The organism is Cupriavidus sp. GW822-FHT02D05, from assembly GCF_058802485.1.
Window position 1 is genome coordinate 57672 of the sequence record NZ_JBXAOE010000031.1, and the last position, 55196, is coordinate 112867.

43 protein-coding genes and 1 pseudogene are annotated in these 55196 nt (G+C 66.1%); 11 read left to right on the forward strand and 33 right to left on the reverse strand.

Translation table 11 applies throughout. The annotated features are described in order from the left end of the window. Positions 1-29: 29 nt before the first annotated feature. A complete protein-coding gene (locus AC1RQK_RS31870; RefSeq protein ID WP_253928788.1) occupies positions 30-959 on the reverse strand; it encodes a LysR family transcriptional regulator in 930 nt (309 codons plus the stop codon). Positions 960-1099: 140 nt separating this feature from the next. Here AC1RQK_RS31870 and AC1RQK_RS31875 point away from each other — a divergent pair, with 140 nt between their 5' ends. The 3 genes and pseudogenes from AC1RQK_RS31875 to AC1RQK_RS31885 all read left to right on the forward strand — a co-directional run bounded on the left by AC1RQK_RS31875 (position 1100) and on the right by AC1RQK_RS31885 (position 3370). Further along, complete coding sequence (locus AC1RQK_RS31875; protein WP_492375924.1) at positions 1100-1801, forward strand: HAD family hydrolase; 702 nt, start codon at positions 1100-1102, stop codon at positions 1799-1801. Between the two features lie 21 nt (positions 1802-1822). Then, positions 1823-2968: a DSD1 family PLP-dependent enzyme gene (locus AC1RQK_RS31880; protein ID WP_492375923.1), complete on the forward strand. Its 1146-nt coding sequence runs from the start codon at positions 1823-1825 to the stop codon at positions 2966-2968. Continuing rightward, positions 2958-3370: pseudogene (locus AC1RQK_RS31885) on the forward strand (RidA family protein). The gene AC1RQK_RS31880 and the pseudogene AC1RQK_RS31885 overlap by 11 nt, the downstream one beginning before the upstream one ends. Positions 3371-3402: 32 nt before the next feature. On the opposite strand, the gene AC1RQK_RS31890 reads toward AC1RQK_RS31885, so the two are convergent. From AC1RQK_RS31890 to AC1RQK_RS31905, 4 genes are all read right to left on the reverse strand, one after another. Then, positions 3403-4488 (reverse strand): SRPBCC domain-containing protein, encoded by a 1086-nt coding sequence (locus AC1RQK_RS31890; protein WP_492813379.1) that lies wholly within the window; start codon positions 4486-4488, stop codon positions 3403-3405. Further along, positions 4485-4868: an ArsR/SmtB family transcription factor gene (locus AC1RQK_RS31895; protein ID WP_492375920.1), complete on the reverse strand. Its 384-nt coding sequence runs from the start codon at positions 4866-4868 to the stop codon at positions 4485-4487. Before AC1RQK_RS31895 ends, AC1RQK_RS31890 begins: the two co-directional genes overlap by 4 nt. 75 nt (positions 4869-4943) lie before the next feature. After that, positions 4944-5273 (reverse strand): hypothetical protein, encoded by a 330-nt coding sequence (locus AC1RQK_RS31900; protein WP_492375919.1) that lies wholly within the window; start codon positions 5271-5273, stop codon positions 4944-4946. 78 nt (positions 5274-5351) lie between these two features. Next, positions 5352-5555 carry a CopG family transcriptional regulator gene (locus AC1RQK_RS31905; RefSeq protein ID WP_492375918.1) on the reverse strand — a complete coding sequence of 68 codons (204 nt, stop codon included), beginning with the start codon at positions 5553-5555 and terminating at the stop codon, positions 5352-5354. Between the two features lie 327 nt (positions 5556-5882). On the opposite strand from AC1RQK_RS31905, the gene AC1RQK_RS31910 reads away from it, so the two are divergent. Further along, positions 5883-6698, forward strand: coding sequence for a fused MFS/spermidine synthase (locus AC1RQK_RS31910; RefSeq protein WP_492375917.1), 816 nt, complete (start codon positions 5883-5885; stop codon positions 6696-6698). 124 nt (positions 6699-6822) lie between these two features. Then, positions 6823-7170, forward strand: coding sequence for a YkgJ family cysteine cluster protein (locus AC1RQK_RS31915; protein WP_492375916.1), 348 nt, complete (start codon positions 6823-6825; stop codon positions 7168-7170). Between the two features lie 83 nt (positions 7171-7253). On the opposite strand, the gene AC1RQK_RS31920 is transcribed toward AC1RQK_RS31915, so the two are convergent. The 3 genes from AC1RQK_RS31920 to hppD all read right to left on the reverse strand — a co-directional run bounded on the left by AC1RQK_RS31920 (position 7254) and on the right by hppD (position 11151). Beyond that, complete coding sequence (locus AC1RQK_RS31920) at positions 7254-8456, reverse strand: amino acid aminotransferase (RefSeq protein WP_492375915.1); 1203 nt, start codon at positions 8454-8456, stop codon at positions 7254-7256. A gap of 65 nt (positions 8457-8521) precedes the next feature. Further along, positions 8522-9919: an amino acid permease gene (locus tag AC1RQK_RS31925; protein ID WP_492813383.1), complete on the reverse strand. Its 1398-nt coding sequence runs from the start codon at positions 9917-9919 to the stop codon at positions 8522-8524. Between the two features lie 158 nt (positions 9920-10077). Continuing rightward, a complete protein-coding gene (gene hppD / locus AC1RQK_RS31930; RefSeq protein ID WP_174426710.1) occupies positions 10078-11151 on the reverse strand; it encodes a 4-hydroxyphenylpyruvate dioxygenase in 1074 nt (357 codons plus the stop codon). Positions 11152-11386: 235 nt separating this feature from the next. On the opposite strand from hppD, the gene AC1RQK_RS31935 reads away from it, so the two are divergent. Further along, a complete protein-coding gene (locus AC1RQK_RS31935; protein WP_174426711.1) occupies positions 11387-11860 on the forward strand; it encodes an Lrp/AsnC family transcriptional regulator in 474 nt (157 codons plus the stop codon). Between the two features lie 59 nt (positions 11861-11919). Here the strand turns inward: AC1RQK_RS31935 and AC1RQK_RS31940 are convergent, their stop codons facing one another. After that, positions 11920-13338 (reverse strand): aminotransferase-like domain-containing protein, encoded by a 1419-nt coding sequence (locus tag AC1RQK_RS31940; RefSeq protein WP_492375913.1) that lies wholly within the window; start codon positions 13336-13338, stop codon positions 11920-11922. Positions 13339-13461: 123 nt separating this feature from the next. On the opposite strand from AC1RQK_RS31940, the gene AC1RQK_RS31945 reads away from it, so the two are divergent. Next, entirely contained in the window at positions 13462-14028 is a 567-nt protein-coding gene (locus tag AC1RQK_RS31945; RefSeq protein WP_492375912.1) for a DJ-1/PfpI family protein, read from the forward strand. Positions 14029-14047: 19 nt separating this feature from the next. On the opposite strand, the gene AC1RQK_RS31950 is transcribed toward AC1RQK_RS31945, so the two are convergent. From AC1RQK_RS31950 to AC1RQK_RS31995, 10 genes are all read right to left on the reverse strand, one after another. Continuing rightward, a complete protein-coding gene (locus AC1RQK_RS31950; RefSeq protein WP_492375928.1) occupies positions 14048-15277 on the reverse strand; it encodes an MFS transporter in 1230 nt (409 codons plus the stop codon). A 177-nt stretch (positions 15278-15454) separates the two neighbouring features. Then, positions 15455-15784, reverse strand: coding sequence for a hypothetical protein (locus AC1RQK_RS31955; protein WP_492375911.1), 330 nt, complete (start codon positions 15782-15784; stop codon positions 15455-15457). A gap of 171 nt (positions 15785-15955) precedes the next feature. Then, positions 15956-16201, reverse strand: coding sequence for a hypothetical protein (locus AC1RQK_RS31960; protein ID WP_492375910.1), 246 nt, complete (start codon positions 16199-16201; stop codon positions 15956-15958). A 131-nt stretch (positions 16202-16332) separates the two neighbouring features. Then, the gene (gene kce, locus AC1RQK_RS31965; protein WP_492375909.1) at positions 16333-17256 is read right to left on the reverse strand and encodes a 3,5-dioxohexanoate:acetyl-CoA acetone transferase; all 924 of its coding nucleotides are present in this window, start codon (positions 17254-17256) and stop codon (positions 16333-16335) included. A 57-nt stretch (positions 17257-17313) separates the two neighbouring features. Then, positions 17314-20775, reverse strand: coding sequence for an indolepyruvate ferredoxin oxidoreductase family protein (locus tag AC1RQK_RS31970; RefSeq protein ID WP_492813387.1), 3462 nt, complete (start codon positions 20773-20775; stop codon positions 17314-17316). A 126-nt stretch (positions 20776-20901) separates the two neighbouring features. Then, the gene (locus AC1RQK_RS31975) at positions 20902-22227 is read right to left on the reverse strand and encodes an OmpP1/FadL family transporter (protein ID WP_492375907.1); all 1326 of its coding nucleotides are present in this window, start codon (positions 22225-22227) and stop codon (positions 20902-20904) included. Positions 22228-22301: 74 nt separating this feature from the next. Beyond that, complete coding sequence (locus AC1RQK_RS31980; protein ID WP_492813389.1) at positions 22302-23276, reverse strand: fumarylacetoacetate hydrolase family protein; 975 nt, start codon at positions 23274-23276, stop codon at positions 22302-22304. 13 nt (positions 23277-23289) lie between these two features. Further along, positions 23290-23886: a VOC family protein gene (locus AC1RQK_RS31985; RefSeq protein WP_492813391.1), complete on the reverse strand. Its 597-nt coding sequence runs from the start codon at positions 23884-23886 to the stop codon at positions 23290-23292. Continuing rightward, positions 23883-25838 carry an FAD-dependent monooxygenase gene (locus tag AC1RQK_RS31990; protein ID WP_492813393.1) on the reverse strand — a complete coding sequence of 652 codons (1956 nt, stop codon included), beginning with the start codon at positions 25836-25838 and terminating at the stop codon, positions 23883-23885. Before AC1RQK_RS31990 ends, AC1RQK_RS31985 begins: the two co-directional genes overlap by 4 nt. A gap of 41 nt (positions 25839-25879) precedes the next feature. Further along, positions 25880-27721, reverse strand: coding sequence for an FAD-dependent monooxygenase (locus tag AC1RQK_RS31995; protein WP_492376254.1), 1842 nt, complete (start codon positions 27719-27721; stop codon positions 25880-25882). 237 nt (positions 27722-27958) lie between these two features. Here AC1RQK_RS31995 and AC1RQK_RS32000 point away from each other — a divergent pair, with 237 nt between their 5' ends. Then, on the forward strand, positions 27959-28687 hold the full coding sequence (locus AC1RQK_RS32000; RefSeq protein ID WP_492376253.1) for a TetR/AcrR family transcriptional regulator: 729 nt from the start codon (positions 27959-27961) through the stop codon (positions 28685-28687). Between the two features lie 3 nt (positions 28688-28690). Here AC1RQK_RS32000 and AC1RQK_RS32005 read toward each other — a convergent pair whose 3' ends face one another. The 12 genes from AC1RQK_RS32005 to gdhA all read right to left on the reverse strand — a co-directional run bounded on the left by AC1RQK_RS32005 (position 28691) and on the right by gdhA (position 49987). Then, on the reverse strand, positions 28691-31165 hold the full coding sequence (locus AC1RQK_RS32005; protein ID WP_492813396.1) for an ankyrin repeat domain-containing protein: 2475 nt from the start codon (positions 31163-31165) through the stop codon (positions 28691-28693). A 205-nt stretch (positions 31166-31370) separates the two neighbouring features. Next, positions 31371-31793: a GNAT family N-acetyltransferase gene (locus tag AC1RQK_RS32010; RefSeq protein WP_492813398.1), complete on the reverse strand. Its 423-nt coding sequence runs from the start codon at positions 31791-31793 to the stop codon at positions 31371-31373. Between the two features lie 32 nt (positions 31794-31825). Continuing rightward, positions 31826-32239, reverse strand: coding sequence for a cupin domain-containing protein (locus AC1RQK_RS32015; RefSeq protein ID WP_492376250.1), 414 nt, complete (start codon positions 32237-32239; stop codon positions 31826-31828). 105 nt (positions 32240-32344) lie between these two features. After that, a complete protein-coding gene (locus tag AC1RQK_RS32020; protein ID WP_492813400.1) occupies positions 32345-32767 on the reverse strand; it encodes a hypothetical protein in 423 nt (140 codons plus the stop codon). Between the two features lie 513 nt (positions 32768-33280). Then, the gene (gene cysC, locus AC1RQK_RS32025; RefSeq protein ID WP_492813402.1) at positions 33281-33865 is read right to left on the reverse strand and encodes an adenylyl-sulfate kinase; all 585 of its coding nucleotides are present in this window, start codon (positions 33863-33865) and stop codon (positions 33281-33283) included. 38 nt (positions 33866-33903) lie between these two features. Continuing rightward, a complete protein-coding gene (locus tag AC1RQK_RS32030; RefSeq protein WP_492813404.1) occupies positions 33904-36003 on the reverse strand; it encodes a peptidase M50 in 2100 nt (699 codons plus the stop codon). A gap of 1 nt (position 36004) precedes the next feature. Continuing rightward, entirely contained in the window at positions 36005-37348 is a 1344-nt protein-coding gene (locus tag AC1RQK_RS32035) for an efflux RND transporter periplasmic adaptor subunit (protein ID WP_492813406.1), read from the reverse strand. Further along, a complete protein-coding gene (locus AC1RQK_RS32040; protein WP_492813408.1) occupies positions 37345-38115 on the reverse strand; it encodes an efflux RND transporter periplasmic adaptor subunit in 771 nt (256 codons plus the stop codon). Before AC1RQK_RS32040 ends, AC1RQK_RS32035 begins: the two co-directional genes overlap by 4 nt. A gap of 71 nt (positions 38116-38186) precedes the next feature. Then, positions 38187-39653: a TolC family protein gene (locus tag AC1RQK_RS32045; RefSeq protein ID WP_367651515.1), complete on the reverse strand. Its 1467-nt coding sequence runs from the start codon at positions 39651-39653 to the stop codon at positions 38187-38189. 118 nt (positions 39654-39771) lie between these two features. Beyond that, positions 39772-47253: a DUF4347 domain-containing protein gene (locus AC1RQK_RS32050; protein WP_492813410.1), complete on the reverse strand. Its 7482-nt coding sequence runs from the start codon at positions 47251-47253 to the stop codon at positions 39772-39774. Positions 47254-47394: 141 nt separating this feature from the next. Further along, the gene (locus tag AC1RQK_RS32055) at positions 47395-48234 is read right to left on the reverse strand and encodes a sulfotransferase family protein (RefSeq protein ID WP_492387181.1); all 840 of its coding nucleotides are present in this window, start codon (positions 48232-48234) and stop codon (positions 47395-47397) included. A gap of 409 nt (positions 48235-48643) precedes the next feature. Beyond that, a complete protein-coding gene (gene gdhA, locus AC1RQK_RS32060) occupies positions 48644-49987 on the reverse strand; it encodes an NADP-specific glutamate dehydrogenase (RefSeq protein ID WP_477134947.1) in 1344 nt (447 codons plus the stop codon). 388 nt (positions 49988-50375) lie between these two features. Here gdhA and AC1RQK_RS32065 point away from each other — a divergent pair, with 388 nt between their 5' ends. Beyond that, positions 50376-51026, forward strand: a complete 651-nt coding sequence (locus tag AC1RQK_RS32065; RefSeq protein WP_492813413.1) for a HugZ family pyridoxamine 5'-phosphate oxidase — start codon at positions 50376-50378, stop codon at positions 51024-51026. A 17-nt stretch (positions 51027-51043) separates the two neighbouring features. Here AC1RQK_RS32065 and AC1RQK_RS32070 read toward each other — a convergent pair whose 3' ends face one another. After that, entirely contained in the window at positions 51044-51799 is a 756-nt protein-coding gene (locus AC1RQK_RS32070; protein ID WP_492813415.1) for a DeoR/GlpR family DNA-binding transcription regulator, read from the reverse strand. Between the two features lie 45 nt (positions 51800-51844). Continuing rightward, the gene (locus AC1RQK_RS32075; protein ID WP_492813417.1) at positions 51845-52492 is read right to left on the reverse strand and encodes an IclR family transcriptional regulator; all 648 of its coding nucleotides are present in this window, start codon (positions 52490-52492) and stop codon (positions 51845-51847) included. A 107-nt stretch (positions 52493-52599) separates the two neighbouring features. Between AC1RQK_RS32075 and AC1RQK_RS32080 the strand changes: the two genes are divergently transcribed. Together AC1RQK_RS32080 and AC1RQK_RS32085 are read left to right on the forward strand one after the other, a co-directional pair. Beyond that, positions 52600-53574 (forward strand): Bug family tripartite tricarboxylate transporter substrate binding protein, encoded by a 975-nt coding sequence (locus AC1RQK_RS32080; protein ID WP_492813419.1) that lies wholly within the window; start codon positions 52600-52602, stop codon positions 53572-53574. A gap of 36 nt (positions 53575-53610) precedes the next feature. Then, a complete protein-coding gene (locus AC1RQK_RS32085) occupies positions 53611-54486 on the forward strand; it encodes a TauD/TfdA dioxygenase family protein (RefSeq protein ID WP_416050711.1) in 876 nt (291 codons plus the stop codon). Positions 54487-55196: the final 710 nt, after the last annotated feature.

Below are 55196 nucleotides of genomic sequence, written 5' to 3' on the forward strand. Positions count from 1 at the left end.
GACGGGCAGCACGTCACCGGCGAGGGCTTTTAGCGCGGTGGGGGCGGCCCTGGCTTGCCCAGGGCCGCCTCGAAAAACTGCATCAATGCCTGTACCCGCGCCGTGCGGCCCCGCCGCGTGGGCACCAGCAGGGTCACCGGCGCGCTGTCGAACTCCCAGCCGGCCAACACCCGGACCAGCGTGCCGCGCGCCACCGCATCCGCCGTATCCCACTCTGAGCGCAGCACCAGGCCAAGCCCCTGTTCCGCCCACTGGCGCGCCACGCTGCCATCGTTGGTCGTAAAGGCCGGGACAACGCGCAGCGTTTCGCGGGCCGATGGCCGCCGCGCAGTGCCGGAACCCGCCCGGCGAAAACGCCACAGCGTCACGTCCTCGTCGTTCTCGCGAATGCAGATGCACGCGTGCCCCAGCAAGTCGCGCGGCTCTTGCGGCGTGCCGTGGGCGCGCAGGTAGGCCGGGCTGGCGCACAGCCAGCGTTCATTGGGGGCGAGCGTGCGGGCAATCCAGGATGAGTCCCGCACGGCGCCGATATGCACTACCGCGTCCGAGTCATGCTTGTCCGGCCAGGGCACCTCGCGCAGATCCAGCTGCAGGCGCAAGCCGGGATGGCACTGCGCAAAGCGCGCGAGCACCGGCGCCACATGGTGCCGGCCATAGCCGAAGGGGGCGGCGACGCGCAGCGTGCCCGTCAGGCGGCTGTCCTCCCGGCGGAACGACTCGGGCAGCGCCTCAAGCTGCGCCAGCAGCGCAGCGCCTTCCTGCGCAAAGCGCTCGCCCTCGGGCGTGAGGCTCAGGCGACGGGCGGTGCGGGTGGCGAGCGCCAGGCCCAGCGTGGCCTCCAGCTTGCGCAGGCGCATGGACAGCGCTGGCGGCGTCACATTGAGCGCGCGGGCGGCTGCGCTCAGGGACGGGGCCTGCGCCAGCGCCTCGACCAGCCGCAGGTCTTCGATCTGGATCATTCACTTCAGCTTAACGATTGATGTTCCGGCATTTAACCACGGACCACGTACTCCTTCCTACACTGAGGGCCTGATGTTACGCAGCGCCGCAGCTCGGCTATTGCGCTATTGCGCTATTGCGCCCACACAAAAAGGAACGTATGGAAATCCTCGACCAATCGCCCGCCCCTGCCTGGCCCCGCGCCGTGCTGTTCGACCTGCTCACCGCGCTGCTGGATTCCTGGACCGTATGGAACGCCGCCGCCGGCTCGCAGGCGCAAGGCCGGGCCTGGCGCGCGGAGTACCTGAAGCGCACCTACGGCTGCGGCGCCTACGTTCCCTACGAGCAACTGGTGCGCGAGGCGGCCAGCCACGTGGGCCTGCCCGCCAGCGCGCCGGAGGCGCTCGACGCAGGCTGGGACAAGCTCCCCGCGTGGGACGGTGCCCGCGAACTGTTGCGTGCCCTGCGGCCGCATTGCCGCCTGGCGGTGGTCACGAACTGCTCCGAACGGCTGGGGCGGCGCGCCGCGGACTTGCTGGAGATCGACTGGGATGTCGTGGTCACCTCCGAGCAAGCGGGCTTCTACAAGCCGGATCCGCGCCCCTACCAGCTCGCGCTGAAGCAGCTGGGCGTGCAGGCAACGGATGCCGCCTTTGTCGCGGGCTCGGGCTACGACATGTTCGGCACCTCGGCCGTGGGGCTGCGCACCTACTGGCACAACCGGGTCGGCCTGGCGCTGCCCGCCGGCGCGCCAGTGCCCGATGCGGAGTTCGCCACGCTGGAGCCCGCGCTGCCCTGGTTGCGGTCCTTTCATGCGGCAACCCCAACCCAGCCGCAGGCCAAAGTCCAATTGCTGGACTGACTGATCACTCTCAAGAACGCGATGAACACTGCCACCCACACACTGGCGAGCCTGGAAACACCGGCAGCGGTGATCGACCTCCCCCGCATGCAACACAACATCCAGCGCATGCAGTCGCGCATGGACGCGCTTGGCGTGCGGTTCCGCCCGCATGCCAAGACCAGCAAATGCTCGGCGGTCGTGCAAGCCCAGATCGATGCCGGGGCGCGCGGCATCACCGTTTCCACCCTGAAGGAAGCCGCGCATTTCTTTGCCGATGGCATGACGGACATTCTCTACGGCGTCGGCATGGTCTCGACCAAACTGCCCCAGGCCCTGGCGCTTCGCCGCCGGGGCTGCGACCTGAAGATCGTCACCGATAGCGTGACGTCCGCCGCGGCCATCGTCGCATTCGGTGCCGCGCATGGCGAGTCGTTCGAGGTCTGGATCGAGATCGACACCGATGGCCACCGCTCGGGCATCCGCCCGGACGAAGCCGCGCTGATCGACGTGGCCCGCGTGCTGCATGAAGGCGGGGCCCGCCTGGGCGGCGTGATGACGCACGCCGGCTCCAGCTACGACCTGGATACGCCCGAAGCCCTGGCGGCGATGGCGGAGCAGGAGCGGGCCGGCTGCGTCATGGCGGCCGAACGGCTGCGCGCGGCCGGGCTGCCATGCGCGGTGGTCAGCGTCGGATCGACCCCCACGGCGCTATCCGCAACGAGCCTGGAAGGCGTCACCGAGGTGCGCGCGGGCGTCTACGTGTTCTTCGACCTGGTGATGCGCAACGTCGGCGTATGCGCAACGCAAGACGTGGCGCTGAGCGTGCTGACCACCGTGATCGGGCACCAGGCGGACAAGGGCTGGGCCATCGTCGATGCCGGCTGGATGGCCATGAGCCGCGACCGTGGCACGCAAAAGCAGAAGTGCGATTTCGGCTACGGGCAGGTCTGCGGCATCGACGGTACCGTGCTCCCGGGCTATGTGCTCAGTGGCGCCAATCAGGAACATGGCATCGTGTCGCGGGAAGGCGCGCCCGAGCCGGACATCGCGACGCGCTTGCCCATCGGCACGGTGCTGCGCATCTTGCCCAACCACGCCTGCGCGACTGGCGCGCAGTTCCCCGAATATCACGCGCTTGCGCAAGATGGCACGCTCGCTACCTGGAGCCGGTTCCATGGATGGTGATCAGGCGAGCGCCGCGGTAAAGACGGTCAACCCCGCCGGGCTATCCGCGCCGGGCGGGCACTACAGCCATGCAACCGTGGCCAACGGCTTCGTGTTCGTTCCGGGCAGTTGCCCATCACGCCCGCCGGCGAAAAGCTCGCCGGCGCGCCCTTCGAAGATCAGGCGCGCCAGGTGCTGGCCAATGTGGAAGCGGCGCTGATCGCCTCCGGCAGTGGCATCGGCGGCCTGGCGCAGGTGCGGGTCTATGTGGACGCCATTGAAAACTGGCCGGCATTCAACGCCATCTTTGCGTCGTGGGCAGGCAGCGCGCGCCCGGCACGCGCCGTGGTGCCGACCGGCGCGCTGCACTTTGGCCTGAAAGTGGAGGTGGAAGCGGTGGCGGTGCTCCTGCCCGCTGCGTAGCCGCTAAGCGGCTACGCAGCCAGGCGGTGGCGTCAGCCCATCTGCGGCTGCGTCGCGGCAAAGCTTGGCCGCTCGCGCATCACTGCCTGCGCGCGCCGCACGTTGGGGCACTTCTCCAGCAAGGCGGCGCCCTCGGGAAACATGCCGACGTACGCCAGGATTGGCGCGAGAAACAGGTCCGCCATCGACATCGCCGTACCGACCAGGTAATCGCGATTGCCGTAGGCTTCGTCGAACGCGCCTAGCTGCGTGGCCATCTCCGGCAGCGCGGCTTCGATCACCGCGCGGTCGGGCTGGCCGTTTTCGCCCTTGGGAAAGATGTACTGCAGTACGTAGCGGCGCACCATGGCATCGTAGGCATGGCAATTGATCAGGCTGATCCACTGCTCGCAGCGCGCATGGCCAATGGCGCCAGATTGCCGCGGGAGCAGGCTCGGCCCCTCGAAGGCTTCCTCTATATAGGCCAGGATTGCGCGGGTCTCATAGAAGGAAAGCGGGCCATCGCTCAACACCGGAATGCGGCCGAACGGGCTATGCGCAAGCACCTCCGGCGAGTGCGGCGGCACGGGCTGCAGCTTGTAGGCCACGCCCTTTTCCTCCAGCGCCATGCGCACCGTGCGGCAATAGCTGCTGCGCGGGTCGCCGATCACGGTGATGGAGCCGGCGCTGCCCTCCGGATCCAGGAAATCGCTGAGGCGATTGAACACCGATTGCCAGCCGCCCGTGTGCGAATCGCGCTCGCCCGCCTCGGGAAAGCCGCTGTGGCGCATGTGCAGGTGGGTGCCGCCATCCTTGGCCGTCAGCGTGACCTCGATCAGCGTCTTGATCTCCGGCGGCATCGGGCCGGCTTCCCAGGCCCAGGTATAGGCGAGGAAGTCCGCCCGGTCGATCGCCTGATACTCGCCGCCCACGGTGTACCTGGCACCATCGCGCCCGCCCATCACGATGCGGTACTTGCCGCCGACCCGCGCATCGGCGCTAGCCTCCAGCACGTGCATGCCGCGCGGGCAATGCCACTCGGACAGTGCGGCCTGGCTGGTGAATGCGTCGAACACCTTCTCGCGCGGAGCGCGGATAAAGCGGTCCATTTCCAGATGGAAGGTAGCAGCTTGGGTCATGATCTTTTCCCTCGGGCTTTGCCTGCGTTGCTGGTGCCTTCGGTCGAGCCCGCCGCATGGGTGCGTTCGACGAACTCGACGAGGCGATCGAGATTGCCCTCCCAATGGCGCCGGTAGGTGCTCAGCCAGTCATGCGCGTCGCGCAGCGCATCCGCACGCAGATGGCAGATGCGCCAGCGGGCGCTGACCTCCCGCTCGATCAGCCCGGCGTCCGCCAGCACGCGCAGGTGCTTGGAGATGGCCGGAGCCGACATGTCGAACGGCCGCGCCAACTCGCTCACCGGTGCCTCCCCTTCGGCCAGGCGCGCAAGGATGGCGCGGCGAGTGGGATCAGCCAGTGCGGCAAAGATGGGGGTCAGCGGGTCGGTGGAGGATGGCATGGCTTCATTTAACCAACAGGTTAAATGAAAGTCAAGAAAGTAGATGGCGTGCGGGCGGCGTGTTGCCGCCCCCGGCTAGCTGACGCCAGCACCACGTACGGCAACGGAGCCTGGGGTTGTCCTAAGCCCAACGCGTCGCAATAGCGTCTGAATGGCAGCTGCGGCAACGTCATCCGTTTCGTGCACATCCTTGAGCACCGCCCGAATCCGCAAGGCCAGTGCTTCGGCAAGCCTTGCAGCAGTCACGCGCAGCGGACAAGAGTCGCATCGCGCATAAAGCGCAACATCCCTGACCAGCGTATCGCCTCGATAGATAGCCACCAGGACCTTTGGTTGGTAGCTACCGTCGACGAGCGCCTTTGCGCGCGGCGTGACGCGATAAGTCACCGCCTCAAGCATGGACATCTTCCGATCGCTGCAAGAGCCTGCTCCAGTCTCGTCACTCGATGACAGCAGTATTGAAATCCGCGATGCGGACATCGGTCACTCGCCGTCCTTCTTGGCCAGAACCGTGGCGCCAACCTGGGGGCGGGTTGCATAGGCCACCCCATGCTGCTCCAGATAGTCGCGAATCAACTGACGCACGACCTGTGATGGCGTTTGATCCTGCGCCGCGCACAGTGCCTCAAAGGCTTTCTTCTTCACGGGGTCGATCAACACGGTGAAACGGGCAGTCTTGGATTCCATACGCTTCAGAGTAGTATTGTATGATAATAGCATTATCATTATATACAACTGATCGACCAAGTGCGGCCTGGCAACGGCCTTCGCCAGAAGGCTTTGAAGGCATGCCAGAACCACGCAATGCGATCTTTAAATATCTTTTATGCCCCTCAGGACCAATCCGACGACGCTTTTCCGGCCTGAGGCGGAAATCCGATGGCCTGACGCCTGCAAGTTGCCTAGGGGCCGCTTTTCGTTTGAGGGCGATGTGGTAGACGCGACAATTGAGACGTCATCGCCGCGCTGTTGACTGAGTGACAAATCGAATAACAAGCCTGATCGAGCCCGCAGATGGATCCCAGCCGTACATCGTTTGAAGCCTACTTGAAGTTCCTCTCCGAAGCCCCTGACGACGGCACCCCGACTGTGCTGGAAACCCCGCTTGCACTTTCACTGCATTTCGATGCGCTGGCGACCCAAAGCATCATGTCGCGGCATGACCCCGACAAGCTTGTGCTCGGCTACACACGGACGATGATGGCATTTCTGCTGCTGCAGCCGGCACCCACCAGGATCTCGATGATTGGCCTGGGCGGGGGATCATTGCTCAAGTATTGCTATCGGCATCTTCCGCAGGCAAAGGTTGTTGCCATTGAAATCGATCCGGCAGTGATCGCCTTGCGCGATACGTTTCACATTCCGCCCGACGACGAGCGGCTCGAAGTGGTCTGCGCGGATGGCGCCGAGTACGTCAAGAGTCAGGACGCGCGGCCGGAGGTCATCCTGGTGGATGGCTTTCTCGCCCATGGCATGCCGACACAACTGGGGAACGCCGCCTTCTACGCAGCGTGCCATGCGCGGCTCGCCGACGACGGGGTATTGGTGGCCAACTTCCTCGACAGCGATGCTGATATTCCGTTCTACCTGGAAGAGATCCGTTCGGTGTTCGGCGAGTCATTTTCCATTGCCCTGTCCGAGGACAGTTGCAACTACACGCTGTTCGCGTGGAAGGGGGCGCGGGCGCTTCCCTCCCAGGACGAGCTGCTGACGCGGGCTCGCGCCCTGGAAACCACGCACCCGCTGAATCTGCGATCGGCCGCGCGTCGCCTGAAACAAGGCAAACGGCTCGCGTCGGATCGCATATTCTGGCAAAAGCTCGCGGGCTGAAGGACACGGCCTGAATGGCTATCGCAGCGAGCCGTGAATGTTCCGCACCCGGTGCCTGGGCGTACGCAAGCGGCCACCAGGCCAATCATAGGTACGCAGGCAGGCCAATGAAGAGGGACGCCAAATGATCAGTCAAAAAATCAGGTTCTTCCGCTCACGGATTCCCGCATTCGCGTGCACCCCGGGCTGCCACGACTGCTGTGGGCCGGTGATGACCTCGACGCACGAGATGTCGAGGCTTCCCGTCAAAAGCGATGCCGAGCACGAAGCCGCGCTGACAGACCTCAGTTGCCCTCATCTTGGCAGCCAGGGTTGCCAGGTCTATGCCGAGCGCCCGTTGATCTGCCGCTTGTTCGGCACGACGCCGCGGCTGGCCTGCCCGAATGGGAACCGGCCCGAGGAGATGGTCGATCCGGACATAGATCGCCAGATTCAACGCTTCTTCGTTGAAACACGTCACGTGCTGGTTTGAACTGATTTGAAGCAAACAGCGAGTTCACTGCCCCGCGCGGGCGGGAAGACTAACTGCCGCGCGGGACGTAGTTCAGCCGCCCGTCAGGCCGCGGGCACCAGCACGCTGGCAATCGCTTGTGCCACCTGGGTCACGTTGCGCTCGTTCAACCCGGCCACGCACATGCGTCCCGAACGCAGCAGGTACACGCCGTGCTCCGTGCGCAGGCGGTCCACCTGATCGGCCGTCAGCCCGGTGTAGGTGAACATGCCACGCTGCGTGAGGTAGCGCGACAGCGCCTCGCCACTCACGTGGGCGGCCAGGCCCTTGTGGATGGCCGCGCGCATCTTGGCGATGCGCTCGCACTTGCCCGCCAGCTCGCGCTCCCAGATCGTACGCAGCGCCGGCGTGGTCAACACCCGGGCCACCACCCGGGCGCCATGCGTGGGCGGGTTGCTGTAGTTGGCGCGCACCGCGCCCGTCAGCTGGCCGAGCACCCGGCCGGCTTCTTCGGCGCTGTCGCAAACCACGCTCAGCCCGCCGCAACGCTCGCCGTACAGCGAGAAGTTCTTCGAGAACGAATTCGCCACCAGGCACGGCACGCCCTGGGCCACCAGCTCGCGTACCGCGAAGGCGTCGTCGTCCAGGCCGGCGCCAAAGCCCTGGTAGGCCATATCGACGAAAGGCAGCAGCTCATGCTGCTTGAGCAGCGTGATGAGCTGGCGCCATTGGTCGTGGTTCAGGTCCACGCCGGTGGGGTTGTGGCAGCAGGCGTGCAGCAGCACGATGCTGCGCTTGGGGATCAGGCGCAGCGCGTCCAGCATGGCGTCGAACTTCAGGCCGCCGGTGGCGTCGTCGTAGTACGGGTACGTGTTGACGGTGAAGCCCGTGCGCTCGAAGATCACGCGATGGTTCTCCCAGCTCGGATCGCTGATCCAGACCTGGGCGTCAGGGAAATAACGCTTGAGGAAATCCGCGCCCACGCGCAGCGCGCCGGAACCGCCCAGCGTCTGCACCGTCGCGATGCGCCCCTCGGCGCGCGCCTGGCACGGCTCGCCGAAGACCAGCGCCTGCACGGCGTCGCGGTAGGCCGCAAACCCGGCCATGGGCAGGTAAGGCCGCGGGCCCATGTCGGCCATCAGCTCGGCTTCGGCTTTCGCCACGGCCTGCATCACCGGCAGCCGGCCTTCGTCATCGAAGTAGATGCCGATGCTCAGGTTGACCTTATCGGTCCTGGGATCGAGTTGAAAGCTCTCGTTGAGGGAGAGGATCGGGTCGCCCGGATAGGCATCGATGTGTTCGAACATTGGATACTCTGGCTGGAGTGCTGGGATGGGTCGGAGCCGGCGGCCAGTGGCCGCCAGGGTCATCATTATGCCGATACGCGTTCGGGCAGGGCCGGTTCGGCGCGCTTCTGCTTTTGCCTGAGGCGGTAGCTCAGGCCCAGTACGGCCAGCCATGCCGGAATCAGGTACACCGAGATGCGCAGGCCCGGCGTGAGGTACATCACGTAGAGGATACCCGCCAGGAAGGCCAGGCACACATAATTTGTCAGCGGGTAGCCCAGGCTCTTGAAACGCGTTTCCTGGCCGGCTGCACGCTTGTCGCGGCGGAACTTGAGGTGAATGATGCTGATCATCGCCCAGTTGATGATCAGTGCCGAAACCACCAGCCCCATCAGCAGCTCAAAGGCCTCGCCGGGCATGAAGTAGTTGATCACCACGCAAGCCGCGGTGGCCAGCGCGGAAACACCCAGCGCGGCCAGCGGGATCCCACGCTTGTTGACCTTCAGCAGCGCCTTGGGCGCATTGCCCTGCCTGGCCAGGCCGTACAGCATGCGGCTGTTGCAATACACACCGCTGTTGTAGACCGACAGCGCGGCGGTCAGCACCACGGCGTTCAGCACCGTGGCAACGATCTCGCTGTTCATCGCGTGGAAGATCAGCACGAACGGGCTGCCGCCGGTGACGACCTTCTCCCACGGGTACAGCGAGAGCAACACGCCGAGAGCGCCAACGTAGAAGATCAGGATGCGATAGATCACCTGGTTGGTGGCTTTGGGAATGGTCTTTTCCGGCTCATCCGCTTCTGCCGCGGTAATGCCCACCAGCTCCAGCCCGCCGAACGAGAACATGATCACCGCCATGGCCATGACCAGGCCGGAGATCCCGTTCGGGAAAAAGCCGCCGTGCTGCCACAGGTTGGACACGCTGGCCTGCGGGCCGGCCGTGCCGGACGCCAGCAGGTAGCCGCCGAACACGATCATGCCGACGATGGCCAGCACCTTGACGATGGAGAACCAGAACTCCATTTCGCCGAAGGACTTGACGCTGGTCAGGTTGATGGCGTTGATCAGGAGGAAGAACGCCAGCGCGGAAACCCAGGTGGGCACGTGCGGCCACCAGTACTGGACATAGATGCCCACCGCCGAGAGCTCCGCCATGCTGACCAGGATATACAGCACCCAGTAGTTCCAGCCCGACATGAAGCCCGCGAAGCTGCCGCAGTATTTGTTGGCGAAATGGCTGAAGGAGCCTGCCACGGGTTCGTCGACCACCATTTCGCCGAGCTGGCGCATGATGAAGAACGCGATGATGCCGGCCACCGCGTAGCCGAGCAGGACCGAGGGCCCCGCCATCTTGATGGTCTGGGCAATGCCCAGGAACAGCCCGGTGCCAATCGCGCCACCTAGCGCAATCAGCTGGATGTGCCGGTTTTTCAAGCCACGCTTGAGCGTCGCGTCTGTATTGTCGGAAGCGTTGGGAACCATCTTTGTCTCTCTACCCACTCTTTTGGAATGTCGGCCTGCGCCTCTCGCGTGTCGCGGGCGCTTGGGCTTCGGCCAGGCACCGCCGGCGCGCAGTCATGCTGCTGCGCCGGCGGTGTTGATGCGGTCAGTGCCGGGCGTGCCGGCTTGCCTTGTGGGCCTCAGACCTTGAGCGTGCCGCGCTCGATCTGGTCGCGTTCCAGCGATTCGAACAGCGCCTTGAAGTTGCCTTCGCCAAAGCCTTCGTCGCCCTTGCGCTGGATGAACTCGAAAAACACCGGGCCGAGCGAGGCCTTGGAGAAAATCTGCAGCAGCAGGCGGGGCTTGCCGCCTTCGGTGGTGCCGTCGACCAGGATGCCGCGCGCCTTGAGTTGATCCACAGGCTGGCCGTGGCCGGGCAGGCGCGCTTCCAGGCCGTCGTAGTAGTAGTCGTTGGGTGCCGTCATCAGGGGCACGCCGGCCATCTGCAGGCTGTCGATGACTTCGATCAGGTTGTCCGTCAGGAAGGCGATGTGCTGGATGCCTTCGCCATTGAAGGCCATCAGGAATTCCTCGATCTGGCCGCTGCCCTTGGACGATTCTTCGTTCAGCGGGATGCGGATCTTGCCATCCGGCGCGGTCATGGCCTTCGAGGTCAGGCCGGTGTATTCGCCCTGGATATCGAAGTAGCGGATTTCGCGGAAATTGAAGAGCTTTTCGTAGAAATTAGCCCAGTAAGCCATGCGGCCACGGTAGACGTTGTGCGTCAGGTGGTCGATCAGGCGCAGGCCATGGCCCACCGGATGACGGTCCACGCCTTCGATGAACTCGAAGTCGATGTCGTAGATGGACTTGCCTTCTTCAAAGCGGTCGATCAGGTACAGCGGCGCGCCGCCGATGCCCTTGATCGCCGGCAGGCGCAGCTCCATCGGGCCGGTGGCGATTTCCACCGGCTGCGCGCCGAGTTCCAGCGCGCGGGCATAGGCCTTGTGCGAATCCTTCACGCGGAACGCCATGCCACAGGCGCTGGGGCCGTGCTCGGCGGCAAAGTAGGCAGCCGGGCTGTGCGGCTCGCGGTTGACGATGAAATTAATGTCGCCCTGGCGGTACAGCACCACGTCCTTGGAGCGATGGCGCGCCACCAGCGTGAAGCCCATCTGCTCGAAGATCGGTTCCAGTAGGTTGGGAGTAGGCGAGGCGAATTCCACGAATTCGAAGCCCATCAACTGCATCGGGTTTTCAAACAGATCGGCCATGGTGTGCTCAACGAAAAGTTGGGGGACGAGAGAAATAATATTGCGGCTCCTGCGCGCCAGCGCATCGATGCGCAGTGCCAGGCACGTGCGGAACAGGCTCTCATTTACCCGTCCGCACTGCTAATCTGGAGTTCAGTGTATATTCCGGGCCGCAAAATAGGATTTCGTAATCCACGCAGGCAAACCCTAGATCATGAGATAAAATTTCATGATTCACGGCAGGTAGGAAACAAAAGTGCACAAAGATGAGCTAGACCGCATCGACCGGCGCCTGCTGGGGGCGTTGCAGGAAAATGGGCGCGCGTCCAACCTGGAACTGGCCGAGGCCATCCGCCTGTCGCCAGCCCAGACGCTGCGCCGCCACCGGCGCCTGGAAGAGCTTGGCGTCATCAAGCGCTATGAGGCCCGGCTGGACTCCGCCAGCCTGGGCTTCGGCGTGGTGGCCTTTATCCATGTCACGATGGAGCGCGGCCATATCCGGGACCTGTCGAACTTCAAGGGGTTGGTCGCCGAGCTGGCGCAAATCCAGGAGTGCTTCTCCGTGACCGGCGATATCGACTATGTGCTCAAGGTGGTGGCGCGCGATCTGAAGTCGCTGTCGGACTTCCTGCTCGACACCCTGATGCGCATCCCGGGCGTGAGCGGCGTGAAATCCAGCGTTTGCCTGGACGAGATCAAGTGCACCAGCGCCATGCCGCTGGAGCCTTGAGCCAGGTCCTCTGACTGCTGGATTGCCGAGGCCGCGGGGCAGCCACAGCCAGCGCACGATCAAGCTTGCACCGCCGCGAGCGCGCCGATGCGGTCGAGCGCGGCAAGCAGCTTTGGCGTGGCCGGCTGGGCGCAATTGATCCGGACATGATGCGCGTACCGGCTGGCGTCAGGGCAGAACATGGCACCCGGACCGATGCTGATGCCCTCGCTCGCCGCCGCCTCGCACAGCGCTAGCGCGTTGACATGGGCAGGCAGTTCCACCCACAGCAAGAAACCATCGTCGGGCGCGCGCAGCTTCGTCCCCGCTGGCCAGGCGGCCGCGATGCGGGATGAGAACGTGCGCACCGAGTCCTTGATCCGCTGGCCGTAGCGCCGCAGATGCCGGTCGTAGTCGCCGCTCGAGAACATGTCGGCCAGCGCCGCCTCGAACAGCGGCGATCCGGCCAGGCTCGCCTCGACCCGCGCCTCCAGCACCGCCTCGAAGCGGTGGCCCGGCGCGATCCAGCCGATGCGCCATCCCGGCGCCAACGTCTTCGACACCGACGTGCAATACAGCACATTGCCGGACTCGTCGAACGCCTTGCAAGCCGGCGCCCGCGGCTTGCCGGCCGAGAGATCGCCGTACACGTCATCCTCGATCAGCGGCACCCCGGCATCGTCAAGCAGTTGCACCAGCGTGCGCTTGTCGGCGATGGACATCGTGAAGCCCAGCGGGTTGTTGGCGGTGGGCACCGACACCACGGCGCTAACCCGATGCCGCTGCAGGATCTGCGCCAGCGCCGCCAGGTCCATCCCGGTACGGGGATGGGTGGGCACCTCGATGGCGCGCAGCCCGAGGCTGCGCAGCAGCATCAACGTCCCGAAGTAGCAAGGCGACTCGACCGCGACCACATCGCCCGCTTTGCAGGTCACCTGCAGGGCAAGCCGCATGGCCTGGCTCTGCCCTTGTGTGAGCACCAGTTGATCGGGCGAGATGTGCAGGCCCCAGCGCGCCGCGCGGCGCGCGATCTGGCTGCGCAAGTCGAGGCGGCCCGGTGGCACGCTGTAGGCCAGGCCAGACGCCCCGAGCCTGCGGGCCGCGCCCAGCATGCTGCGCGCCAGCGCCTTGTCCGGCAGCCATGCCGCGCACGGCGATGCGGCCCCCAGCGCAACCGGGCCGGGCGCGCGCACCTGGGCGAATAGCGCATGCACATTGGCGGTCAGCGTCACCGGCCGGGCCGTGGCACCAGGTTGCGGGGCCAGCGGCTCGGCGGGCATGTCCGCGCAAACGTAGAAACCTGACCTTGGCCTGGCCACCACAAGGCCGCTCGCCTCCAGCACCCGCAGCGCGTGTTCCGCCGTTGGCGCGCTAACCTGCTCGATCTCGGCCAGCCGGCGCACCGACGGCATTTTGGCGCCGGGTGCCAGGTCGCCACGGCGGATGGCCGCGCGCAGCCGGTTGGCGATCACCTGGTAGTTCGGAGGGCTGTCCGCCATCTCTATCTGCTATCTGTATAGCTATGAAAATTGATTGATTGACTATACAGCCAAGTCGCGAGCGCGGTGAGAATCCCGTCTCCGAAGCGGACATTCCCTTCATTGATCCAATAGGAGAACCCGATGAACATTGCCATGCTGGCTTACGATGGCTTCACCGACGTCGATCTGTTCCTGCCCTGGGACCTGCTCAACCGGGTCCAGGACCCAGCCTATGTCGGCTACGCCAAGCCTTGGTCGGTGCGGATCTGCGCAGACACGCCGCAGGTGACCTCCAACACCGGCATCACCATCACGCCGCATGGCGGCTTGAGCGAGCTTGCCAAGGCCGATGCTGTGTTCATTGTCAGCGGCCCCGGGTCGCGGGCCAAGCTCAACGATCAAGGCTTCATGGGGCAGCTCAAGCTGGATCCGGCCAGGCAGGTGATTGGCGCGATCGACTCGGGTGTACTGTTTCTCGCCCGCCTGGGGCTGCTCGATGGCCTGAGCGCGACCACCTACCCGGGCGTGTTCGAAGAGCTCGAGGCCATGGGCGTGAAGACCGAGCATCGTCCGCTCGTGGTGCACGGCCAGATCGCCACGGCGGGTGGATGCCTGGCGACGCAGGATCTGGCGGGCTGGATGGTCTCGCGGCTGCTTGGCCAGGATATTGCTGACAGCATGCTGGAGATGATCGCCAAGGTCGAGTGACGAACCGAGGCCGCGGGGCTTAGCGCTTGATCACGGACGGGCTGGATGGGCTGAAGAAATACGGCGCCACGGCAAGCGCCACTACCGCGGCAGCCGTGAGGAAGATCGTCGAATAGGTCTTCGCCACCGGCCAGTGCCGGGCATCGCCCATGCTGGCGATCAGGCCGAATCCCCACGACGTCAGCGCCGAGCCCAGGAACACAAAGGTGTTGAGCACGCCAAGCCCGCGCCCGCGCGAAGACGGCGGCACCAGGCCGCGCCCCTGCGCCATGACCAGCGGATGCAGCATGCCGATGGTCGACAGCAAGGCCATCAGCCCCACACCGGAGACGATGCCATGCGTGGGCCAGAGGCTCAGCAGGATGGCGCCCGACATCGCAAAGCAGGACCATCCCGCGATGGTGGTCTTGAGCGAGCTGCGCCGGACCAGCACGGGCAGGAAGAACGCCGTCAAGAACCCGCTCACGCTCAGCAGCGTCAGCGCGATGCCCCGCGAGCCGGAATCCAAGCCGTACACGCTGGCCAGGTAAGGGCCGCTCCATGCGTTGCGGAACGCCGTGCCTGCCGCCATGGCCACGCACATCGGGATCAGGGTCCACAAGGGGACGATGGCCAGCAGCTTCGCGCTTTGCGAGAGCATGGCGCCCAGCGGCACACCACGCGCCTGGGCATGGCCATCATCCCGCACGAAGCGCCAGACACCGTAGCAGGCCACCACCATGCACAACGCCGCGGCGGACATCGCCACGCGCCAGCCGAGCAGATGCATGGCCCATCCGAGCGGCGCCGTGGCGCACAGCGCGCCGATCATGCCGGTGGCATTGGACTGGCTGACGACCCGCGTGTAGTTTTTCTCGGAAAGTTGCTCGGAAGCAAAATGCAGCAGCCCCATGAAGACCGGCGCGCAAGCCAGCCCCAGCCCGGCCTGCGCCAGCATGGCGACGGTACCGTTCGGCGCCAGCGAGAACATCACGGCGGACACCGCGCCAATGGCCAGCAGCAACGACGTCGGCTTGCCCACGCCATACCGGTCGAACGCGATCCCCACGGGAATCTGCGCAACCGCGAATGCCAGGAAGAAGGAGGAAGACAAGGTGCCGAAGCCCGCCGCCGACAGGCCGAAGTCGTGCTGGAGCTCCGGCGCCATCACCGCCAGGCAGCTGCGATAGAACTGGCTCAGCGCGAACGCGAAGGTCAGCAGGAAGATGCCCCTGCGCGCGCGCCGCGCCAGAGTCGCGGCGTCAGCCACGGAGGTGAGCTCGCGATCATGCGCAGCGCTGGCCGGATTGTTCAACTTGATGTCTCTTCTCGTAGTAGGGCTGCCTTTTACCAGGCTTGTCCCGCAACTTGCCGGAGCATTCGGGATGCAGGACCGGTATTTTACGCCCGCTCCCGCTGGCCTGCTCCGGCCGGCCTCTCGCCCGCGTTATGCCCCGGCGGTGAACAGCGCAAATGAGGCAATGATCGCGATCAGAAGGATCGGGAACGCCCAATACTGCATGGGAATCCAGAACAGCGTATGGCGCTTGCGCAGTTCCACGGATTCCTGCGTGTTGGGATCGACCAGGATGCGGCCCGGACGCGAATTGAGGCGTTTGCCAAGATAGAAGACTGCCGCGGCCGACAGGATCAGCGATAGCACGATGGTCGCGATATTGGAGAGATTCACCAGCGCGCCTAGCAGGCTCATGACAAGCAGGACGGCAAGGGGCAAGATGACAACGAGAAAACCTAAACCTTGCCAGATCAGAAACATGGAACACTCCCGGGTATGGATATCAAGCGGATATAAAAAAAACGAATGCCCCGGATCCGGGGCATTGACGACGAATTATATCCATGCGCCGGATTAATCACAAACCAGAATCCGGGGCCGCCTCGTTATGTCGGGGGCCTGGTCACAACAAGAGCCATCAACAAGCGCGGCTTAGCGCGCCAGCAACTGCTTGGTCTGGTCCGTCAGCGCCTTGAGCCCTTTCTCCACGATCTCGCGCCAGTCGTCCCCGGTCACCATCTGCTTGGACTCGGACACCTCGGTCTTCAGCACCTGCTTGTCCTTGATGCCACCCACATTGCCCTGAAGCTCGACTTCCGATTTCTGGTTGGTCGTGATCGCCCAGAACCCCGGCTTGATCCACGCCCAGCCAGCGTCAGTTGGAAAGAAAAGATCCAAGCCTGGCCGCAATGAGGAAGATGGCAAAGGCGCGGCACGCCGCGCCATTTCCCCTGTATCAGCAACGCAGGCTCAAGTAATGTATCGACAACTTTTTCTGAACCTTTAGCGGTGCGTGACGCCTCCCCTCTTCAAAACCCAACGTTGTCACGCCCCTTCAGCTTCAGCAAATTCCGCGCCTCTTCCGGCGTGGCAACCTCAAGCGACAAGGCTTCGATGATGCTGCGCACCCGCAGCACCTGCGCGGCATTGCTGTTGGCGAGCTTTCCCGGGCCATCCCATAGCGAATCCTCAAGGCCAACGCGCACATGGCCGCCGACCGATGCGCTGATCGCCGCCGCCGGCATCTGGCTGCGCCCTGCCCCCAGCACCGACCAGACATAGTCCTTGCCGAACAGCCGGTCCGCCGTGCGGCGCATATGCATGAGGTCTTCCACATGCGCGCCGATGCCGCCGCGCAGCCCGAGCACCGACTGAATCAGCAGCGGTGGCGTCAAGAGCGCGCGATCCAGGAAATGGGCTGCCGTGTACAAGTGGCCGATGTCATAGCACTCGATCTCGAAGCGGGTCTGGTTTGCGCTGCAGGACTGCAGGATATAGGCGATGTCCTTGAACGTATTCCTGAAGATGCCGTCGTAGCTGCGCTCCAGGTAGGGGCGCTCCCAATCGTGCTTGAGGTCTTTAAAGCGGTCCAGCAGTTCATAAAGGCCGAAGTTCATCGTGCCCATGTTCAGCGATGCCACTTCGGGGCTTAGCTGCAGCGCGGGCTGCAGGCGCTCCTCCACGCTCATGGTGGGCGCGCCGCCCGTGGTCAGGTTGATCACCACGTCGCACGCCCCCTTGATGGCGGGCACGAACCGGCGAAACAGCGCCGGGTCCTGCGAAGGGCGTCCATCCCCGGAGTCGCGCGCGTGGAGATGCACGATGGCGGCGCCGGCCTGCGCGGCGCCGATCGCGCTCGCGGCGATCTCATCAGGCGTGAGCGGCAGATAGGGCGACATGGACGGGGTGTGGATCGACCCGGTGATGGCGCAGGTAATGATGACTTTGTTCATGGCGACGTCTTTGTCTGGGTAGGTGGTGCTGCGGCATGCATTGCATGCCGCAGCCCGTCAGTGTTCCGGGCGCGAGCCGGCCGGCGCATCCCGGGCCGTGGCGCGCCTTGCGAATCCGGCGCGCGCCTGGCGCTCGCGGACATGCCCGTAGCCACGCACACTGGCAGGCCAGGAGAGCAGTTCCCGCAGGCGTGCCTCGGGCCATTGCGCTGCCGCGTGCCCGATGTCATCCAGATCCTCTTCGTAGGCATCGCGCACACGGCGATTGAGCTGCGCTTCCACGCCACGGGCAAAGGGATCGAGCCAGCTGCCGCGCAGGAAGCGCACGCCAGCCAGCAGGCGCATGGCGGGCCGGATCCAGCTGCCAACCGCCGTCTTGCTGATCTTGCCGGTGACGTTGTCTAGCTTGCCGAACGGGCCGCCCGCCAGATGGAACCTGACCTGGAACTCGCCTTCGAACGCCTCGTTCAGGGACTGCAGGAAGGCCGGGCGCGAATACAAGCGCGCCACCTCGAACTCGTCCTTGACCGCCAGCACGCGGAAATACTGCGTCGCCACCTGCCGGACCAGGGCGTCGGCATCGCTTCGGCCTGCCAGCATGCGCCGCACCGATTCCATCCGCTGGCGGTAGCGATCCGCCAGCGCGGTGTTTTGATAATCGACAAGGCGCCGTGCCCTGTCATCGATCAGCGCCGCCAGGGATCCCCCGGCGTTCATCGTCAGCTGAACGACCTGCGCGGGCGCCATCAGGCGGCGCACCGCCGCGTTGTCATGCGCGAGCCAGCGGCCCAGCGCGAACGCCTTCAGGTTGGTGTCGGTCGATACGCCATTGAGCTGTATCGCCTTTTCCATCGCTGCCCGCCGCACGGGGATCGCACCTTGCTGCCAGGCATAGCCCAGCAGCAACATGTTCGACAGGATCGCGTCGCCCAGCAGATGCTGCGCAAGCAGCGTCACGTCGATGCACTCGGCGCGCCCGCCCAGCGCTTCGTTCAGGCGGTGCTTGAGCCCGGCCTCATCGACGGCCCAGTCGGGCTGGCTGGTGAAGTCGCTGGTGGGAACCACCTCCGTGTTGACAAAGGCGCGCGCCAGCCCGGGACGCAGCCTGGACAGCGCGTCCGCGCCGGCCGCGACGATCAGGTCGCAGCCCAGCAGCACGTCGGCTTCGCCGGTGCCGATGCGCGCGGCGTGCAGCATGGCGGCGCTCGGGGCAATGCGGATATGAGAGCCCACCGCGCCGTACTTCTGGGACAGCCCGGTGACATCCAGCGAGCTCCCGGCCCTGCCGTCCAGGTGCGCCGCCATGGTCAGTACGCCGCCAATCGTCACCACGCCGGTGCCGCCGATGCCCGCGACGAGGATCGCCATGGGCTCGAAATCGCCCGGGATGATGGCGTCGGGCAACGCGGGAATCTTGAAGCCCGCCGCCGCCGCGCCTTGCGGCCGGCGCGGCTTTGCTCCCTGCAACGTGACAAAGCTCGGGCAGAAGCCGCGCACGCACGACATGTCCTTGTTGCAGGACGACTGGTTGATCTTGCGCTTGCGGCCCAGCGCCGTCTCAAGCGGCTCGATGGCGAGGCAGCCGGACTGATCGCCGCAATCGCCGCACCCCTCGCACACCTCGGGATCGATATAGGTGCGCACCTGCGGGTCGGGCAGCTTGCCGCGCTTGCGCAAACGGCGTGCCTCGGTGGCGCAGGCCTGGTCGTAGATCAGCACCGACAGCCCGGGATACGCGCGCAGCTCGATCTGCACTGTCTCCAGCGCCGCCCGGTCGTACACCGGCACGCCCAGCGTGGCCCGGCGCGGCGCATCGTATGCCGTCACGTCGTCGGTGACCACGACCAGCTTCTTGATCCCCTCCGCCCGCAGCTGGGCCACGGCCTTGTCGACGCTAAGCTCGCCATCCACGGGCTGGCCGCCGGTCATGGAGACAAAGCCGTTGAACAACAGCTTGTAGGTCATCCGCAGATTGGCCGCAAGCGCCTGGCGGATGGCCAGGTAGCCGGAATGGAAATAGGTCCCGTCGCCCATGTTGGCAAAGACATGGGGCTCGCTGGTAAACGGCGACTGCCCCATCCACATCATCCCCTCGCCACCCATGTGCGAGACGGTGTGTGTCTTCTTCGGGTCATTGAGCATGGCGATCGTATGGCAGCCGATGCCCGCCAGTGCCCGGCTGCCATCCGGCAAGCGGGTCGATGTATTGTGCGGGCAGCCCGCGCAAAAGCTCGGGCGGCGCAGCGGCACGGCTTGTCGCGGCTGGTCCACCGCAACGGCATCCGGGGCCGCGGTCTCAAGCCCCAGCAAGCGCTGGATGGCCTCGGCGATCTGCAGCACGCTCAGCTCATTGCAGATAGGCAGCACCGGCGCGCCTCGGGAGGCCGACCATTCCGGCGCGCCTTCGAACTTGCCGCGCACCACCGGCGGCTGCGCCATGCGCGCATCGAAGAGGATGGACTTAAGTTGCGACTCGAGCAGCGGGCGCTTTTCCTCGATCACCAGGATGGTGTCGAGCCCGTGCGCGAAGGCGCGCACGATCTCGTCCTCCAGCGGCCACACCATGCCGATCTTCAGCACCCGCAGCGCGGCGCCGCGCGCATCGCTGGCGTCGATGCCAAGGCGTTGCAACGCCTGCATGGTGTCGGCGTAGGACTTGCCGGCGGTGACGATCCCGACCCTGGCGCTCGTGCCAGGCCACACCAGGCGGTTGAGCCCGGCCGCCCGCGCGAACTGCACCGCCGCCGGCAGCTTGTGCACGTACAAGCGCTCCTCCGCCGCCGGCGCCATTTCGAAGGCGCGGATATGCAAGGGCCCGTTGGCGTCAGGCAACGCCTCCAACGGCTCGTGCTGCCCCACGTCGACTTCGCCGGCGGACTCCACCACGTCGGTCACCAGCTTCATGCCAACCCAGCATCCGGTGCGCCGCGACATCTCGATGCCACGCAGGCCGAAGTCGATGATGTCCTGCACGTTAGCCGGATACAGCACCGGTATGCCCGCCGCGATCAGCGAGAAATCCGACTGGTGGGCGGTGGTCGACGACTTGGCGCTATGGTCGTCTCCCGCCAGCACCAGCACGCCGCCGGCTGCGCTGGTGCCGGCCAGGTTGCCGTGCTTGAGCGGGTCGCCGCTGCGATCCACGCCCGGCCCCTTGCCGTACCAGATGCCAAACACGCCATCCACCGTGGCGCCGGCAAAGGTACCGACGTACTGCGTGCCCCACACCGCGGTGGCGGCCAGGTCCTCGTTGACGCCGGGCTGGAAGCGCACGTTCGCGGCCTGCAACAACGGCTGGATGCGCCACAGCTCCATGTCCAGCCGGCCCAGCGGCGAGCCACGGTAGCCGGAGATAAAGCCTCCGGTGTTCTTGCCGAACCGGGCATCGATGCGGCGCTGGTCCAGCGCGATGCGCAGGATCGCCTGGTTGCCGGTGAGGAACACCTTGCCGGCCGGCTGCTCGAACCGGTCGTCCAGGCGGGGCGGCTGCAATGCCGCTGGCTCCGTCCGCGTGTTCATGCCGTACCGCCGCTATGTACGATTGCAGGGGCGGTTGCTAGCCGGTTGCCGCGAGAGCGCGGAAGAAGACAAGCCGTCATCGAAACAAACTCCGTGATGAATGAACAGAAAAAGCGCCGGGGGCAATCAGAAGCGCTGCGAGTACTGCACGCCAATGCTTTGCTGCCGCGTTGCCAGGGTCTCCTGGCCCGAGACCGTGGCGTTGCCCGAGAGCTGCGTGGCCACGGCCGACCCCAGCGCCGAGCTGCCCGAGGTGGTGTGGCCCGGCGACAGGGAGTAGAAGACCGACCAGGTGGCATTGGCGGCGGTCGCATAGCCCAGCCCGAGCGTGTAGTGCCGGCGGAACGTGGCCGGCGAGGTGACGTTGTTGGCCGTATCCACATCCGCGTAGGCCGCGCTGTTCAAGGAGACGCCGCCCGACACGTGCCAGGCCGGCGTTACCTGGTAGCGCACGCCGAGCTTGAAGACATTCATGTCCTTCCAGCCGTTGCCCGGGCCACCGCTGCTGCCGCGCAAGGCGGTGCCATCGAACGCGCGATTGCCAAGGCCCGACGTGCCCGAGTAGTTGATGCGCTGGTAGTCGAACAGGAAGGAGAGATCCTGCCTCGGCGACCATTGCATGCCGAGCAGCAGGTTCTCCGGGATATCCAGGCGGCCCTGATCCGCCAGCAAGCCCTCGTACTCCTTGAGCCGCCCCATGCGGATGCGGGGCGAGTACGCCGCGCCAAAGCTCAGCGCATCGCTGGCGCGCCAATAGGACCCAACCCGCATGCCGATGCCAAACGACGACGCCGTGCCCTGGTTGGTCAGGTGGTTCGGCGCCGCCGACTGCGGCGCAAGTGCCTGCAGGCCCTCCGCGCTGAAAAGCTGCCCCGCGATCAGCAGCGAGAAGCCCACCGAGAACGACTCGGAGACCTTGGCGGAGACCGTCGGCGCCATCGTCAGCTGCTTGATCGTGGTGGCAGCCCTGCCGCTGCCGCATAGCAAGTTGCCACGATAGGTGGTGCCGGCCGGTGCCGGCGACGGCGCCAGGCAGGTGGTGGTGTTGCCCTCGAAGTACGTGCCAGCGCCATTGCTGTAGCCGACAAGACTCAGCGACAGGTCCGGATTGATCATGCGGCTGTACGCGATATCGGCCAGCGGCACCCAGCGGCTCTCGCTGTCCGTGCGCGTGTCGAGCACCCCGCCCACTGGCGCCGGCAGGCCCGCTGCGCGGCTCATGCTGGTCCTGCCGTTGATCGCGATCAGGTTGCCGTCGAAGCGGTTGCCGGCCCAGACGGTGGTGGCGGGGTTGCTCGCGCCGCCGAACGCATCCCGCGTCGACGCCGCCGCGGCGCCGGCCACGCCGCGCGCTTCGGCGCCGTAGCCGATCTGGAAGTAGCCGTTGTCGGCCAACGCAAGCGCGGGGCACAGTGCTGCCGCGGATGTGACGATCCACTGTCTTGAATTCACTGCTGTCTCCATTGTCGTTGTGATCAAAGCGGGATCGTCTTTGCGCTCCTCGCAGTAAATTTTTGGGAGGATTGCTACGGTTGATGTCCGGTGATCGAGTTCGTCAGCACGCCAAGCCCGGCGATTTCCACGTCGACCCGGTCGCCGTCGTCCAGGAAGCGCCATTGCTCGATGCCGGCGCAGTTCGGCACGCAGCCGGTGGCCAGCAGCTCGCCGCCGTGCAGCGTCTCGTTGGCCGACGCATAGCTGACGATGCGGTCGATGCGATGGGTCATGCCAGCCGTGCTGCCTTCGCCGCGCACCTCGCCGTTGACGCGCACGGTCACGCCCAGCGCGTGGGGATCGCGGATCTCGTCCGCGGTGACGATCCAGGGGCCAAGGCTGTTGCTGCCATCGAAGTCCTTTCCCTTGGCCGGGCCCGCGCTGGGCCGGGCGCGCATCTCCCGCATAAGCTGTGCGCGTTCGGAGAAGTCGTTGAAGATCACGTAGCCAAAGACATGCGACATCGCCACCGAGGCGTCGATGTTCTTGCCGGGACGCCCGACAACGACGCCCAGCTCGGCCTCGTAGTCCAGCCTGGCGCCGGGATCCGGCCGCAGCACCTTGCTGCCATGGCCGGACAGGTTGAGGCGCACGCCTTTGTAGTAGATCGGCGTCTCAAAGAAGGCCTTGGGCACCTTGCCGGCACCGAGCGCGCGCATCAGCATGCCCGTCGCCGGGCTCACGCCATGCGCCATGACCTGTTGGAACGCATTCTTCAGATGCTGCTCGTACACGCTGAAGCAGCGGATCTGCGGGGGACGGTATGGCACCTCGAAGCGGACCTGGCGCAGCGCATGCGCCGGGTGCGCGCGGCCCGGCTTCGTGCCTTGCGCTTCCAGCTTGCGCAAGGCGGGCAGCGTCTCGTCCTGGTGCTCGATCAGCGCCAGCAAGGTGGCAAAGCGCGAATCCCCGGCAAAGGATGCGGTCACATCCAGCACGCGGTCGCCCGCTAGCGCCAGGCCGACGTGGCTCGCCACATCCGCGGTGGAAAACGTACACAGTCTCACGGTGGGCGGCCTCTCAACGCATCGTCAGGAACTGGCGGCTGGTCACCTCGCCGGGACGCATCAACAGCGCTGCGGGCTCGCCCGCCTGGTAGCGCTCCAGCAGATGCTCCGGATCGAACTCGACACCGATAGAATTCTCGGCGAACGCGCCGGAGTGGAACCAGGCCTCCAGTTCCTCCGGTGTGGCGAAGTTGTCGACCTGAAGCTCGGCCTGGATGCCGTCGGGATCGCGGTAGTACAACGACGTGGTCGGCCCGTGGTTGATGCACCATTGCGGGCGCAGGCCGTGGCCCTTCAGGCGCTCGTAGGTATGCAGCAGGTCGCCGAGCGAGCCGAAGGTGAATGCCACATGGTCCAGGCCTGTGCTCTCGCGACGCTTCGGCTCGAAGTTGGCGGCATTGATCAGGGCCAGGCGGTGGTGCTCGTCGTCGTAGGAGAGGAAGCAGAGCAAGGCGTTGCGGTACATCACCCGCGCGCCCAGCACCACGCTCCACCAGTGGATCGTCTCGTCGAAGCGCCGCGTGGTGAGCACGATGTGCGCAAGCTTCTGCGGCGCACGGGCCTCCGGGTCCGGGCAGGGGATAGGAAACTGGTCCATGCTGTCGCTCATTGCATCTCCTTGGTGAGGCTGATGGGGCTGATGGGGCTGGGGGGACTGGTAGGGCGTGCCGGCGGTGCTGCGGGGATGGCGGACTGGGACACCAGGCGCGAAATCACATCCGGTAATGTCGCGCACGGATCGGCGCACTGACGCCGGCTGCGCCAGGCCACGATGCCGTCGCCGCGCAGCAGCACCGCGCCGGACTCATCGATCTCCATCGCAGTGGCGAAGGCCGAGGGGCGGATGCGAAACTGCGCGCCGTCTTCGGTCCCGATGCGCGGACACGCCACGTCGATGCCCCAGTCGGCACGCAACTGCGTCAAGGCCGCCTGCCAGCGCACCCGCTCCTTGTCGCCCACCAGCAGCGTCAGCGGCGCGCGGCGCGCGAGGTCCCGCGTCGACAGCGACTCGCCAGCGGCCTCGCTCCAGAGATGCGGGATCAGCGAGCCCGGGCTGGTGGTCGGCCAGTACTCAGTGCCGCTGTGCGGGGACTGCGGATGCGGATGCGGCTCGCGGCAGACGAATCCACTCGATAGCGCATAGCCAAGATCGGTACCGAGCGTGACAAAGACTTCGCGTTGCTTGTCGATTGCCCTTCTGACCTTGGCGCGCACGGCAACTCCCGCGGGCGCGGTGCTCGCTAGATGGCGCAGGGGTTTCAGGCCGGCCCCCGCCACGGTGCGCAACAGTGTGCGCGCGGCGCGCCTGGGCAGCAGGCGGACCACCGTGGAGCGGGAGAGCGCGGCCAGCGTCTTGAGGCCGGCGGGGTCCGCACCGGCGGCACGCAATACTTCGTCGGACAGGTCGCTGAGCTGCTGCGTGCGGTGCGCGTGGGCGGCGGCGCTCTGCGCGCGCTCGGTGGCATAGCTGGACAACAACCCGTGCGCAAGGCCTTCTGGCACATACCCGCCCAGCAGCAATGGCAGCCGCCACGCCAGGCTCGCGGCGTCTTCGATCCCATGGTTCATGCCAAAGCCGCCGATGGCGGAGAAGCCGGCAGCGGCATCTCCCAGCAACACCACCCGGCCCACCCTGCTGGTCTCGGCGCGGCGCAGCGCCATCGTCCAGGGACGGATCGAGACAATGCTGGCATCGACGCGTTCATCGCCAATCGCCGCACGCACCAGTGCCAGCGCCCGCGCTTTGGGCATTTCGCCGGCGGGCTCGATCTCGGGCAGCACCACCGTCGACAGGACCCAGTCTTCGTCGTCGGCGGTGTGGGCCGTGAGCGTGCCCACGACGTCGGGGTTGAGAATCCAGTACAACGGGCTGGGCCGCGACGTGGTCAGCCTGCCCAGCTTGGCGCGGAAATGGATCTGCGCGACCGCTTGCAATGGGGTTGTGGTGGAGCGCACGCCAAGCAGATGCCGCACGGTGCTGTGCGCGCCATCGGCGCCCGCAACGAAGCGCGCGGTGCGCCGGACGACCCGCCCGCTGCGCAGCTCGCGCAGCGTCAACGTGCAGGCGTCATCGTCCTGCGACAGCGCCTCCAGCTCATGCCCTGCCAGCAATTCGATCAGCGGGCTGTCGGCCACGCGCTGCCGCAGGATGGGATCGGCCACGTTCTGGGACAAGTGCAGCGGGCGGCAAGGGCCGCTGCCCAGGAGGCGGGCGGTATGCACCGGGTCGTTGCCGATCGGCACGCAGCGCCCGAGATCCACCCCTGCCAGTGCCGTGCACCACGTGATGTAGCGCAGCTTGAGCGGCGGCGAGCTGATCTCGCGCAGCGCCTCGGCCAGTTCCGCATCGATCGAGCGGATCACCTCCATGGCGCGGGCCGACCAGACATGTCCGCGCGGATGCGTATCCGTGCCAGGCTGGCGGTCGACCAGCAGGCAGCGAATGCCGCGGCTGGCCAGCAAGAGCGCCAGCACGGAGCCGGCTATGCCGGCACCGATGATCGCCACGGGGCTGGGCTGCCCGGCCTGTCGGAGAGGCACGGCTTCGGGATCGATGTTCACGGGTGGACCTTTCTCTTGAGCTTTGGTGATGTCAGGCACGGTCATGCACTGACAGGCACGGGGACTTGCAGCACTTCGCACAGGGCGGCCAGGACGTCGCCGGGCGCTACGTCCGCCTGCAATGCGTAGCGCCATGCAACGTGCCCATCGGGGCGCACCAGGATGGCGGCGTCGGGAAGGCCACCATTCCACGCGGCAAGTTGCGGGTGGTCGTCGCGATGCGCGATGGCATCGAGGTCCAGACCGCGCACCGGCACGCCTAGCGCCTGGCTCACGCCATGGCCGAGCGCGGCGCACGGCTTGCCATGGCGGCCAAAGCCGGCGAGCAGGAAGTGCGCGTTGCCAACGAGATCGTGCGAAGTGGCCGGCGCCCCCGGGGCGCCTTGCAACCGGAAGTGCGGCAGGCGTGCGCCCGGCGTGAACGACTGCGCCACCTCCAGTACGGGATGTACGGGATGCGATGCGATGGGCACAACCGGCGTTGCGGCGCCGCTCGCACAGATTGCCGCGCTCCGGTAGACGTAGCCCAGGTCCAGCCCCAGTGTATTGAAGTGTTCCATCTGCGCTTCGGCGGCCCGCTGCACGTCTTGCCGGATGCGGGCGAACTTTGGCGAGGACGCTTGCTGCACGTTCCGGGTCCGCGCTTCCACGCTCGCCACCAGCAGGCGCTTGACCGCCGAGCGCAGGGCGCCGGGCAGCACGCGGGCCGGGGCGCTGGCGCGCAGCCGCGCGAGCGTCGGCAAGCCCGCTTCGTCCAGGCCCAGCGCCGCGGTCACCTGCCCCATCTTTTGATGGTTGGCCACGCTGACGCGGCTGTTGGTCTCGGCAACCGGCTTGCGCTCGGCGCCATACGTGTCGAGCAGCCCGGGCGCCGCTTTGCCCTGCATGACAAGGGCCAGCTTCCACGCCAGGTTGTGCGCATCGGCTGCGCCTGTGTTCAGCCCCAGCCCGCCCGTGGGCGGAAAGCGGTGGGCGGCATCGCCGATCAGGAAGGTGCGCCCTTTGCTGTAGGGCTCGGCAATGTGCGCCTGCATCGTCCAGTTCGACAGCGACGTGATGCGCAAGGGCAGATGACGCTCGCCAAGCGCTGCCCGCAACATGCGCTCGCACCTGGCCACCGGGAAATCGGCCGGCGATTCGTACGCCGGGAAATACGGCGTCATGAACACGGCGTAGCGCGCCGCATCGTGCACGATGAAGGTGCCCGGGGCCTGCGCCGAGAGGATCCAGAACAGGATCGACGGACTGTCCTTGACCAGATGCCGGATGTCGGCCTCGAAGTTGATTGTGATGAGATGCGCCAGGTTGGTCTCCCCCACCATCGGCAATCCCAGCCCACGGCGCACGGCGCTGCCCGCGCCGTCGGCCGCGATCAGCCAGTCGCTGCGCACCCGATACGCTTGGCCGGTGACGGCATCGCGCACCTCTGAGGCCGCGCCGTGCGCGTTATGCTCCGCGCTTTGCCAGACGTGGCCGAAGCGCGCCTCGCAGCGGGCGCGGCGCGATACCTGCGCAAACAGCAGGCGCTCAAGATGGTGCTGGGGAATATTCGCGGTCCGCTTGCTGCTGGCCGCCGCCAGATTGGCAAGGTAAGTGTCGCTGGCGATATCGATGCGCGCTAGGTCTGCCTCGGCCAGGTTGCGCCGCCAGGTCACGAAGCGCGCCCCGGCCGCATGCGTGGTGATGCCGGCCAGGTCCTCGTGCGTGACGCCGATGCCGGCCAGGATCTCCTGCGTTCTCGCGTTGATGACATGCGCCTGCGGGGCGAGATGCAGGTCATCGCGCTGCTCGATCAGCATCGACTCGATCCCCTGGTCCGCCAGCAGCGCCGCCATGAGCATGCCAACCGGGCCCGCGCCCACGATCAAAACCGGAACTTCCAACTCCCGCATACCTGCCCCCAATGTTGCCAGCCACCTCACGGCCGCCATGGGACGTGAATTTATACAAGTATAAGTCAGCGGCACACTGGTACTTATACTTATATCAGGATGACTAGCAAAGGACTGGCAAGGAACTGGCGTTACCGGTTACCGGCGTTCGGCCGCCCGGATTCAAGCCCGGGGCATGTGGGAGAATGACGGGATCGTTACCGTGTGCGAAACGCGTCGCTAGCCAACATGACCCCTGTCGAGACCCGACGCCCCAAGACTTCCGCCCGCAAGCCAGCCGCGCAGACACCTGTGGCCACGGCGAGCGCATCCCGCGCCGCCGAAGCATCGGGGCGGCAACGGCTGATCGAAGCCGCCGAGCTCGAGTTCACGCAAAAGGGGTACGACGGCGCCTCGGTGCTGTCGATCGCCAACCGCGCGGGCGTGAAGCAGCCCCTGCTGAACTACCACTTCGGCAGCAAGGAGGGCCTGTGGCGCGCGGTGGTGGAGAACGCGTACACGGGATCGCTCACAACATCCCGGCAGGCAGCGGATGCGCCCGAACCCGCCGATCCGCTCGCGCGGCTGCAAGCCGCGCTAAGGGCTTTCGCGGTCAGCAATATCCTGCATCCGGCGGCGCACTCGCTTGTGCTGATGGAAGTCGCGCAGGATGGCCCCAGGCTGGACTGGCTGGTGGACAACTACATGAAGCCGTTTCATGACAAGCTCGATGCGCTGATCGCGCAGTGCCACGCGGCGCAATTGCTCAAGCCCTACCCGCCCGAACACGCCAGCGTGACAATGACCGCCACGCTCACGGCGGTTCAGTCGGCCACGCATCTGATCCAGCGCCTTTACGGCGTCGGCCCCATGACGGCCGAACAGGCGGAGCAGCACGCGGAACAGGTCATCGACGTGCTGCTTAACGGCATGCTTGCGCGCCCCGCCAGCCGCCGGCGGACGGCCGGCGCCAGGTAGCGTTCAGCGCGCGGCGACGCCTTTTTCGATGTAGCGCGCCAGCTCATCGGCGCTCACGCCGATATACGGCCTGGCGCGCGCCTTCATGCTCATGTCGCAGTTGCCAGCCTTGGCGGCGCCTTGCATGACATGGCTGATCGCGCCCGCCATTTCCGGGCTGATGGCCTTGCCGGCATTGCCCAGCTGCCATGACAGCACATCCGCCACGGCCATGCCGCAGCGTTGCGGGTCGCGGTATAGCGCGGCGTCGTGCTCCAGCAGCATCTTCACCTTGGCTTGCTGGCCCAACTGCATCATGATCACCAGCGGCAGCGCGTCGTTCTGGTCCACGCCGTTGATGCGCATGCCACCGTCGCTGCGGTCGGTCTGGTCGGCCCCTGCCTTCAGCCACGCCAGGTACAGGTCATCCGGCAGCCATGGCGCGCTCAGCGGCGCGATCGCGTTGTCCTTCATGCCCTGCACGCTGTTCTGGTATTTGAGGCTGACGCCGGCCGCGACCATCCGCTCGGCCGTGGCACGCGCGCTGGCGCGCAGGCCGTCCCATGCGGGGCTGTCCTTGCTGGCTTGCGCACGTGCCTCCAGGTAGCTCCACGCGCGCAGCAGGGCCGACAGGGGCTCGCTGGTCAGCGGCGCCGCCGGCTTGCGTGAGGCCTGCACCAGCCGGTCTACCAGCGCGGGCTGCAAATAGGAGGCCGAGACGCTCAGCGCCTCGTCCAGGCCGTTGCGCGCCACGGCGTCCTTGCCGCCATAGCCGCCCACCGAAGCGTCCGCGCCACGATCGAGCACAAAGGCCACGCGCTCCGGGATGGCTGGGGCCGCGCCCGGCTTGAGCTCGCCACTCGACTCGCGCAGCGCTTCCAGCAAGGGCGTTTCCCACATGAAGCTACTGCCGTAAACCATGCGGATGTAGGCCGCGTTGATGTCGGCGCCCTTGGCCAGCAGTTGATCCGCAAACCAGCGCGTGCGGAAGTTGCTGATGGCGGCGTGCAGCACGGTGCGGCCTTTTTTTTCATGCGTGTTCGGATCGGCGCCGTGGGACAGCAGGTATTCCAGCGTGGCGCGATCATCCCCATAGTAGGACGTGCGCGTGATCAGCAAAGGCGTGCCGTTGATGTCGGGCGCCTCCAGCGAGGCGCCCGCCGCCAGCAGGAGGTCCGCGATGGCATAGCGCTGCGCCAGGGGCCGCTGGTCGCGCCCGTCCGGCATGGCCGAAGCCATCAAGGCCGAGCCCCGGTTCGGCCCGTCCACCCTGGCGCCGCCGGCCAGCAAGGCGCGCACGATCTCCTCCTGCTGGTAGTACACCGCCACGCTCAGCGCGGAGACGCCATGCTCGTTGACCCCGTTCGGATCCTGGCCGCGCGCCAGTTGCAGGCGCACCGCCTGCAGGTCGCCGGCCTTGATCGCCGGGAAGATCTCCAGGCGCGGCCGGCAGGTGGCCGCGGTCAGTTGCTTCTCGTCCAGCGCGGTGCTGATGCGGGCCGCCACGTTGGACGGGATGGCATTGTTGGACACCAGCCGCAGGCTGCAGTACTGGCGGTAGTCCTCGCGCGCCAGCGCCAGGTAATAGTCGCGCTTTTCCGGGTTGCGCTCGCGCTCGCGCTGCTGCCAGCGCGCGTCCGCGCGGTTCAGGTAGGCCGCGATGCGCGACGGGTCCCGGCGCAGCACCTCGCCCAGGATCAGGTCGGCCTGGGCCGCATCGCCGGCCTCGGCCAGCCAGAATCCATAGTCGTTCAGGGCGACCAGTGTGTCGGGGTATTCGCCCTTGGGATCGATCTCGCGATAGTCCTGCTCCATGACGAAGGTGCGCAACTGCGCCAGCGCGCGGGCGAATTCCGCGGTCTTCGAACGGGGGATGATGCGCGCTGCCTGGTGCAGCGCCCGGAAGGCAGCCAGCGTGTCGACCGGCGGGCGCTGCACGAAGCGCAAGTCGGCCGGCATGGCCGTCAGGCGGCTGGGGTAGCTCACCAAGGCTTTGCGCAGCGTGGCCATGGCCTGCGCCTGGCGCGCCGCGTCCCAGGGCCGCGTGCTGGTCACCGTTGCGGTGCTGGCGTCGGCACGCACCGTGATGGCTTCGCCGGCTGTGTCCACCAGGTAACCGTTCACCTGCTTGCCGTCGACATCGTTGTAGGTGTAGGCCACCCAGTAAAAGGTCTCGTCGCCCCTGGGCGTGGTGACGGACACGTTTTCCTCGTGCGCAGGCCGCCAGGTGTCCGGGTCGATCACCAGCGGCGGCGAGCGGAACGCCAGCCTGGACGTGCTGCCTTCGCGCACATAGCGGTAGAAGAACAAGCGGTTTTCGACCTGGCCGACCAGCAGCGCATCGCGCGCGTTTTCGGTGCCCCACACGCGCCGTTCAGGCGCGTTCAGGGCATAGCGGCTAAGGCGCATGGCGTCGATCACCGCGCCGATATCGTATGCCAGCGCGGGGCGCGGCGTGCCGGCGAGGCAGGCCAGTGCCAGCGCCGCGGCGCCGAGCAAGCGGGAGATGCCGGGGAAGCGTGGAACGAAGGAAACGTGGAGAGCTTGAGATTGAGCCGTGGCAGGAATGCGCAACATCCGGGACCGGGAAGAGTGACAGGCGGCCCGATGATACTCCGCTCACCCGTCAATGCCACGATTCGTTCACTTTTAACGCGGCATTCCGTATCGGCAGGCTAAGCCACATCCTTCTGCATGAACACGCTCAGCGGATCGTGCGCATAGTCGCCGAACGGGCCGCACCGCAGGTAGCCGGCACGGGCGTACACGCCAGCGCCTCGGGCTGGCTGACGCCCGTCTCAAGCACAAAGCGCGGACAGGCCCTGGCCACGGCCTCTTTCTCAAGCGTGGCCAACAGCCGCATCGCAATGCCGCCGCCCCGGTTCGCCGGGCGCACGAACATGCGCTTGATCTCGCCGAACTCCGGCTGCAAGACCACCGCCCCGCAACCAACGGCAATGCCCTGCTGGTCTCGCACGACGGCAAAGAGAACGTTGGGTTGGGCCAGCGCGTCAATGTCGATGCCGTGGTGGCTCTGCGGCGGGTACAGCGGCTTCTGGTAGGCGTCCAGTTCGTCGATCAAGCGGATGACTTCTGCCTGCCTGGGGCTTTCAAACGCAATGCGCATGTTTCGTAGCGTTGGTGCGAAAGCATGAGATTTTATTCCCGCATTGGATCGTACGGCAAAACCTGCTCGTGCTCGTCCGGCTGGTTGCGCGCAACGATGGCTTTAGCGGGCATCGTCGCACTCAGGTTGAACGGCTGGTGCGGCACGCCCGGCGGTATGAACAGGAAGTCGCCGGCTTCGGAGATGACCGACTGGCGCAGCCCCGGCCCGTAGCGGGTCTCGACACGCCCTTCGAGTACGTAGATGCCCGTCTCGTGGCCGCAGTGCACGTGCGGCTCGGCGTGCCCGCCTGGCGGCACGACCACGAGGTACATCGACAGGCCCTTGGCACCCGCGCTAAGCGCGGAAATGCCGACGAAGTAGGGCAAACGCTGGCTGGTTGCAATTTCCCGGTCGGGGCGCACCGTGACCAGGCTCGCTTCCACACTGGATGAAGGGTCCGGCATGTGCGCTCCTCTCGGTATCCCGACGAGGAATTCTACGCCGGAAAACCGGCAGGGAGGCCACCAGCGGCCCACACCCTGCCCGTTCCGCCAGCGGCAAGAGGCCGCTCAGAGATGGCGCGCGGGCGTGTCCACCTTCTGGTGCGCGTCCGCGTCGAGCGACTTTTCCGCATCGTCCCCCGAGAGCCCCTTGTAGTACAGGTGCACCCCGATCGCCAGCGAGTCGTGGCGGATTTCCTGGAACGCTTTCCATGCCTTGGCGGGGTCCTTGAAGACCAGGTAGTGCGCTTCCTGCGAGACCAGCGTCGCCACCTCGCGCAGGCCGTGGCCGTGCAGCGTGCTGACCAGCGTGTCTAGGCTTTGGTGCGTGCGCGCGTCGGTGCGCGGGTACAGCATGTGCAGCACGGCCACGCGCTGGTCGGCTACCAGCGCCGACAAGGCGACGACGATCTCCTGGTGGTTGAGCGCGGTAACGACGCTGCCGGCGGCGCCTTGTTGCTTCGGGAACAGTGCTTCGATCGTGGAGCTCATGGGTTCACTTCCTTTCCTGCAGACTTGGGTGAAGGCGCACCGGGGTGCGCCCGGGCACGAGGCTGCGCCAACGACATGAAATCCTGCTTGCCGCTGGCAGAGCGCGACATGATCACTGGACACCCTCGGGTTAACGCTGCGCCCGGGGTTTTCGCCGACATCCAGTGCGGCATGCCGATGCGTGAATTTACTCCTGTCCGGGGACTAGGGGAAACCCTGAGATAGACCGATACACTTTCCTGCACGCCAGACAATGCCGCCCGGCCCGCGCCAGCACTGGATGAGGCACCTGCGTTTCTTCTGGTGCAATGCGTCAATCCGGATTCCGCAACGCCCGGCGATCACGCCGTGGCGTCGAATGCCTCGTGATTGCGCGCGGCGCCCGCGGCCCGGCCACCCGGTCAAGTGCCCCTATCGCCGAGGACTGTTGAATCGCGGTCAGATAGACGAGTCCTTCCGTATTCACCCAAAGGCGGACTTCCACCAGGACGGGCTCGGGCAGACGCTCTCATTTCATGCCGGCGCTGCCCGCGGTGGCCGCCCTGCCAACGTCTCGCAGATCAGATCCGCCGCCTGCTCCGGCCCGACGATTTCGGTATCGATCTCCAGGTCTGGAGTAAAAGGGGCTTCGTACGGGGCGCTCAGGCCGGTGAACTGGCTGATCTGCCCGGCCGACGCCTTGGCATAGAGCCCCTTGGCATCGCGCCGCGCGCAAACCGCGAAGCTGGCGCTGAGAAACACTTCAAGGAACGCATCGCTGCCGATGATCTCGCGCGCCTGCTGGCGCTGGCTGCGCAGCGGCGAGATGAATGCCGCCACCACCCACAGGCCGCTGCGATTGGCGAGCCTGGCCACTTCAGCGGCGCGGCGGATGTTCTCCGTGCGGTCCGCGTCCGAAAAGCCCAGATCGCGGTTGAGGCCAGCGCGCATTTCATCGCCATCGAGCAGCAGCACCGGATGGCCGGCGGCCAGCATGCGCTTGCGCAGGGCGTGGCTGAGCGTGGTCTTGCCCGCCCCTGATAGCCCGGTGATCCAGACCGTTCCCGGCCGGCGCCCGGTGTCGTGCGATGAATTTGGCGTGAGGTGCGTGAGGTGCATGCTGTGCGTGATCCGGTATTTGGCGTCGGGCTGCGGGATCAAAGGCCGCGTTCGCGCTGCATCAGACCCAGCAGCGCGGTCCAGGCATCGCCCGCCAGGCTATGGCGCTGGCGGGCCAGCAGCACGGTACCGGGCAATTCGCGAGACAGAGGGAGCGAGTCGCAATGCGACAAGCGCACGCGGAAGATGGCCGTGGTTGGCGCCAGCCCGTTGTGCTGGCTGCGCGTGACCGCGATGGGGCCGCCATAGAGGCTGGCCAGCGTGCGCTGCTCCAGGCCGGCGACATTGACCTGGTCCGTCTGCGCGGCGGCGCAGCGCACCGAGCCGAATTCCGGGAGATTGGCGACAAAGACGCCGCTGCTGCCGGCGGTGAGCGCGGCATGGTCCTGCTCGCCGATGAAGGCCTCCGCCTTGAGCTCGCTACCCTGGCCGACGATATGGTAAAGCGGTTCGCCGCGCGCCAGCCACGCGCCATCGGCGAGGAACAGGTTGGCGTCCACCACGCGCCCGGCGAACGGCGCGCGCACTTCCATGCGCTTGCGTTCTTCGGCAAGGCCCGTCACCTCCGCCTGGGCGGCGGCCCAGCGGCGGCGCAGCACATCGCCCTCATCGCGCAGTTTGGTGGCAAACGGCTGCTGCTCCATTTGCCAGCGCAGCTGCTGCGCCTGCGCCTGTGCGGCGGCCAGGCGGAAGTCCAGTTCCGGCGAGACCAGTTGCGCCAGCAACTGGCCCGCGGCGACGGTCTGCCCGACTTGCACCGCGCCACCGCTCACATAGCCGGGCTGGGCCGCGTAGAGCGACTGGCTCTGGCTGGCGCTAAGCACGGCCGGTGCGCGAATGGTGCCGCCCCAGGGGATCACGACCACGGCCAGCAGCACGCCGAGCAAGACCACGGCGCGCCGGGTCCGGGCGTTCCAATGGATATCCGCACGGCGGTGGCGCCACACCAGTAATTCGCGAACGACTGGCATGACGATGAACACGCCTAGCTCGATGGCCAGCAGGGCCAGCCCCAGCGTCTTGAAGAACAGGTGATAGACGGTCAGCGCGATGCCGAAGAACAGGCCGAGCCGGTAGAGCCAGGTCAGGATGGCGAAGACAATGAGGAAGCGGCGCCGCGAGGCGGAAAAGGATTCGGGCGCCGGATCCGCGAAGCCGAACAGCCGTTCCCGCAGCCACCAGCGCGCCATCGCGAATGCCCGGTCGTGCAGGTTGGGCATGTTGAGCCAGTCCGCCAGCAGGAAGTAGCCGTCGAAGCGCATGAACGGGCTGGCATTGATGGCGAGGGTCAGCAGCCACGTGCTGGTTGCCAGCATGAACGCGCCCGCACGCAGCGGTCCATCCGGCAGGAAGCTCCACGCCACCGTGGCAAAAGCGGCCAGCGCCAGCTCCGAGAGCATGCCGGCGGCGCCGATCTTGAGCCGGTCCTCGCGCCGCATCAGCTTCCAGGCTTCGTTGGTGTCCGTATAGAGTACCGGCCACATCACCAGGAAGGCGACCCCCATGGTGGGTACGCGACAGCCGTAGCGGTAGGCGGTAAACGCGTGGCCCAGCTCATGCAGCACCTTGGCCAGCGACAGCGCCAGCCCGATGCCCAGCAATCCCTGCAGGCCCGCATAGGAGGCAAAGGTATGGGTGAATTCATCCCAGCGGCGCGAGACCAGGTAAAGGCCAAGCAGGGCCACCAGCCCCACGCCCCACCAGAAACGCGGCTTGAATGCCCACTCCACCCACGGCGCGCAACGCTGCAGCATGGGCATGGGCCGCACCAGCGGCACGCGGAAGAACAAGTAATGCTTGAGCAGCCACATGGCCTTGCTCACGCGGTGCGCGCCCGCGACGCGGCCCAGCCGCGCGCTGTCTTCTGCCCGCCACGCAAGCAGCAGGTTGTGCCGGTGGAGCAACTGCACCACCGCTTCGAGTTCGTCCTCGCCCACGGTCAGCGTGGTCTCGCGGTTCACCGCATCCAGCAGCGCGCGCGCGTCTCCAAGCGGCCAGCGCGAGAGGATCTCGAATGCCGGCCAGGATAGTTGATAGAACTTGTTGGCCGCCGGGTCGTGCAAGGTCCACGTGGGTGCACCGCTGGTGTCGGCCGGACCGGGGTGCAGCGTCAGGTCCTGACGTAATGGGGGCAACACGTTAGAGGCCTATCCACTGGCGCGCCACCGTCAACGGACGGCGCAGCGCATGATAGAGAAAAGGAACCCAGCCGGCCGACAGCCGCGCGGTGCCGCGCAGGCCAAGCCGCGGCAGGTCCTTGGCGGCAAAGCTCGCGCGCACGCGGTAGGCCAGCACGCCGCCATCGGTTTCGGCCGCGGCGTAGGACACGCTGATGATGCGGGCATCGAACGCCTGGGTCGGGTTGGCGTCCGGGTAAAAAGTGATTGTGTCGCCGGCCTGGATGCTGACCTGCTCCGCCACCGGCATCTGCGCGGTGAGTTCCACCTTGGCCGGATCGGCCAGCAGCAAAACCTTCTCGCCAATGGTGACGGCCTTGCCCTGCCAGTCGTTCACATCGCCGAAAACGGCCACGCCCTCGCGCTCGGCCTTGACCTGCACGCGCGCCAGCTGCCTGGCGGTGTAGTCGAGTTCCAGCGCCTTCTGGTCCAGCTCACCACGGGTCTGGGCCATCTTGAGGCGGCTCTCGTCGTCGGTCACCGCCATCTGCGCCGACTGGCGGTACGTCTCCTGCGCCGTATCGTAAGCGCGCTCGGCCACGGCGCGGCGGGTCTGCAGCGCCACTGTATCCAGGCTGAACAGCGGCGCGCCTTGCGGCACCGGCTGGTTCGGCTGGACGTACACGCGTTCGATCACGCCATCGAGCGGCGCGCGCACCAGGAACGGATCCCGCGCGGACACCTCGGCCGGCGCCAGCACGGTGAGCCGCATGGGAATCAGGCAGACCACCAGCAGGCCGAGCAGGACCCGGCGGCGGGTTCTCCCCGGCCGCAGCATGGCCTTGAGCCGCTGGCCCAGCGGCTGCGCGGGCCGGAACGCCGCCAGCGCGTGGCCATAGGCATGCGTGACTTCGGCCAGCACCGCCAGCTCGTGCTCGGTAAACGGCGCTTCGCGCGCGAGCAGCAGCGCGCCGTCGCGCCGGCCGAGCTGGTCTTTGAGCGGCAACCACAGGGCGTGCGCCGGCAGCCAGTCCGCCCAATCCGCGCTGGCTTTAGCTGGCGCGGCACCGGCATCAACGGACGTGGTATCGGTGTGCGCATGAGCCAGCCCGCGGCAGAGCTGGGTCAGCCATTGCAGATAAGGCGCGTTGGGGTCGACCTGCGGCAAGCCGGATACGGCCGAGACCTGGCCCAGGCCGCTCTCCAGCCAGACCGCCGCCTGCCGGTAGGGCACGAGGCTGAGCGTCTCGTTGGCCATCACAAACCCGAGCGCCTCCACGCTTTGCGCTTCCCGCGCGCGGCGCTCCAACTGCAGCAGTGCAAGCAGCGGGGCAACCGCCGTTGGTGCATCGGCGCCTTGCGTCATTTGTCCGGGAAACTCGCCCAGCCGCTCATGCCCGGCAGCAAGGAGGCCTGGCTGCCGTCGATCTTGCCGGTGATGGAAATCGCCTGGCTCACCGGGTCGATCCTGGCGCCGATGCGGCTGACCTTGGCCGGGAACGACTGGTTGAGTTCATCGACCAGGACCGTGAACGGCGTGCCGGGCTTGATGCGCGCCAGCCACCTGGACGGCACGATCATCTGCAGCTCGAGATCGCTGGAATCGACAATCTCAAGCAGCGGCTTGCCCGGCGTGACAAACTCGTGCGCCATCGCCACGCGCTTTGTCACGCGGCCCGAGAAAGGCGCCGCGATACTGCACTTGCTGACAGTGGAGCGCATATAGGCAGCCTCCGCGGCCGATTCCTTGGCCTTGGCTTGCGCCTGCTCGATCTCCAGCTTGCCGACCGAGTTCAGTTCCGCCAGGCGCTTGTTGACGGCAAGCACCTGCTGCGCGGCCTCGGCGGAGGCTTCGGCCTTGCGCAGCTGCGCGCTGAACAGCGCGCAGTCAAACGAGACCAGCGTCTGGCCGGCGCGGAAGCTGTCGCCGTCCCGCAACGGCAGGCGGTCGATCTTGGCGTTGATCTCGCTGGAGATAGTGGCGAATTCGCGCGCTGCCAGCTGGGTCCGGATACGGCCATCCTTGTCGGCGCCGGCAAACGTGGTGGGCGTGGCCACGGGTGCGGCATCGGCCGCTGCTGCCGCCAGCAGCAGCGGCAGCAAGGCAGCGGCGTTTAATGCAAAGCGTTTCATTACGGAGTGACGGTAAAACTGGATTACGGGATGAATGGCTTGCTCGATTGCTCGATTGCTCGATTGCCTGGTTACTGCGCCTGCTTGGGCGGCTCGACCAGGGTTTTCTCGTGCTCGGCGATGGCCGCGCGCAAGGTCGGCAGGTCATAGCCGCCAACCGCGGTCGGCAACGGGTCCAGGCCCAGGGTGGCCATCATCTGGCCAGAGGCATTCTGCAGCGCGCCGTAGGCTTGATACAGCCGCAGCTCGGACATCACGGCGCTGGCGCCCGCACGAATCTCGGCCAGCTTGCCGGTCGCATCGGAACGGGTGGCATTCTGCGTATGCGTCAGGATGCGCTGATCGACGTCGTTCATCTTGCCGGACAACTCGAAGGCGCGCTTGTAGCCAATGTAACCACGATATGCCACGTGCACCTGCGTCAGCACCGCCATGTTCAGCGCCAGGCGCTGCTGCTTGGCGACTTCATACTGCGCATCGGCGGCGGCACGGATGTTGCCGGCGTTGAGCAGGTTGAGCAGGTTCCAGCTCATGCGCAGGCCGATGTTGTTCCAGGCATTGTTCACCAGGAAGTTGTCGGTGTCGAAGTTCGCGCCCAGCTGGAAGGTCACGCCCGGCAGCAGCTTGGCGAGGGCCTTCTTGGTTTCATCCAGGCCAATGCGCTCGTTGTAGCCCGCCTCGACCAGTTCCGGCCGGTTGACGAGGGCGGTTTCTTCCATCTTGTCGGCGGCCACCGGTAGCTTGGGCAGGCTGAAGCCCGTTGGCGCGGCCAGCGTGTAGTCATCGCCCGGCGGCACGTTCATGATCGAGGCCAGGCGCGGCTTGGCTTGCGCAAGCTCGTCGCGCACGGCTTCGAGCTGGCGCAGGATGTCGAGCAGCTGACGCTGGTAGTTCAGCGTTTCCAGCGGCGACTGCAGCCTCTCCTTCTCGATGCGCTGGGAGTCGTCCAGCGCCGCTTGCGTCAGCTTGAGGATGGGTTCCACCTTGGCTTCGAGCTGCTGCGCGCCCACGGCTTGCCAGTAGGCTTGCCTGACCTGCTGCATCATCAGGTGAACCACCTTGCGGCGGCGCTCGCTCATTACCAGCACGCGGTCGGCCTGCTGGCGCGCGGTGTAGTAGCTGACGCCGAAGTCCAGCACGTTCCACGACAGGTTCAGGTCGCCGTTATAGTGCGAACGCTCGGACGAGGTCGACGGCACCAGGGACTGCTGCCCGGTGACCACGTCCCTGGAGGACGAGGCGAGTTCGTTGCTGCGCCAGGCGTAACCGGCGTCGGCCGTCAGGCGGGGCAGCATGTCCCAGCGCGACAGGTCGAGCTGGCGCTGCGCCATGGCTTCTTCCATCAGTTTGAGCCTGCCGTCGAGGTTGTACTTCAGCGCGCGCGCCATGGCCTCCTCGAGCGTAACCGGGCCGGCCAGCGCCTCCTGGTTCTGGAACATCGCCTGGCGTTGGTCAGGCAGTTCGGCCTGGCGCTCGGCCAGGGTGGTGGCGACGGGCTGAATGGCACAGCCACCCAGCATCGCGGTGGCGGCCAACACGGAAACCAGCCGTTTGGGTCCAGGTTGGACAAGGCGAGAGATAGCGTTCGACAACGGATTTTCCTCTTTCCGGGGTTGCTGCGTTTTATATGGATTCATGGCGTGATTCGCTATCGGCCTAGGCCCGCTCCGGTTGTGCTGGTGCTGGCGCTTGCGGCTGCCGGCTCATTTGCAGGTGGCGCAGCAACGCCGCATTGGCGGCCTGTTGCGCAGGCCGGCCAAACTGATCGAACTGCACCGCCAGCGCCGGCTTGCCGGCTGGCTGCGCCGTGGCGGCTTGCAGGAGGCCGGCCAACGGATCGGCATGGCTGCCGTCGCCCTGTGCGAGCGTGTCGGCGTGCTCCAGGCCCGCACGCGAGTCGGCCGACGCTTTCACGTTCAGGTCCAGGTGGCTGCTGGCGCGATTGCCCTTGCTGTCCCGTGCGGTGACTTCGATCTGGAGTTGCTGGTTCATGCCTTGCGGCGGCTTGCCGGCCAGCGTGCCGGTCACCGGATCGAACTTGAGCCACGGCGGCAGCGGGCGCCCGTTGGCCAGGCGCACTTCCACCGTCACCGTGGCTTCGCGGTCGCTCGCGCGGAACAGGGACGCCGGCAGCGTGATGCTGACCGCCTCGCCCGCCCGTGCCGAGAAACTGCCGATCTCCGGCATGGCTTGCAGGCCAATGCTGCCGGCGCCACCAACGTCGACCAGATTCATGCGCCCTTCCGGCGCCTGCAGCGCATAGCTCAGGCTGCCCGCTGAAAGCGGATCCGCATTGAACGGGTTCCGGCCAACGGCGTCGGCACTGAAGCCGGTGCCGTTGCCGGCCGGGTTGAGCGTCGGCGCGTCGACGCCAGGCGCCGAGTCAAGCGCGGTCAGCGTGATCAGAGGCGCCGACTGGGCTGGCGCCAGCGGTGCCGGCCCCGGCACGGGCGCCGGAGCTGGCGCGGGTTGCGTCGTCAGATGGACCGTCGAGCGCACCTCGTACGGATCGCCGCTCGCGCCTGCAGCGAGCGCATTGCCCGCGCCATCGGCAATGCCCGTGCCGCTTGCATTGAGCGTCAGGCCAATCTGCCCCGAGCCGCCGAGACCGGTGACAAGCACGGTATAGGTCCGCGCATCGACCTGGGTGACGCCGCTGATGACGCCCGTTGCGGAGCCGGTCCGGGTCAGCACGAAGTCGGCCGCATCCACGCCGGTGACGCCTTCGGCGAACGTCACCGTATAGCTCACCGCGCGGCCCGAGGTGGGCGATGCATCCACGCGCGTAATGCCCACAGCCGTGGGCGGCGTGGTGTCCACCGTCACGGCACGCGTATCCGCCACGCCGTGCAGGGACACATCGATCGCATTGCCGGCGCTGTCGCGCATCGTGCCACCGTTGGCCTGCAAGGCGGTCACGGTGATGCCATTGGCGTCGTTCTGGCCAGCCGCAACGATGTAGCGGAAGGTCAGCGCGGTGGTCCCGCTCCCGGACACGTAATCGGCGTAGACCGTCTGGCCACCGACATCGAGCGCCAGGCGCGGCGTGCCCCTGGTGGTATCGATCACCGTGTTCTCGGACAGGCTCACCGTGAAATCAAGCACCTTGCCAGCGTTGTAGTCGCCACCGGCCGGCGCGCTCACGCCGAGCACCACCGGGGCGGTGTGGTCGACCACGTAGCGCTGGCCGGCCAGGCCGCCGGCAATGGCGTTGCCTGCCACATCGGCAATGCCGGTGCCGCTGGCCTTCAGGTCCAGGCCCAGCTGGCCGTCGCCGGTCACGTTGTTCACCACCACGCTATAGGTATGCCCATCGACCTGCATCACCGAGGCGACCTGGCCAGTGGCCGTGCCGGTGCCCGACAAGACGAAATCGCTCACATCCACGCCGGTGACGTTCTCGCTGAAGGTCACCGTGAAGTGGACGACGTTGCCCGCGGTCGGCGTGGGGTCCGCGGCGATGACCGCTACCGCCGACGGCGCCACCGCATCGACCAGTACCCCGGTGGTGGAAGCCACACTGTTCAGCGCGGTCACCGCATCGTTGCCCGCGACATCGCGCACCGTGCCGCCGTGGAGATCCAGCGCGGAGGCAACGGCCACGCCATTGCTGTCGAGCTGGCCGCTCGCCACGGTCAGGCGGAATGTCAGGGCGCTGGTGCCGGAGCCGGACACGTAGCTGGCGTAGACCGTGCCGCCAGTGTCCAGCGTCACGGCGATGCGCGGTGTGCCGCCGGTGGTGTCGACCACCACGGCCTCGCTGTAGTTGACGGTGAAATCGAGGTTCTGGCCAGTAGCATAGGTGCCGTTGGCCGGCACGCTGACGGTGGCCACGGTCGGCGCAATGCCATCGACCACGATGTCATGCTGGCCACCCATCGAATGGGCGCCGCCCACGGCGGGCAGGGTCAGTACCGCGGCATCGCTGCTGCTGTTGGTGATCACGCCGCCGTTCAACGCCAGCGCGGCTGACGATGCCACATCGAGATCGACGCTGCTGTCGCCCGCCTGCACGGTGTAGCGGAACGTGAGCGTATTGGTGCCGGAGCCCGAGATGTAGGTGGCATTGCGGTCCACCGCGCCGGTTTCCAGCAGCAGGGTCGGCGTGCCGCCCGTGGTGTCGACGGTCACCGCCTGGTCGAACGTCACCACCACGCTGACCGTATCGCCAACCTTGTAAGTGCCATTGGCGGTGAGGGCATCGACGTTGGTGACGACGGGATTGATGCTGTTGACGGTGATCGCGATCGTATCGGTAGCCGTCTTGGCGCCGCCGGAACCCGTCAGCCCTTGGTCGTTCGTGGTGATCTGGATGCTGCCTGCGCCGTGATAACCAGGCGTAGGCGTATAGACAAGGCCATTCAGCGCGGCGTTGATGTCCGCCAGTGTCCCCGTGAACGTCATGGTGGCGTCACCCACACCGGAGCCGGTCAGAAAGCTCAGGCCCGACGTGCCGGAGAGCGTGACCACGCCGTGGGCTGCCGTCAGTGTCACTTGTTCGACGCCGCCGCCGGAATCGAGATCGCTGACCGAGATCAGGTTGCCGTTGCCGGCGCTGAATGTCAGCGCGCTGTTCTGATCGACACTCTGGGCCGCTGGAACGGCGTTGACCGGGGTGTCATTGACGGCATCCACGCTGACAAGCTTGGTGGCGGCGGCACTGTCGGTCGTGCCATCGTTGACCGTGAAGCTGATGGTGCGGTTGCTGGCATTCGGCAGGTCCGACGTATCCGTGTACGTGACGGATCGCAGCGCCGCTTGCCACTGTGCCGTCGTGGCGCTCGCGCCGGACGACGTCAAGGTCATCACCCCGGTCCCGAGGTTATAGCTCGCCGTGATATTGCCCATGGTGGCGCCGTCGTTGGTGAACGCCAGCACATCCTCGGCGGCATGGAAATTGCCGGTAATCGACACGGTGGCGCTGGCGAGCGTGGTGTTGTCCAGGTCGCTGAGCGTCAATCCGCTGTCGATGGCAACCGGCGTGCTCGCGACGTTGTTGCCCTCGGTGAACGCGGTGGTGCCACCGCTGGTGGTAGCCACCGGCGTATCGTCGACCGCGGTAACGCTGACCGTCTTGGTGACCGTATTGCTATCGGCCGTGCCGTCGTTGACGGTGAAGCTGATGGTGCGGTTGCTGGTGTTCGGCGTGTCCGAGCTATCGGTGTAGGTGACCGAGCGCAGCGCCGCTTGCCACTGCGCCGTCGTGGCGCTCGCGCCCGACGAGGTCAGGGTCATCACCCCGGTCGCACTGTTGTAGCTCGCCGAGATATTGCCCATGGTGGCGGGGTTGTTGGTGAAGGCCAGCACGTCTTCACCGCCGTGGAAGTTGCCGGTAATGGCAACGGTAGCGCTGGCGAGCGTGGTGTTGTCCACATCGCTGACCGTGAAGCCGCCATCGATGGCAACCGGCGTGCTGGTGACGTTGTTGCCCTCGGTGAACGCGGTGGTGCCGCCGCTGGCCGTTGCAATGGGCGTGTCGTCAACCGCGGTCACGCTGACCGTCTTGGTGACCGTATTGCTATCCGCCGTGCCGTCATTGACGGTGAAGCTGATGGTGCGGCTGCTGGTGTTCGGCGTGTCCGAGGCATCGACGTAGGTCACGGCGCTCAGCGCCGATTGCCATTGAGCAAGCGTGGCGGTCGCACCGGACGAGGTCAGGGTCATCACCCCGGTCGCGCTGTTGTAGCTCGCCGTGATATTGCCGTAGGTGCTCGCGCTGGTATTGATAAACGCCAGTACATCTTCGCCGATGTGGAAGTTGCCGGTAATCGCCACCCTGCCGCTGGCGAGCGTGGTGTTGTCCAGGTCGCTCAGCGTCATGCCGCTATCGATCACAACCGGCGTGCTGGCAACGTTGTTGCCTTCGGTGAACGCGGTGGTACCGCCGGAACCAGTGGCAATGGGCGAGTCGTCGACAGCCGCGACGGTAACGACCTTGGTCGCCGTATTGCCATTGGCCGTGCCGTCATTGACGGTAAAGCTGATGGTGCGGTTGCTGGTATTCGGCAGGTCCGACGTATCCGTGTACGTGACGGATCGTAGCGCCGCTTGCCACTGTGCCGTCGTGGCGCTCGCGCCGGACGACGTCAAGGTCATCACCCCGGTCCCGAGGTTATAGCTCGCCGTGATATTGCCCATGGTGGCGCCGTCGTTGGTGAACGCCAGCACATCCTCGGCGGCATGGAAATTGCCGGTAATCGACACGGTGGCGCTGGCGAGCGTGGTGTTGTCCAGGTCGCTGAGCGTCAATCCGCTGTCGATGGCAACCGGCGTGCTCGCGACGTTGTTGCCCTCGGTGAACGCGGTGGTGCCACCGCTGGTGGTAGCCACCGGCGTATCGTCGACCGCGGCAACGCTGACCGTCTTGGTGACCGTATTGCTATCGGCCGTGCCGTCGTTGACGGTGAAGCTGATGGTGCGGTTGCTGGTGTTCGGCGTGTCCGAGCTATCGGTGTACGTGACCGAGCGCAGCGCCGCTTGCCACTGGGCCGTCGTGGCGGTCGCACCGAACGAGGTCAGGGTCATCACCCCGGTCGCGCTGTTGTAGCTCGCCGAGATATTGCCCATGGTGGCGGGGTTGTTGGTGAAGGCCAGCACGTCTTCACCGCCGTGGAAGTTGCCGGTAATGGCAACGGTAGCGCTGGCGAGCGTGGTGTTGTCCGCATCGCTGACCGTGAAGCCGCCATCGATGGCAACCGGCGTGCTGGTGACGTTGTTGCCCTCGGTGAACGCGGTGGTGCCGCCGCTGGCCGTTGCAATGGGCGAATCGTCGACCGCGGCAACACTGACCGTCTTGGCCGCGGCATTGCTATCGGACGTGCCGTCATTGACGGTAAAGGTGATGGTGCGGTTGCTGGTGTTCGGCGTGTCCGAGCTATCGGTGTACGTGACCGAGCGCAGCGCCGCTTGCCACTGGGCCGTCGTGGCGGTCGCACCGGACGAGGTCAGGGTCATCACCCCGGTCGCGCTGTTGTAGCTCGCCGAGATATTGCCCATGGTGGCGGGGTTGCTGGTAAAGGCCAGCACGTCTTCGCCGCTGTGGAAATTGCCGGTAATCGCCACCTTGCCGCTGGCGAACGTGGTGTTGTCCACATCGCTGAACGTGACGCCGCCATCGACCACCACCGGCGTGCCGGCAACGTTGTTGCCTTCGGTGAATGCGGTCGTGCCGCCGCTCGTGGTGGCGATGGGTGCGGCGTTCGGGATGTAGGTCTTGTCGAGAATACCGCCGGTGTCGTTGTAGATCTTGCCAACGGCCGTTGGGCTGATACCGGTAAGCCCTCCGCCGAGTGCCGGGCCACCCGCCCCGCTTCCGCCCGCGTTGCCGGTTATCGCCGCATAGGCCGAAGCCGTGACGTGCACGGTGCCCTGGTTCCATATGGCGCCCACGCCCAGGCCACCGGCACCGCCGTTTGAGGCGCTCCCGCCCAAGCCGCCCCCGCCGCCACCGCCGCCGCCTGCGCCCAGGTTGTTGCTGATGATCGAGTTGCCAACCACGTTGAGGGTTGCGCCCGTCGCGTTGAAGATGCCGCCCGCCGCGCCGCCACCGGCGGCGCCGGTGGCATCCCAGCCGCTGCCGCCGCCGCCGCCGCCGATCGAGATGGTGCCATTGTTGGCAGTCCCGCCGTTGCCGCCGCTCGAATAGTTTGCAGCGCCGATGCCCCCCGCACCGCCAGTGGTAGCGCCGCCATGGCCTCCCATGTAGCTCGGGTTGTAACCGCCGCCGTTGCCGCCAACGCCGGTATGGCCTGACGTACCGGCATAGACACCTGTTCCGAAGCCAGCCGCGCCCCCCGCTCCACCGCCAACGCCGGACATGCCGCCACCGCCGCCGCCGCCGCCGCCAACAGCGCCGCCGACATAGGGGGCGGCCACACCACCGCCACCGCCGCCACCGGCAGCCGCATTGGCCGTGACGGTGACATCCGTCAGAGTCAGCGTCCCGGCGTTGTAGATGCCACCACCTTTCGCGGCGGTTGCGGCCACCCCGCCGGCCCCGCCCGTCCCAGAAACCAGACCATGCTCGATTACCAGCCCCTCCAGCCCGACGGTTGAGCCGGAGGTGATTTCCAGCACACGGCCGTTGTAGTGCCCATCGAGCGTGACATCGGCAACGCCATCGTGATTGATGTCGCCATCGATGGTGAGGTTCTTGTTGATCACCAGCAGCGAATTGCCCGACGTGATGGTCGACAGGTTGATCGTCATGCTGGTGCTGAAGGTGATGGTGTCACCCGCCTGCGCCGAGGCGATCGCGCTGCGCAAAGTACCGGCACCGGCATCTGCGGTGCTCGTCACGGTGATCAGCGCCAGGTCGTGCGCATAGGCGGATTCCGCGCTGGCCGACAGCACCGAGGTGGCTTCGATCTGGCCGGTGGTGATTTCCAGGTTCCAGTCGCTGCCCGCGCCGGTGCGGTTGTCCGAGGCGGCAATATCGCGGCCCGTCAGCGCCGCCAGCGAGTCGACGAACGACAGGCCGGCCGCGCCTTGCGCGGTACTGCAGGCATAGATCAGGATGTCGCCACCGCTCTGGATGCCGCTGCCGATCCTGGCCAGGCTGCTGGCGTAGTTGCCAACGTTGTCGCCGGACAGGTAGGTATTGCCAAGCCACAGGTCGCCAGCCTCGCCGTGCGCGATGATCTGGACGGACTTGGCGCCAGGGTGGGCCGACAGGTAATCGGCCATCTGGGCCAGGCCGTCCGCGTTGCGGTTCAGGTAGACGATTTCCGTGCCGGGCGCGACACCGGCCAGCAGGCTCGCGCTGTCCTCCACCCGGCTATCCACGAACAGCACGTTGTGCCCGGACGGCGCCGGAGCCGGCGAGGACGGGGCACCGGCTTCGGCCGGCGCGGGAGCATGGCCGGCGGCGTCCGCAGGCTGGGCAGTGGCTGGCGCTGCGGCCGGTGCCACATGGCTATCCGTGGGGTGGCTATCCGCTGCGTGGCTGTCCGCCGGCGCGCCATGGCTATCCGCTGCCGGGTGGGCCGCCGCGGCCGCCGTGGCGACAGCGGCGCCGTCGAACATGATGCGGGGCTCCAGCGCCATGATCAGCGACGAGGAGAGCGGGCTGGACCGCTTTGCGGGCCGGGCCGGGATTGCAACCGCGCCCTCTACCTTCTGCTTCCGGGTCCACCACATATCGCTCTCCTCGCGCATCCGCGCCGGGCACGGCTCAGGAGGCGCGCGGCGGGCTGCAATTTTCTGGTCGGTTTTCTGCAATCGGCCAGCGAGTGCCAGCCCTTGTTCGTCGAACTAAACGCGCCAATCGTGCTAGTTGCGCTATTCGAGCTTTGCGCGGATGACATTGGCCGCGCTTTTGCTGCCGTCCTCCCAGAACGACAGCGCAGCGTACTTCTCGAACAGGTCCGGCGGCAGGATGCTGCGCCGTGCTTGCTTTGCCACCTTGGATTTCACCTGGTGCAAGCCGGACACGCCCAACGCCTGATCGAACTCTGGCGCGTCGTATTGCACGTTATTGAAATCGTGCGCAAACCACGGCTCGCCGATAAAGTCATAAACCAGGCGCATTACCTTGTCGGGCGCCTGGCTGAGCAAGTCGTAGTCGACCAGCAGCAGGGAACCGGCGTTCTCGCCGTAATAGGCTTCCTTGAGCGCGGCCCACGCAAAGCCAACCAGGCGATTGCGCTGCGCCAGGGTATCGACCCGGCTATAGACGGTGCTGCGTTCGGCGTCATCGGAAAACAGCTTGGTGTTTTCATACGGATTGGCGCGATACAAACGCTCAAGGCTGTCCATGACCCAGGCGACATTGCGCACGCAGGCAATCACCTTGGCATTGGGAAACAGATCCTGCAGCGCGGGCATGCGTGCGCACCAGTTGCGATTGGTGTCGAACACCACGCCTTTGCCGGCCTTGTCCGCGTAATAGCTATCGAACAGGCCACGCAGCAGCCGGCGGCGCTGGTCCTGGGCGATCACGGGCCCGAATTCGCTGCCGGCACTGCATTGCGCCAGCACGGCATTGAACAGCGTCCCCACCGGACTCGTCATCCCGGCGTGGAACCGGGGATTCTGCAGCAGTAGCGCGGACAGTAAGGTTGACCCTGACCGGGGTAAGCCTGAGATGAAGTGGAATTGGTTGGAAGACACCCGATTCACCGCTGTTTTTATGTTTTAAGCCGGTAGTCTATGCGATGGACATGGCGCTCGTACATATGACAGACGGGCAAGATTGGGGCCGCCGCAGGGATTTTCAGCGGACTTGTATTACAGAATATTGGCGCGCGGCAAGGCGCTTTCCCGCAAATCGGGCACCCGCGCGGGTCGGAGAATTAACACCCCTCTAACGAGGGGATCTGACACAATCTCCATATCTGCTATCCGGTATTCCCACGCAATCGCCGGAGTGTCGACGGCAAACAACGCCCGACAGCTTCGTGGCCGACAAATGCTTAAAAAAATAGCGGGATGGCGTCGCCGCCCTCCCGCTATGCTGCTATGCCGCCGGCGGCCTGGTCAGAAAACCAAGGTGCCGGCCAACGTGCCTGGGCCCGCTATGAGCCCGCTATCAAACCACGCCCTGCGCCAACATCGCGTCCGCAACCTTCACAAACCCGGCCACGTTCGCACCCTCGACGTAGTTGATGAACCCGTCGGCCTTCTGGCCGTAGTGGATGCAGTTGCCGTGGATGTCCTTCATGATCGCGTGCAGCTTCTCGTCGACCTCGGCATGGTGCCAGGACATGCGCATGGCGTTCTGCGACATTTCCAGCCCCGAGGTGGCGACACCGCCGGCATTGCTGGCCTTGCCCGGCGCGTAGAGGATGCGCGCGGCCAGGAAGCGGTCCACGGCGTCCAGCGTGGAAGGCATGTTGGCGCCTTCGGCCACGCAGAACACGCCGTTGGCCAGCAAGCGTTCGGCGTCATCGCCGTCCAGCTCGTTTTGCGTGGCGCACGGCAGCGCCACGTCCGCCGGCACGTGCCAGGGCGTGCGGCCGGCTTCGAAGTGCAGGTCCTGCTCGGCGGCGAAATCCGCCAGGCGGCCGCGCGCCTCGTTCTTGAAAGCCATCAAGGCCGTCAATTGTTCGCTGTTCATGCCCTTGGGGTAATGCAGCACGCCACCGGAGTCAGAGACCGTGAGCACCTTGGCGCCCAGTTCGATCGCTTTCTCGGCGGCATACTGGGCCACATTGCCCGAGCCGGACAGCAGCACGCGCAGGCCGCTGAAATCGCGCCCCCGGCGGTGCAGCATCTCCTGCGCGAAATACACCGTGCCGTAGCCGGTGGCTTCGGGCCGCATCAGGCTGCCCCCGAAGGCCATGCCCTTGCCGGTGAAGACGCTGGCGGAGCTGTTGGACAGCTTTTTCATCATGCCGGCCATGAAACCGACTTCCCGCGCGCCCACGCCGATGTCGCCGGCGGGCACGTCGGTGTCCGGGCCGAGGTGGCGGTAGAGCTCGGTCATCAGGGCCTGGCAAAAGCGCATCACCTCGCCGTCGGACTTGCCCTTGGGATCGAAGTCCGAGCCGCCCTTGCCGCCGCCCATCGGCAGCGTGGTCAGCGCATTCTTCAGCGTCTGCTCGAAGCCCAGGAACTTCAATACCGAGAGATTGACCGTGGGATGCAGGCGCATGCCGCCCTTGTAGGGGCCGATGGCGGAGCTGTGCTGCACGCGGAAGCCCCGGTTGACCTGCACCTGGCCGCGGTCGTCGGTCCATGCCACGCGGAACTGGATCACGCGCTCGGGTTCCACCAGCCGCTCCAGCAAGGCCTGTTCGCCGTAGCGCGGATGCTGCTCGACGAAGGGCCAGAGCGTCATCATGACTTCCTTCACGGCCTGGAGGAATTCGGGCTGGTCGGGGTCGCGCCGGGCAACGCCGGCCAGGAATGTTTCAAGGGAGGCAGATGTCACAAGTGTCTCTTTGTTTCGATGTGCTGGTGCTTGGCAGAAGACGGCCGCCGCGGATACCTGTCCGGCAGGCGTGCCGAGGGATGCCACGGCGCTGCCCGGATGATCAGGGGCGGCGCAACTGCGGCGAGCCCGGCGGCAATGCGGCAACGGCCGCCGGGTCATGTCAATACATTCAAGATCGGGATTGAATGTATCGCCAAGGGCGAAGCTTAGCATTTGACGTAGGCGGCAAGACAGGCACAACAGCTTTGACCAGCAGACATATAAAGGCCGCCTGCCTGTATTTTTGTGCGATCAGCGGCCACCGAGCGGAGACTGGCGGCCTCGAAGGCGGGCCTGAGCACGCCGTACAATGCTCGGATCGCGCACAGACAAGGGGGCAAAGAACGTGGAAGTCCCGATCGATCAAGTTGTCAGCCTGCTCCACGAAGCGGCCTACGGCACCCTGGCCACGCACGCTTGCGCCCTGCCCGGCTACCCCTACGCCACCGTGGTGCCGTTCGTGACCGACGCGGCCAGCGCGCCCGTGATCTGCGTCAGCACATTGGCCGAGCACACGCGAAACCTCCTTGCCGATGCGAGAGTGAGCCTGTCGGTGCTGCAGCCCGGCGCCGCGGACGTGCAGAACGCCCCGCGCCTGACGCTGGTGGGCGATGCGGCCCGCATCGAGCCGAATGCCGACGAGCTGGCGCGTTACCTGCGCTATGCGCCGGCCACCGAGCCATTGCTGGCGCTGGATTTCCAGTTCTTCCGCATCCGCCCGAGCGCTATACGATTTATCGCCGGCGTCGGCCGGATGGGCTGGATCGGGCAATCGGCGTGGGATGCCTTGCCGCAGGTGCCGCCAGGCATCGAGGCCGGGATCGTGCAAGCGCTGTCTCTCGCCGCGCCGGACGGCGTACGCGTGCTTGGCGTGGATGGCCATGGCATTGACTATGACATCGCGGGGCGCCGCCGCCGCAGGTGCTTTCCCCATGCCCCTATCGCGCTGGACGCGTTGAAAACGACAGCCCTGGCTTTTGCGCCCAGCCTCGGCTGAACCCGCCTTTGCCGCCCTCAGGCGATGCGCAACACCGGCCCGCGCTCCTTGAGCGCAGCGGCCAGCTCGGGCTCAGGCGCCATATCGGAAATCACGTAAGACGCCTTCTCGAAATGCTTCACCAGCACCCCGGCATTACGGCCAAACTTGGTGTGGTCCGCCACCACGCAGGCCACGCTCGCCGCTTGCAGCATGCAGCTGCGCAACTCGGCGGCAGCACGCGAGAAATCGCTCATCTGACCGTCGGCGGTAATGCCGCCGGTGCCGATAAAGGCAAAGTCCGTGTGGTAGCGCGACAGTTGCTCGATGGTGTCCCAGCCGTGGGTGGCGTCCTCGTTGTCCTGCAGCTCGCCACCGAGCATCACCACCCGATTGCCGTTGCGCCGCCCCAGCAGCAGCGCGATGGCGAAGTCATTGGTATAGACCAGCAGGTTGTGATGGCCATGCAGCGCCTGCGCCACGGTGTGGGTGGTAGTGCCGTAGTCGATGATCAGCGAGGCGCCATCGGGCACCAGCTCCGCCGCGCGCATGCCGATGGCGCGCTTGCCCTCGGCATTGACCGCAGCGCGGGTCTGGGTGTCCGGCTCGGCCCGCTCGGGCGTGAGCGCGCCACCGTGCGTGAGAATCAGCAGGCCGCGCGCCGCCAACGCGTTGAGGTCGCGCCGGATGGTCTCGCGCGAGACATCCAGCTCGGTGACCAGCTCGCTGATGGCCAGCGCGCCGCTGGCGGCGAGCTGGTCGAGGATGAATTTTTGCCGCTGTTCAGCCAGCACGTGGACTCCGCTGCGTAGGAAAAACAAAGGTGGATTCTAACCCCGTCATACCGGGGCCAGCCCGATCAGCCGGCTGATATTGGCCGCGGCCTGCTGCAACGCGGGCACGATTTCGGCAGGGATGCGCTCTGGCGTGGCTTCGCCCGCCGAGGTGGAAATGCCCAGCGACAACGTCCGCGAGCCTGCAGCCGGCAGGGGCACGGCAACCGATACCTGGTTGCTCTCCGGGTACGCCAGCACGCTCCATTCGCCGGGCGGCAAGGGCAAGGCCATCGCCAGCGCGCTGCCCGCCGGCAGCACGCTGCCTACCCGGAGGTTCATGACCACCAGCCGGCGCCGCTCGGCCGGCGCCATCGCCCGGCCGATGATGATCACGCCTTCCGGATTGGCCTCGCCAAGGTTGGCCGTGCCGGAGTAGGCGTCAGCCAGTTTCTGCAGCCCCTCCTGCACGGCATCGGTGACGCCCAGGCTTTCCAGCGCGGCAAAGCCGATCTCGAAGATACGCGTGGTGAGACGCCAGCGATTGCCTTCCCGCGCCACATACGCGTCCTCTTCCAGCGTCAGCAAAAACCGCAGTACGGTGGGATGCGGCAGGTCCACCGCGCGCGATAGCTCCGCCAGCGTTGGCCGGCCGTTGTGGCGGAACGCTTGCAGGATCGCTAGACACCGCTGGATCGATCTATTATTCTTCATCCGTTATTTCGTTCACCTAGAGCACGTTTTGTTCATTAAGTGAACATACTAAAGCAGAAAGAAGGCGACGGCAAGCACCGCGCCTCACCCCTTACACAGGAGACAAGATGAAGACCATCGCCCCCGCACTTGCGTCCATCCTCGCCCTGGCGCTGCCGGCCCCGGCCGCGCAGGCCGCCGACGCCTGGCCAGCCAAGCCGATCAAATGGGTCGTGCCCTATCCGCCCGGCGGCTCGACCGACATGCTCGCGCGCATCGTCGGCCAGAAGCTGGGAGAGCGGCTCGGCCAGCCGGTGGTGGTGGAAAACAAGGCGGGTGCCGGCGGCAACGTGGGCACCGACTACGTGGCCAAGCAACCGGCCGATGGCTACACCATCGTGATGGGCAATATCGGCCCCATCGCCATCAACCCTTCGCTGTATCCGGACCTGCCCTACAACCCACTCAAGGACCTGGCCCCGGTGACCATGCTGATGGCGGTGCCTAACCTGCTGGTGGTCAACCCGGCGCTGCCGGTGCATTCGGTGCGCGACCTGATCGACTACGGCAAGCGGCAGCCGGCCCCGCTGGGCTACGCGACGCCGGGCGCCGGCACCTCGCTGCACCTGGCGGGCGAGCTCTTCGCCACCACCTCGGGCGTGAAGATGACCCACATCCCCTACAAGGGCAGCGCGCCGGGCCTGAACGACACCATGGCCGGGCATGTGCCGGTGATGTTCGACAACATGCCCTCCGCGCTGCCGCTGGTGAAGGCGGGCAAGCTGCGGGCGCTGGCCATCACCAGCGCCCAACGCTCCGCGCAGCTGCCCGATGTGCCCACCATGGCGGAAGCCGGCCTGCAGGGCTACGAGATCGCCGGATGGTTCGGCGTGCTGGTGCCGGCGGCCACGCCCAAGGCCATCGTCGCCCGGCTCGACACCGAGCTGGAGGTCGTACTGAAGATGCCCGACGTGCGCAAGAAGCTCGACGAGATGGGCGGCATCGTCTCCGGCGCCGGGCCGCAGGCTTTCGGCCGCTATATCGAAGCGGAATCGCGCAAGTGGAGCACGCTGGTGCGCAGCGCAAGAATCACGGTCCAGTAAAACCAGAACCCATCCACCACCAAGAGGAGACAAGCTATGTCGCAATACCGCCTTATCGATATCCACCCCATTGCCGGCGCGCTCGGCGCGGAAATCCGCGGCGTCGACCTTGCCCGGCCGCTGTCCAATGAGACCTTCGCCGAGATCCGCTCGGCGCTGCACGACAACCTGGTGATCTTCTTTCGCGACCAGGAACTGACGCCCGAGCAGCACAAGGCGTTCAGCGCGCGCTTTGGCGATCTGCTGGAAGTGCCGTTCATCCGCGCGCTGCAAGGGCATCCCGAGATCCTGCCGGTGATGAAAGGCAAGAGCGAACAGACCAAACGCAATTTTGGCGGTCTGTGGCACACCGACATGAGCTACGCGGAAACCCCGCCGCTGGGCTCCGCGCTCTACGCCCGCGTGATCCCGCCCTATGGTGGCGACACCATGTGGACCAATATGTATCGAGCCTACGATGCACTATCGGATGGCATGAAGCAGGTTCTGGACAAGCTGCGTGCCGTGCACAGCCCGGTGCGTTCATACGGCGCCGGCGGCGCGGTCGTCAACAACGGCGATCCCGCGCACAAGATGGATGTACGCACCGACGAGCGCGCCAGCAGCGAGGTCACGCATCCGGTGGTGCGCATCCACCCCGCCACCGGGAAGAAGGCGCTCTATGTCAACAGCACCTACACGCTGCGCTTTGAAGACATGACCGAGGAAGAGAGCGCGCCATTGCTGCAGTTCCTATACAGCCATGCGGTGCGGCCGGAGTTCACTTGCCGGTTCCGGTGGACGCGGGGTGCGTTGGCCGTGTGGGATAACCGGTGTACGCAGCATCTGGCGATGAATGATTATGATGGGTTTGATCGGGAGTTGCATCGGACTACGATTGCTGGGGATCGGGTTTTGCCGGTGGGGGGATGAGGATTGGTTGGTTTTTGGGGCTTTGAGGGCTTTGGGGGGGTGTCGCTACTTTTCGGGGCGGTGTTGGTTTTTGCACCCAAGAGCCATACGACATCCCCCTGCGGGGGCTGCCGGTCACTCTTCTTTGCGTCGGCAAAGAAGACTAACGAGAAGAAAGCCGACCCTGCCGGGCGCAGAGCAATCAGGCTCATGTGGGGCGGTGGTTGCGTCGTACTGCCCGGAGTGTTGGCTGGCCTTTGCCATACCGGCTTTTAGGTCATCGCTACGGCATGACCCAATGGTCACGTGGTGGTGCCCCTGATCGCTTTGTTCTGTGAGCATTCCACCATCTGCCGTTACCGGCGCGCGCCATCACGACACATTGCCCGTCAATGGTTTCGTGGTGCGGCGGGCGCGGTGGTCAAGGGCTTGGGCATATCAATCTGGTGCCACCGCGCCCACGACGGAACCGATGCGCTTGCAACTTCGTGGCCGGCCACTTCGCGAGCGACAGACGGCTTGAAGCAAGTGATGTCTGCTACCGTGGGCCTCACCACGCATCCCGGAAGCTGACAGGGTCGTGGCCAGTCAAACCGGTACCGGCAGATGCCCGCCGGCACTCCGGGCAGTACGACGCAACCACCGCCCCACATGAGCCTGATTGCTCTGCGCCCGGCAGGGTCGGCTTTCTTCTCGTTAGTCTTCTTTGCCGACGCAAAGAAGAGTGACCG

Bases quoted from the DNA above. Each gene is read 5' to 3' on its own strand.
- AC1RQK_RS31870 (WP_253928788.1), bottom strand. From the start codon at position 959: ATGATCCAGATCGAAGACCTGCGGCTGGTCGAGGCGCTGGCGCAGGCC.
- AC1RQK_RS31875 (WP_492375924.1), top strand. From the start codon at position 1,100: ATGGAAATCCTCGACCAATCGCCCGCCCCTGCCTGGCCCCGCGCCGTG.
- AC1RQK_RS31880 (WP_492375923.1), top strand. From the start codon at position 1,823: ATGAACACTGCCACCCACACACTGGCGAGCCTGGAAACACCGGCAGCG.
- AC1RQK_RS31890 (WP_492813379.1), bottom strand. From the start codon at position 4,488: ATGACCCAAGCTGCTACCTTCCATCTGGAAATGGACCGCTTTATCCGC.
- AC1RQK_RS31895 (WP_492375920.1), bottom strand. From the start codon at position 4,868: ATGCCATCCTCCACCGACCCGCTGACCCCCATCTTTGCCGCACTGGCT.
- AC1RQK_RS31900 (WP_492375919.1), bottom strand. From the start codon at position 5,273: ATGTCCATGCTTGAGGCGGTGACTTATCGCGTCACGCCGCGCGCAAAG.
- AC1RQK_RS31905 (WP_492375918.1), bottom strand. From the start codon at position 5,555: ATGGAATCCAAGACTGCCCGTTTCACCGTGTTGATCGACCCCGTGAAG.
- AC1RQK_RS31910 (WP_492375917.1), top strand. From the start codon at position 5,883: ATGGATCCCAGCCGTACATCGTTTGAAGCCTACTTGAAGTTCCTCTCC.
- AC1RQK_RS31915 (WP_492375916.1), top strand. From the start codon at position 6,823: ATGATCAGTCAAAAAATCAGGTTCTTCCGCTCACGGATTCCCGCATTC.
- AC1RQK_RS31920 (WP_492375915.1), bottom strand. From the start codon at position 8,456: ATGTTCGAACACATCGATGCCTATCCGGGCGACCCGATCCTCTCCCTC.
- AC1RQK_RS31925 (WP_492813383.1), bottom strand. From the start codon at position 9,919: ATGGTTCCCAACGCTTCCGACAATACAGACGCGACGCTCAAGCGTGGC.
- hppD (WP_174426710.1), bottom strand. From the start codon at position 11,151: ATGGCCGATCTGTTTGAAAACCCGATGCAGTTGATGGGCTTCGAATTC.
- AC1RQK_RS31940 (WP_492375913.1), bottom strand. From the start codon at position 13,338: ATGGCGGACAGCCCTCCGAACTACCAGGTGATCGCCAACCGGCTGCGC.
- AC1RQK_RS31945 (WP_492375912.1), top strand. From the start codon at position 13,462: ATGAACATTGCCATGCTGGCTTACGATGGCTTCACCGACGTCGATCTG.
- AC1RQK_RS31955 (WP_492375911.1), bottom strand. From the start codon at position 15,784: ATGTTTCTGATCTGGCAAGGTTTAGGTTTTCTCGTTGTCATCTTGCCC.
- kce (WP_492375909.1), bottom strand. From the start codon at position 17,256: ATGAACAAAGTCATCATTACCTGCGCCATCACCGGGTCGATCCACACC.
- AC1RQK_RS31970 (WP_492813387.1), bottom strand. From the start codon at position 20,775: ATGAACACGCGGACGGAGCCAGCGGCATTGCAGCCGCCCCGCCTGGAC.
- AC1RQK_RS31985 (WP_492813391.1), bottom strand. From the start codon at position 23,886: ATGAGCGACAGCATGGACCAGTTTCCTATCCCCTGCCCGGACCCGGAG.
- AC1RQK_RS32000 (WP_492376253.1), top strand. From the start codon at position 27,959: ATGACCCCTGTCGAGACCCGACGCCCCAAGACTTCCGCCCGCAAGCCA.
- AC1RQK_RS32010 (WP_492813398.1), bottom strand. From the start codon at position 31,793: ATGCGCATTGCGTTTGAAAGCCCCAGGCAGGCAGAAGTCATCCGCTTG.
- AC1RQK_RS32015 (WP_492376250.1), bottom strand. From the start codon at position 32,239: ATGCCGGACCCTTCATCCAGTGTGGAAGCGAGCCTGGTCACGGTGCGC.
- AC1RQK_RS32020 (WP_492813400.1), bottom strand. From the start codon at position 32,767: ATGAGCTCCACGATCGAAGCACTGTTCCCGAAGCAACAAGGCGCCGCC.
- cysC (WP_492813402.1), bottom strand. From the start codon at position 33,865: ATGCACCTCACGCACCTCACGCCAAATTCATCGCACGACACCGGGCGC.
- AC1RQK_RS32035 (WP_492813406.1), bottom strand. From the start codon at position 37,348: ATGACGCAAGGCGCCGATGCACCAACGGCGGTTGCCCCGCTGCTTGCA.
- AC1RQK_RS32040 (WP_492813408.1), bottom strand. From the start codon at position 38,115: ATGAAACGCTTTGCATTAAACGCCGCTGCCTTGCTGCCGCTGCTGCTG.
- AC1RQK_RS32050 (WP_492813410.1), bottom strand. From the start codon at position 47,253: ATGTGGTGGACCCGGAAGCAGAAGGTAGAGGGCGCGGTTGCAATCCCG.
- AC1RQK_RS32075 (WP_492813417.1), bottom strand. From the start codon at position 52,492: ATGAAGAATAATAGATCGATCCAGCGGTGTCTAGCGATCCTGCAAGCG.
- AC1RQK_RS32080 (WP_492813419.1), top strand. From the start codon at position 52,600: ATGAAGACCATCGCCCCCGCACTTGCGTCCATCCTCGCCCTGGCGCTG.
- AC1RQK_RS32085 (WP_416050711.1), top strand. From the start codon at position 53,611: ATGTCGCAATACCGCCTTATCGATATCCACCCCATTGCCGGCGCGCTC.